Source organism: Abyssisolibacter sp. ZYX002, assembly GCF_056892235.1.
Map to the genome: position 1 here is coordinate 288,358 of NZ_JARMXH010000004.1, position 57,671 is coordinate 346,028.

53 protein-coding genes and 1 riboswitch (2 of these 54 only partly in view) are annotated in these 57,671 nt (G+C 29.6%); of the genes, 45 read left to right on the forward strand and 8 right to left on the reverse strand.

Annotated features, from left to right (window positions below; genetic code table 11):
• The 4 genes from rapZ to P3X86_RS13850 form a co-directional block, all read left to right on the forward strand.
• Positions 1-235, forward strand: the 3' end of a protein-coding gene (gene rapZ / locus P3X86_RS13835; protein ID WP_483293291.1) for an RNase adapter RapZ. 632 nt of this gene lie to the left of the window's left edge; 235 of the gene's 867 nt are visible here — the last part of the coding sequence; its start codon lies off the left edge, out of view; the stop codon is at positions 233-235.
• Between the two features lie 36 nt (positions 236-271).
• On the forward strand, positions 272-1,276 hold the full coding sequence (locus tag P3X86_RS13840) for a gluconeogenesis factor YvcK family protein (RefSeq protein WP_483293292.1): 1,005 nt from the start codon (positions 272-274) through the stop codon (positions 1,274-1,276).
• On the forward strand, positions 1,269-1,877 hold the full coding sequence (yqeK, locus tag P3X86_RS13845) for a bis(5'-nucleosyl)-tetraphosphatase (symmetrical) YqeK (RefSeq protein WP_483293293.1): 609 nt from the start codon (positions 1,269-1,271) through the stop codon (positions 1,875-1,877). Before P3X86_RS13840 ends, yqeK begins: the two co-directional genes overlap by 8 nt.
• A gap of 198 nt (positions 1,878-2,075) precedes the next feature.
• Complete coding sequence (locus P3X86_RS13850) at positions 2,076-2,531, forward strand: GyrI-like domain-containing protein (protein WP_483293294.1); 456 nt, start codon at positions 2,076-2,078, stop codon at positions 2,529-2,531.
• 89 nt (positions 2,532-2,620) lie between these two features.
• Here P3X86_RS13850 and pruA read toward each other — a convergent pair whose 3' ends face one another.
• Positions 2,621-4,252, reverse strand: coding sequence for an L-glutamate gamma-semialdehyde dehydrogenase (gene pruA, locus P3X86_RS13855; RefSeq protein WP_483293295.1), 1,632 nt, complete (start codon positions 4,250-4,252; stop codon positions 2,621-2,623).
• A 109-nt stretch (positions 4,253-4,361) separates the two neighbouring features.
• A riboswitch (molybdenum cofactor riboswitch) is annotated at positions 4,362-4,482 on the reverse strand.
• A 145-nt stretch (positions 4,483-4,627) separates the two neighbouring features.
• Positions 4,628-5,671: a M42 family metallopeptidase gene (locus P3X86_RS13860; protein WP_483293296.1), complete on the reverse strand. Its 1,044-nt coding sequence runs from the start codon at positions 5,669-5,671 to the stop codon at positions 4,628-4,630.
• A gap of 298 nt (positions 5,672-5,969) precedes the next feature.
• Here P3X86_RS13860 and whiA point away from each other — a divergent pair, with 298 nt between their 5' ends.
• From whiA to P3X86_RS13930, 14 genes are all read left to right on the forward strand, one after another.
• A complete protein-coding gene (gene whiA / locus P3X86_RS13865; protein WP_483293297.1) occupies positions 5,970-6,929 on the forward strand; it encodes a DNA-binding protein WhiA in 960 nt (319 codons plus the stop codon).
• Positions 6,926-7,192 (forward strand): HPr family phosphocarrier protein, encoded by a 267-nt coding sequence (locus tag P3X86_RS13870; RefSeq protein WP_483293298.1) that lies wholly within the window; start codon positions 6,926-6,928, stop codon positions 7,190-7,192. The genes whiA and P3X86_RS13870 overlap by 4 nt, the downstream gene beginning before the upstream one ends.
• 102 nt (positions 7,193-7,294) lie before the next feature.
• A complete protein-coding gene (locus tag P3X86_RS13875; protein ID WP_483293299.1) occupies positions 7,295-8,356 on the forward strand; it encodes an HD-GYP domain-containing protein in 1,062 nt (353 codons plus the stop codon).
• 94 nt (positions 8,357-8,450) lie between these two features.
• Positions 8,451-9,080 carry a flavodoxin family protein gene (locus P3X86_RS13880; RefSeq protein ID WP_483293300.1) on the forward strand — a complete coding sequence of 210 codons (630 nt, stop codon included), beginning with the start codon at positions 8,451-8,453 and terminating at the stop codon, positions 9,078-9,080.
• Between the two features lie 521 nt (positions 9,081-9,601).
• Positions 9,602-10,405: an NAD(+) diphosphatase gene (gene nudC, locus P3X86_RS13885; protein WP_483293301.1), complete on the forward strand. Its 804-nt coding sequence runs from the start codon at positions 9,602-9,604 to the stop codon at positions 10,403-10,405.
• A 636-nt stretch (positions 10,406-11,041) separates the two neighbouring features.
• Positions 11,042-14,515 (forward strand): DNA polymerase III subunit alpha, encoded by a 3,474-nt coding sequence (locus tag P3X86_RS13890; RefSeq protein ID WP_483293302.1) that lies wholly within the window; start codon positions 11,042-11,044, stop codon positions 14,513-14,515.
• Positions 14,516-14,804: 289 nt separating this feature from the next.
• Positions 14,805-15,779: a 6-phosphofructokinase gene (gene pfkA / locus P3X86_RS13895; protein WP_483293303.1), complete on the forward strand. Its 975-nt coding sequence runs from the start codon at positions 14,805-14,807 to the stop codon at positions 15,777-15,779.
• A gap of 10 nt (positions 15,780-15,789) precedes the next feature.
• Positions 15,790-17,535 carry a pyruvate kinase gene (gene pyk / locus P3X86_RS13900; RefSeq protein WP_483293304.1) on the forward strand — a complete coding sequence of 582 codons (1,746 nt, stop codon included), beginning with the start codon at positions 15,790-15,792 and terminating at the stop codon, positions 17,533-17,535.
• Between the two features lie 616 nt (positions 17,536-18,151).
• Entirely contained in the window at positions 18,152-18,832 is a 681-nt protein-coding gene (locus P3X86_RS13905) for a 4'-phosphopantetheinyl transferase family protein (protein WP_483293305.1), read from the forward strand.
• A 1-nt stretch (position 18,833) separates the two neighbouring features.
• Positions 18,834-20,342 carry an AMP-binding protein gene (locus P3X86_RS13910; protein ID WP_483293306.1) on the forward strand — a complete coding sequence of 503 codons (1,509 nt, stop codon included), beginning with the start codon at positions 18,834-18,836 and terminating at the stop codon, positions 20,340-20,342.
• A 13-nt stretch (positions 20,343-20,355) separates the two neighbouring features.
• Positions 20,356-20,583, forward strand: coding sequence for an acyl carrier protein (locus P3X86_RS13915; RefSeq protein WP_483293307.1), 228 nt, complete (start codon positions 20,356-20,358; stop codon positions 20,581-20,583).
• A 2-nt stretch (positions 20,584-20,585) separates the two neighbouring features.
• Positions 20,586-22,145 (forward strand): MBOAT family O-acyltransferase, encoded by a 1,560-nt coding sequence (locus P3X86_RS13920; protein WP_483293308.1) that lies wholly within the window; start codon positions 20,586-20,588, stop codon positions 22,143-22,145.
• A gap of 1 nt (position 22,146) precedes the next feature.
• Positions 22,147-23,115: a hypothetical protein gene (locus tag P3X86_RS13925; RefSeq protein ID WP_483293309.1), complete on the forward strand. Its 969-nt coding sequence runs from the start codon at positions 22,147-22,149 to the stop codon at positions 23,113-23,115.
• A 363-nt stretch (positions 23,116-23,478) separates the two neighbouring features.
• Positions 23,479-24,447: a hypothetical protein gene (locus P3X86_RS13930; protein ID WP_483293310.1), complete on the forward strand. Its 969-nt coding sequence runs from the start codon at positions 23,479-23,481 to the stop codon at positions 24,445-24,447.
• Positions 24,448-24,580: 133 nt separating this feature from the next.
• On the opposite strand, the gene P3X86_RS13935 is transcribed toward P3X86_RS13930, so the two are convergent.
• Both P3X86_RS13935 and P3X86_RS13940 read right to left on the reverse strand, forming a co-directional pair.
• On the reverse strand, positions 24,581-25,444 hold the full coding sequence (locus P3X86_RS13935; RefSeq protein WP_483293311.1) for a TraX family protein: 864 nt from the start codon (positions 25,442-25,444) through the stop codon (positions 24,581-24,583).
• A gap of 47 nt (positions 25,445-25,491) precedes the next feature.
• A complete protein-coding gene (locus P3X86_RS13940) occupies positions 25,492-25,962 on the reverse strand; it encodes a hypothetical protein (protein WP_483293312.1) in 471 nt (156 codons plus the stop codon).
• 409 nt (positions 25,963-26,371) lie between these two features.
• Here P3X86_RS13940 and P3X86_RS13945 point away from each other — a divergent pair, with 409 nt between their 5' ends.
• The 3 genes from P3X86_RS13945 to P3X86_RS13955 are packed head-to-tail and all read left to right on the forward strand — an operon-like array spanning position 26,372 to position 28,201.
• On the forward strand, positions 26,372-26,785 hold the full coding sequence (locus P3X86_RS13945) for an acyl-CoA thioesterase (protein WP_483293313.1): 414 nt from the start codon (positions 26,372-26,374) through the stop codon (positions 26,783-26,785).
• 10 nt (positions 26,786-26,795) lie between these two features.
• Complete coding sequence (locus P3X86_RS13950) at positions 26,796-27,188, forward strand: FxsA family protein (protein WP_483293314.1); 393 nt, start codon at positions 26,796-26,798, stop codon at positions 27,186-27,188.
• Positions 27,189-27,190: 2 nt separating this feature from the next.
• Complete coding sequence (locus P3X86_RS13955; RefSeq protein WP_483293315.1) at positions 27,191-28,201, forward strand: aldo/keto reductase; 1,011 nt, start codon at positions 27,191-27,193, stop codon at positions 28,199-28,201.
• A 481-nt stretch (positions 28,202-28,682) separates the two neighbouring features.
• On the opposite strand, the gene P3X86_RS13960 is transcribed toward P3X86_RS13955, so the two are convergent.
• Entirely contained in the window at positions 28,683-30,017 is a 1,335-nt protein-coding gene (locus tag P3X86_RS13960) for a GerMN domain-containing protein (protein ID WP_483293316.1), read from the reverse strand.
• A 250-nt stretch (positions 30,018-30,267) separates the two neighbouring features.
• Here P3X86_RS13960 and rlmD point away from each other — a divergent pair, with 250 nt between their 5' ends.
• From rlmD to P3X86_RS13985, 5 genes are all read left to right on the forward strand, one after another.
• Positions 30,268-31,635, forward strand: a complete 1,368-nt coding sequence (gene rlmD / locus P3X86_RS13965) for a 23S rRNA (uracil(1939)-C(5))-methyltransferase RlmD (protein WP_483293317.1) — start codon at positions 30,268-30,270, stop codon at positions 31,633-31,635.
• 224 nt (positions 31,636-31,859) lie between these two features.
• A complete protein-coding gene (locus P3X86_RS13970; RefSeq protein WP_483293318.1) occupies positions 31,860-32,129 on the forward strand; it encodes a DUF6809 family protein in 270 nt (89 codons plus the stop codon).
• A complete protein-coding gene (locus P3X86_RS13975) occupies positions 32,122-32,493 on the forward strand; it encodes a TnpV protein (protein ID WP_483293319.1) in 372 nt (123 codons plus the stop codon). The genes P3X86_RS13970 and P3X86_RS13975 overlap by 8 nt, the downstream gene beginning before the upstream one ends.
• Positions 32,494-32,809: 316 nt before the next feature.
• Positions 32,810-33,667 (forward strand): SatD family protein, encoded by an 858-nt coding sequence (locus P3X86_RS13980; RefSeq protein WP_483293320.1) that lies wholly within the window; start codon positions 32,810-32,812, stop codon positions 33,665-33,667.
• Positions 33,667-34,488, forward strand: a complete 822-nt coding sequence (locus tag P3X86_RS13985; RefSeq protein ID WP_483293321.1) for a DUF3307 domain-containing protein — start codon at positions 33,667-33,669, stop codon at positions 34,486-34,488. The genes P3X86_RS13980 and P3X86_RS13985 overlap by 1 nt, the downstream gene beginning before the upstream one ends.
• A 15-nt stretch (positions 34,489-34,503) precedes the next feature.
• Here P3X86_RS13985 and P3X86_RS13990 read toward each other — a convergent pair whose 3' ends face one another.
• Positions 34,504-34,893 carry a SatD family protein gene (locus P3X86_RS13990; RefSeq protein WP_483293322.1) on the reverse strand — a complete coding sequence of 130 codons (390 nt, stop codon included), beginning with the start codon at positions 34,891-34,893 and terminating at the stop codon, positions 34,504-34,506.
• Positions 34,894-35,049: 156 nt separating this feature from the next.
• Between P3X86_RS13990 and P3X86_RS13995 the strand changes: the two genes are divergently transcribed.
• The 13 genes from P3X86_RS13995 to P3X86_RS14055 all read left to right on the forward strand — a co-directional run bounded on the left by P3X86_RS13995 (position 35,050) and on the right by P3X86_RS14055 (position 46,608).
• Complete coding sequence (locus P3X86_RS13995) at positions 35,050-35,319, forward strand: winged helix-turn-helix transcriptional regulator (RefSeq protein ID WP_483293323.1); 270 nt, start codon at positions 35,050-35,052, stop codon at positions 35,317-35,319.
• Positions 35,320-35,601: 282 nt separating this feature from the next.
• On the forward strand, positions 35,602-35,949 hold the full coding sequence (locus P3X86_RS14000; RefSeq protein WP_483293324.1) for a sigma-70 family RNA polymerase sigma factor: 348 nt from the start codon (positions 35,602-35,604) through the stop codon (positions 35,947-35,949).
• A gap of 207 nt (positions 35,950-36,156) precedes the next feature.
• On the forward strand, positions 36,157-36,591 hold the full coding sequence (locus P3X86_RS14005; RefSeq protein ID WP_483293325.1) for a hypothetical protein: 435 nt from the start codon (positions 36,157-36,159) through the stop codon (positions 36,589-36,591).
• A gap of 188 nt (positions 36,592-36,779) precedes the next feature.
• Entirely contained in the window at positions 36,780-37,076 is a 297-nt protein-coding gene (locus P3X86_RS14010; protein ID WP_483293326.1) for a plasmid mobilization protein, read from the forward strand.
• Between the two features lie 10 nt (positions 37,077-37,086).
• Positions 37,087-37,224, forward strand: coding sequence for a hypothetical protein (locus P3X86_RS14015; RefSeq protein WP_483293327.1), 138 nt, complete (start codon positions 37,087-37,089; stop codon positions 37,222-37,224).
• A 65-nt stretch (positions 37,225-37,289) separates the two neighbouring features.
• Positions 37,290-38,981 (forward strand): recombinase family protein, encoded by a 1,692-nt coding sequence (locus tag P3X86_RS14020; RefSeq protein ID WP_483293328.1) that lies wholly within the window; start codon positions 37,290-37,292, stop codon positions 38,979-38,981.
• 1,470 nt (positions 38,982-40,451) lie between these two features.
• Positions 40,452-40,574, forward strand: a complete 123-nt coding sequence (locus P3X86_RS14025) for a hypothetical protein (RefSeq protein ID WP_483293329.1) — start codon at positions 40,452-40,454, stop codon at positions 40,572-40,574.
• Positions 40,575-41,268: 694 nt separating this feature from the next.
• A complete protein-coding gene (locus P3X86_RS14030; RefSeq protein ID WP_483293330.1) occupies positions 41,269-42,249 on the forward strand; it encodes a hypothetical protein in 981 nt (326 codons plus the stop codon).
• Positions 42,250-42,434: 185 nt separating this feature from the next.
• Positions 42,435-42,851 carry a GNAT family N-acetyltransferase gene (locus P3X86_RS14035; protein WP_483293331.1) on the forward strand — a complete coding sequence of 139 codons (417 nt, stop codon included), beginning with the start codon at positions 42,435-42,437 and terminating at the stop codon, positions 42,849-42,851.
• Positions 42,852-43,360: 509 nt separating this feature from the next.
• Positions 43,361-44,149: a MerR family transcriptional regulator gene (locus tag P3X86_RS14040; protein WP_483293332.1), complete on the forward strand. Its 789-nt coding sequence runs from the start codon at positions 43,361-43,363 to the stop codon at positions 44,147-44,149.
• A 96-nt stretch (positions 44,150-44,245) separates the two neighbouring features.
• Complete coding sequence (locus P3X86_RS14045) at positions 44,246-44,785, forward strand: flavodoxin family protein (RefSeq protein ID WP_483293333.1); 540 nt, start codon at positions 44,246-44,248, stop codon at positions 44,783-44,785.
• Positions 44,785-45,429, forward strand: coding sequence for an NAD(P)H-dependent oxidoreductase (locus P3X86_RS14050; RefSeq protein ID WP_483293334.1), 645 nt, complete (start codon positions 44,785-44,787; stop codon positions 45,427-45,429). The genes P3X86_RS14045 and P3X86_RS14050 overlap by 1 nt, the downstream gene beginning before the upstream one ends.
• 72 nt (positions 45,430-45,501) lie before the next feature.
• Entirely contained in the window at positions 45,502-46,608 is a 1,107-nt protein-coding gene (locus P3X86_RS14055; RefSeq protein WP_483293335.1) for a phosphotransferase enzyme family protein, read from the forward strand.
• 155 nt (positions 46,609-46,763) lie between these two features.
• Here the strand turns inward: P3X86_RS14055 and P3X86_RS14060 are convergent, their stop codons facing one another.
• Complete coding sequence (locus P3X86_RS14060; protein ID WP_483293336.1) at positions 46,764-48,062, reverse strand: hypothetical protein; 1,299 nt, start codon at positions 48,060-48,062, stop codon at positions 46,764-46,766.
• Between the two features lie 828 nt (positions 48,063-48,890).
• Between P3X86_RS14060 and P3X86_RS14065 the strand changes: the two genes are divergently transcribed.
• The 4 genes from P3X86_RS14065 (at position 48,891) to P3X86_RS14080 (ending at position 52,928) form a co-directional block, all read left to right on the forward strand.
• The gene (locus P3X86_RS14065) at positions 48,891-50,327 is read left to right on the forward strand and encodes an MFS transporter (RefSeq protein WP_483293337.1); all 1,437 of its coding nucleotides are present in this window, start codon (positions 48,891-48,893) and stop codon (positions 50,325-50,327) included.
• Between the two features lie 130 nt (positions 50,328-50,457).
• The gene (locus tag P3X86_RS14070; protein ID WP_483293338.1) at positions 50,458-51,432 is read left to right on the forward strand and encodes an ABC transporter substrate-binding protein; all 975 of its coding nucleotides are present in this window, start codon (positions 50,458-50,460) and stop codon (positions 51,430-51,432) included.
• Entirely contained in the window at positions 51,404-52,210 is an 807-nt protein-coding gene (locus P3X86_RS14075; protein WP_483293339.1) for an ABC transporter permease, read from the forward strand. Before P3X86_RS14070 ends, P3X86_RS14075 begins: the two co-directional genes overlap by 29 nt.
• Positions 52,191-52,928 carry an ABC transporter ATP-binding protein gene (locus P3X86_RS14080; RefSeq protein WP_483293340.1) on the forward strand — a complete coding sequence of 246 codons (738 nt, stop codon included), beginning with the start codon at positions 52,191-52,193 and terminating at the stop codon, positions 52,926-52,928. The genes P3X86_RS14075 and P3X86_RS14080 overlap by 20 nt, the downstream gene beginning before the upstream one ends.
• Positions 52,929-53,026: 98 nt before the next feature.
• Here the strand turns inward: P3X86_RS14080 and P3X86_RS14085 are convergent, their stop codons facing one another.
• Entirely contained in the window at positions 53,027-53,707 is a 681-nt protein-coding gene (locus tag P3X86_RS14085) for a Crp/Fnr family transcriptional regulator (protein ID WP_483293341.1), read from the reverse strand.
• A gap of 152 nt (positions 53,708-53,859) precedes the next feature.
• On the opposite strand from P3X86_RS14085, the gene P3X86_RS14090 reads away from it, so the two are divergent.
• On the forward strand, positions 53,860-54,315 hold the full coding sequence (locus P3X86_RS14090) for a Fur family transcriptional regulator (protein WP_483293342.1): 456 nt from the start codon (positions 53,860-53,862) through the stop codon (positions 54,313-54,315).
• A 34-nt stretch (positions 54,316-54,349) separates the two neighbouring features.
• A protein-coding gene (locus P3X86_RS14095; protein ID WP_483293343.1) for an ROK family protein crosses the window boundary here: on the forward strand, positions 54,350-57,671 show its 5' portion. The gene runs 677 nt beyond the window's last position; only the first 3,322 of its 3,999 coding nucleotides appear in the window; the start codon lies at positions 54,350-54,352; the stop codon falls past the right edge of the window.

A 57,671-nucleotide genomic window follows, 5' to 3' on the forward strand; every position in this document is an offset into this window, starting at 1 on the left:
TGTAATGAAGTGGAATGATACAAAAATATTTATTGACAAACTAACAGATATGATAGACTTTTTAATACCACTGTATATAAAAGAAGGAAAGATGCAACTGATGATAGCGATAGGGTGTACAGGAGGTAAACATAGGTCTGTGACGATTGCTAACTACCTTTATGATTACCTAAAGATAAATGGCCATAAAGTAGCTATAAACCATAGAGATAGCTACAAAAACAAAAGACAGTAATTGTTAGTTAGTATAATTATAAAGGGAGGATTATAGATGCAAAGACATCCTAAAATAGTCGCAATAGGTGGAGGGACAGGGCTTTCTGTACTACTTAGAGGATTAAAAAAATATACAAAAAATATAACAGCAATAGTAACTGTAGCAGATGATGGTGGTGGATCAGGAATACTTAGAGAAGATTTAGGGATGTTACCACCGGGAGATATTAGGAGTTGTCTATTGTCGTTGGCAAATACAGAGCCAATAATGGAGAAACTGTTGCAGTATAGATTTACAGATGGAAATTTAAAAGATCAAAGCTTTGGAAACCTGTTCATAGCTGCTATGAATGGAATATGTGATAGTTTTGAGACAGCAATAAAAGAAATGAATAATGTTTTAGCAGTAACAGGAAAGGTTTTACCAATGACGCTTCAAGATGTGAGACTCAGAGCGATACTCAGCAATGACAAAGAAGTATGTGGAGAATCTAATATACCAAAATACTGCATAGAAAATAAAACATATATAAAACGTATATCTATAGAGCCAGAAACATGTATACCAACAGATGAAGCATTAGTGGCAATAAAAGAAGCTGATATAGTTATATTAGGACCAGGAAGCTTATACACAAGTATAATACCAAACCTTCTAATAAAAAACATATCTGCTACTATATATGACTCTAAAGCAAAATGTATATATATATCAAACATAATGACACAACCCGGAGAAACAGACACTTATACTGTTTTACAGCATGTAGAAAGTATCATAGATCATGCTAATAGGAATGTTATAGATTACGTTATAGCAAATGGTGAAATAATACCAGATGATATACTCACAAAATACTACAAAAAAGATGGTGCAAAGCCTGTAGTGCCAACACAGGGTGAAGAAGAAAAATTGAAAACGCTAGGAATAAAACTTATACAAGGAAACTTTGTTGATATCAAAAAAAGCTATATTAGACATGATGCTCAAAAAGTAAGTAGGGAGATATTAGAATTGCTTAAAAATTCATTCGGATTAAAAGGAGTAAATAATGCATAATTTACTAGAAGAGCTAAAAAACAAAGTTAATAAAGATAACAGTATAAAACATGAATGTATTAGAATACTGGATTTATACGATAAATCTATAGTCAGCGAACATACAAGTAGAGTAGCTTCTAAAGCTGTAGAGCTAGCGCGTTTATATAAAACAAATGAACAGAAAGCAGAGATAGCAGGGTATTTACATGATATCAGTGCAGTGATACCAAATGAGAGTAAAATAGAGGTAGCCCAGTCGTTAAATTTAGATATAGTAAAACAAGAAATAGACTATCCAAATTTAATACACCAAAAGCTATCGGCAGAGATAGCTAGACTGATCTTCGGTGTAAAAGATGAAGAGATATTAAGTGCAATAGCACATCATACCACATTAAAAGCACATCCAAGTAAGCTAGAAAGTGCAGTATTTATAGCTGATAAAATAGAGTGGGATCAAGGTGGGAATCCACCGTATATAAAAGAGTTAAAACAAGGGTTAGATACTTCATTAGAATGTGGGGTAGATATATTTATAAAATACTTATATAAAACTGCTCATTTAATACACCCATTATTACAAGATGCATATGAATATTTTGATACTAATAATCAATAAATAGACTAGAGCTATCTTTTCGATAGCTCTTTAATTATACGCAAACTTATACAAAAGAGGAAAATAACGCATGTTTAATGTTAGAATTAAGAAAAAATGCTAGGAAACTTATAATTTTTTTACGAATAATTAATCCATGACACACTGATGTCCACATTGCTTTGTTAATATAAAAATAAAACATAGGAGGCATCAAATATGAATTATGAAATTGTTACTATAGAAAAACGAGTTGTTATAGGTATAACAAAAAAGATAAACAACATAGAAAAAGCAGTTAAAGATATATCAGATATGTGGGTTATGTTTAATACAAAAGATATATACAGTAAAATATCAGACAAAACACAAGAGAATGTATTGGGTATTTACTATGACTATGAAGGTGATTATACAAAACCATATAAATTTATGATAGGCAAAGAGATAAAAAAACAGATATGTGGTGATAAGTTCACAAACACAACAATACCAGCTGGAAAATATGCTAAATTTACAGCCAAAGGTAATGTGAAAAAAATAGTTGGAGAGATTTGGGAAGCAATATGGAGCATGAATTTAGACAGAGCATATACGTATGATTTTGAAGAGTATCATAATATGAGTGATTTAAACAATACAAAAGTTGATATATACATAGCATTAAAACCATAACAGAAGATAAAGAAAATGTAATAAATAGTAAAAATATATAAAAAAGAGCAGTTCAACGATTCTGCTCTTTTATTAGTTGTGTTATATTATTACTTAGATTCCATAAAAGGATATTTATAATCCTTAGGTGAAACAAAGGTTTCCTTAATAACCCTAGGGTTCGTCCAACGAAGCAGATTAAGCTTACTACCTGCCTTGTCATTAGTACCAGAAGCTCTTCCACCTCCAAATGGCTGTTGTCCTACAACGGCACCTGTTGGTTTATCATTGATGTATAGATTTCCAGCAGAGTGTTTAAGAGCATTTTCCATTTTAACAAGAACACTTCTATCTTTAGAGAAAATAGCACCAGTCAATGCGTAAGGAGTCGATTCATCGCATAGATTTAGAGTTTTATCAAAATCTTCATCCTTATAAACATATATAGTAAGCACTGGGCCAAATATTTCTTCAGTCATAGTTTTAAAGTGTGCACTATTAGCGACAATAATAGTTGGTTGAACAAAATAACCCTTACTATCATCAGATTTACCGCCACATATGATTGTAGCGTCATCCGAGTTTTTGACATAGTCAATATATTCATTGATTTTGTCAAATGATTTTTTATCAATTACAGCACTTACAAAATTACTAAAGTCTTCAACATCACCCATTTTAATAGTTGATACTTCATCAATCAATTGTTGCTTTAGAGAACTCCATATACTCTCGGGGATATAAGCTCTAGATGCAGCTGAACATTTTTGACCTTGGAATTCAAAAGCTCCTTGTATGAGTGCAGTCCTAAGAGAATCTATATCAGCATCCATGTGGGCAAATACAAAATCCTTTCCACCAGTTTCACCGACTATTTTAGGGTAAGAACCATACTTATTTATATTTTGACCAATAGAACGCCACATAGTGTTAAATACCTCAGTAGAGCCTGTGAAATGCACTCCTGCAAAGTCTTTGTGGCTAAAAGCAATGCTACCGATTTCACTACCTGAGCTAGGTATAAAGTTGATTACACCGTCAGGTAATCCTGCTTCTTTAAATATTTTCATAAGTAAATAATTTGAGTATATTGCAGCAGCAGAAGGTTTCCATACAACTACATTTCCCATCATAGCAGGGCTAGCAGCTAGGTTACCTCCAATAGCAGTGAAATTAAATGGAGTTACAGCTAAAACAAAGCCTTCAAGAGGTCGATATTCTATTCTATTCCAAGCATTATTAGTTGATGCGGGTTGCTCATTATATATCTGAGACATGAAATGTGCATTGAATCTCAAGAAATCAATTATTTCACATGCAGAGTCAATTTCAGCTTGATAAGCAGTTTTGCTCTGACCAAGCATAGTTGCAGCATTTATAGCATATCTGTAAGGGCCAGCTAAAAGTTCAGCAGCTTTTAAAAATATAGATGCTCTATGTTGCCAAGGCATAGCTTCCCATTCTTTTCTTGCGTCTAAAGCTGATTTAATAGCTTGTTCAATTTCTTTCTTACCTGCTATATGATATGTTGCTAACACATGATTTTTATCATGTGGAATTATGCATTTAGCAGTATTACCTGTACGTACTTCCTTACCACCTATAATTAAAGGTATTTCAATTTCCGCTTGCTTTAGTTCATTTAATTTTTCTTTCAATTTAGCCCTTTCAATGCTACCCACAGCGTAAGAAAGCACAGGTTCATTTTCAGGTTTTTTTACTCCAAAATAAGCATTATACACAAAAAATCCTCCTTTGTTTAATAAACTTCTGTTTCCCGCTATTTATTAAAAGGAGTTATAAAAGAGAATATGCATACATCAAAAAATACTGGCTTAATCAGCAAGCTATATTCAAACAATTATCTCTCCTTTCCACACCGGGAGGCATAATAGTTTCCTAATTATACCCTATCGGTCTAAAAATCATAGGCTTAGCCCTTAGATAAGTAGACTCGAAGAGAATATACTATTAATTTACTTTAAAAATATTCAGAAATATAAAAATATTATATCTTGATATGGAATTAATTTCAACAAAAAGATATATTACACTCATTGTAAATATAAATAATAAAAACTTGAGAATAAAATATATAAATATTCTCAAGTTTTTTGTTAAGCTTGATCCATCATATAAGCGATACAAAGTTTGGTTGTATTTTCTAATGCATTAACATGGGTTCTTTCTAGAGAATGAGAAGCGTCAACACCAGGTCCAATCAAACCATGCTTGAAATTTCCACCAGCTCTCATAGCTGCACTTGCATCTGATCCGTAGAAAGGATAGATATCAACTTTGTAGTCAAGGTTGTTATCTTTAGCTAATTTAATCAATCTCTTTCTAAGTTCAAAATCATAAGGACCACTAGAATCCTTTGCACATATAGTTACATTGTATTCATCAGAGCTTTGACCTTCACCTAGAGCAGCCATGTCTATAGCTACAAATTCTTTTGTATTTTCTGGTATGCCACTAGAAGCTCCATGTCCAACTTCTTCATAGTTACTAATAAACAAATTAACCGTATGAGGTAGTTTGATATTGTTTTTAGTTATGTATTTGCAAGCACCTATTATAGAAGCAATGCCAGCTTTATCATCAAGATGTCTAGATTTAATAAAGCCACTATCAGTTATTTCTACTCTTGGATTGAGATAAACAAAATCTCCGATATCAATTCCTAAATCTTTAGTATCTTTATCGGATTTAACAACTTCATCTAGCCTTATTTCCATATTTTCCTCACTACGTTCAGTAGATTTCGTTTTTGCACCATGAACATGAGTTGAAGCTTTATTTATAAGTATAGTTCCAGTGTATTCTTTACCTTCACTAGTGCTGATAGTGCAATATTCTCCTTCAACAGCATTAAAGGCATATCCACCAAGTTGAGTAAATATGATACGGCCACTGGGTTTTATATCTTTTACCATACCACCTAGAGTATCAACGTGACCTGATAACGTTTTCTGGTAGTTAGTATTTTGACCATCAATAGTAGCTACCAAAGCATTTTTAGATGTTTTATATGTTTTAATGCCCATCTTTTTAAACTCACTATCAACAAGAGCTATAGCTTTAGAAGTATCACCAGTTGGACTAGGTGTATTTAATAGATCTGCTAGAAAATTTACAACATATTCTTTATTAAATAACATATACAACACTCCTTTTAAATTAAGTTTATAACAAAACTAATATAAATACATACTATATTAGACTAAATTTATAAATATTATATATTATTAATAAAAGTATGGCAACTAAAGCAATAATATATTATAATAATTTTAATATCTATAAGAATGGTCTTTGATAGTTGAAATAACACAAATAATATGATAAATTGATAATGTATATATTTTTATAAGTTGTGTAACTTATATGTATGTTATATTTAAAAATGCTAGAGAGATATAACATATAAGCAGGATAATAGTTAGGAGAAGATATCAGATGTCGTTTTCGTCAAAAACCAAAAATGAAATAGCTAGAATAAATATGACTAAAAAATGTTGTCAGATAGCTGAACTAGCAGGATTTATAAGAATGAGTGGTAGCATAAACTTGAGTGGATTTAAAAACGTTAATCTTAAACTATCTACTGAAAATGCAGCTGTTGCACGAAGAATATTCAAAATTCTTAAAAAACAATTTAACTCACATACAGAGGTCTTAGTAAGAAAAAACAAGCAACTTAAGAAAAACAACAACTACCTAATCGTAGTAGATGATGAAAATATAGCAAAAGATATACTTGTGCAAACAAGTATATTAAATGAAGATTTCAGCAATTTGTTTAATATAAATTATCATGTTGATAAAAAAATAATTGAAGAAGATTGCTCAAAGAGAGCATACTTAAGAGGTGTTTTTTTAGGAGGAGGATCACTGAGTGACCCAGAAAAAACATATCATCTAGAGTTTGTGACACGCAATGAAGAGCATGCAAAGGATTTACAAGAAATAATGAATACATATAACTTGAAAGCCAAAATAGTCATACGAAAAGAAAACTATGTTGTGTATATAAAAGAATCAGAAAAGATAGTAGATTTTTTAAATATAGTTGGAGCACACAACGCACTGTTGCAGCTTGAAAATATTAGAGTATTCAAGGATGTAAGAAATAACGTAAATAGAGTTGTTAATTGCGAGACAGCAAATATGAACAAAACCATAGAGGCAGCGCTCAGACAGGTAAGCAATATAGAGTTAATTCAAAACACTATAGGTATAGAAAAGTTGCCAGAAAACCTTAGAGAAATTGCATATTTGAGATTAGAAAATAAAGATGTAACATTAGTTGAACTTGGGAAAATGTTAACAATACCAATAGGAAAATCAGGAGTAAACCATAGATTAAGAAGAATCGAAAAAATTGCAGATAGAATAAGAGAAGAGGTGAAGGAATGAAAACAGCAAAAGTAACAATTAAAAATAAGATAGGATTACATGCAAGACCAGCAGCACTATTTGTGCAAAAAGCGAGTAAATTTGTAAGTGATATTTACATTCAAAAAGATAATAAAGAGATAAATGGCAAAAGTATAATGGGAATAATGGCTTTAGGAGTATCATGTGGCGAAGAAATTACTATAAAAGTACACGGAGAAGACGAACAAGAAGCTATTTCTGCATTAGTGGAGTTTTTAGAGTCATGCACAGATGAACAATAAAATTATATACGATTATAAAGGAGATTAATAAATTTTTATAGAAGTATAATAATGGATGTTTGTTTTATTAATTCCAAAATTGATAAAATTTGAGGTAACTACATGAGATTATTAATGGTTGATAAAATCAAAGAGGATATGGTATGTGCTAAAACTGTATTTACAAGTAACGGAACCATTTTAATTAGTGAAGGAACAAAGCTTAAAAATAAATACACGGATAAACTACTAAACCATGGTGTGTATATGATATATGTTGAAAATGAGCTAGCTAAAGAAATAGAAATAGACCATATAATCAAAGAAGAGATAATCCAAAGCGCGAATGAAATAATCAAAGATACAATAGACAATATATCATACTATCAAGATATAGATATTATCAAGATTAAAGATACTATAAATAATATAATATCACAATTGTTTACAAATGATAATTTGATATTGCAGGTAATGGAAATTAGAGCAGTAAACGACTATATACTAAAGCACTGTGTAAAAGTTGCAGTGCTATCTCTAATGACAGGGATAGCATTAGGTTACAACAAACAGCAATTAATGGACTTAGGAACAGGAGCAATACTGCATGATATAGGTAAAGCGCTAATTCCTAGTGAAGTAATCAACAAACCATCTCAACTAACAATACATGAATATGAAATAGTCAAAGAGCATACTAACCTTGGTTACGTAGCATTAAAAAGCCAAGGGTGTGTTAACGAAGAAGTATGTAATATTATATTGCATCACCATGAGAGAGTTGATGGTAAAGGTTATCCTAATGGGTTAAAAGGAAATGAAATCCACGAATATGTTCGTATAGTATCAATAGCTGATGTGTATGATGCATTGACATCAGATAGGATATACAGAAAGAGGATAGATTCTAGCATGGCTATAGAATATATAGTGTCAATGAGTGGTACGCAATTTGACCAAACACTAGCAAAAGCGTTTATTCAAAATATAGCACTTTATCCAATAGGTAAAGGAGTTATACTAAATACAAAAGAAAAGGGATTTGTAATAAAGAACTTTAAAAATTTTCCTACTAGGCCTATTGTAAAAATTATATATGATGAAAATGGGCAAAAACTAAGAAAACCTTATGAATTAAACTTGATAGATTATAACACAAAATCAGTGATAGGAACATTTAGCTAAATAATGTGAGATAAGAGAAGAAAATTATAGTTTTATTGATTTTCTTTTTTTATAATACAAAAAAGAAATATTGTATAAAAAGGGAGGAAATACCATGAAAGTAGTAGCGATTAATGGAAGTCCGAGAATAGATGGCAATACAGCACAAGCTATAGAAATAGTTGCTGTAGAGCTTAAAAAGCAGAATATAGACGTAGAAACTTTACAAGTAGGCAATAAGAACATAAGAGGTTGCATGGCCTGTATGAAGTGTGTAGAGCTTGGAAGATGTGTGATGGACAATGACGTTGTAAATGAATATATTGCAAAGATGAAAGAGGCAGATGGTTTACTTTTAGCATCACCAGTTTATTATAGCGGTGTTGCAGGAACTATGAAAGCATTTTTAGATAGAGCTTTTTTAGTTACAGGAGTTACAGGTAACGCTTTTAGATATAAAGTAGGAGCCGCAATAACAGTAGTAAGACGAACAGGTGGTATGCCTACAGTAGATAACCTCGATAGATATATCCAATATTCTGAGATGTTTGTTCCTACAGCAAACTACTGGAATGTAATACATGGTGCAAACAAAGGTGAGATAAAAGAAGATTTAGAAGGAGTACAAATAGGTAGAATACTTGGGAAAAATATGGCTTGGTTGATGAAGGCTGTAGAGTTAGGTAAAAAAGAGATGGGTATACCAGAAAAAGAGAAAAAAGATTGGATGAACTTTGTGAGATAGTTGTTTAAAACTTAAAAAGAATTTTAATTTTTTTATGATATAGAGAAAGGATAGATAGGTAAAGTGAGAAAAAAGATAGTTATGGTTTTAGTGATTATTTTTATGGTGTTTTATATAATTAACTTTTTTTCACATGATAAGATTGATGCGAATAGAGATATTGAAAATTCCTCATCTGAGACTCATTGGTTTTATTAAAGATTCATTAATTGAATCTTGAAATAAAAAAGAGAGGTCATACTTTTAGAGTGTGACTTTTTATATTTGTAAAGAAACAATAAAATAGTCTTCTAACGCAGTTTAACAACATGGGACTAATTGCAAAATAAAAAAATGTAATATATAATTATTAATGGAATTAACAGTATGTAGAAATATTATGAAGTTTTAAATTAACAAACGGATAAAAAATAAACATCTATCTAATATCTTTGTTACAATTAAGTTCCTTACACAAAATTATAAGGAGATATTGTAGATGTTTACTCACTTAATTTATAGAACAGATGGAGGATACTTAAATGAATGATACGAATATCAATAAATGTAAAACAAATTCATGTTGTTTTTTATTTAATAAACGTAATATTCTTTTAAAAGAACACGAAAACTGTCTTGAATTTCTAACAACTAGCGAAGCTGAAAAATATGGAATTGGAAATGAAATGATATATATAGGGAAAGTAGATGGTATTGATTACTATGCTGCACATATACTTACCAAAGATAAGATTCAAGGACATTTTTTAAAAGGATTGGAAGAAATATATGGAGATGTTGATGAAGATGTATATTTTCTTACTTTACGTGCTTTGCATTTTATAAATTGGTTAAATAAAACTAAATATTGTTTTTGTTGTGGTGAAAAAGTAAAGATAGAGCCTAAAAAAACTTGTATAGAATGTTCAAATTGTGGAAATGTTATGTATTCATTTATAAATCCCTGTATAATAGTTGCTGTTTTAAAAGAAGATAAAATCTTATTAGCACGATCAAGTCACTTTACACCTAATATGTATAGTCTTATATCTGGTTTTGTTGAAGCAGGAGAGTATATAGAGACGAGTGTTGAGAGAGAAGTGAAAGAAGAAGTTGGAATTGAAATAAAGAATATTAAATACATAGGGAGTCATCCATGGCCTTTTTCTAATTCACTTATGTTTGGATTTATAGCTGAGTATTCATCTGGAGAAATAACAATAGACAATGATGAAATAGAAGATGCTAATTGGTATTCATTAGATGATTTACCAGATATACCTGCATATAAGTTGAGTTTTGCAAGAAAGATAATAGAGTACATTATTAAGATAAAAAAAGAATAATGTAAATTTATTCATATGTTTAGTTGGTTAATTTTCTTAGGGTAAGGCGTTGGAGTGTGTAAGAAAAACTCATTGTCATTAGTGATTCATTGGTGAAAGGGAAATCAAAGATAAACTTTGCGGTGCAGTAGAGAAGCTGTTTCTAATATTTAAGTAGAAGCACCTGAGAAACAGCTCCTCAAATTTACCTACAAGTAATATCTTTTGATTTCCCTAGTTATTTTATTGGTTGTAATTTTGTACAATAGTTATATTGGGTATAAAAGACGACCCTAAGGTATTGCAACAATAATACCAAAAACTAACAAAGAAGCATATCCGTTTTTCTAGAGAAGCGACTTTAGAGGACTTGTTCACCGTGACATTGGAAGCTATGATTTAACATTTATTGGGTAGAAAAATCACAGCTTACGCAGGGCGACGAGAACAATTGAAATCCTGAACCAATAAAGTAACGAGTAACCACAAGACTCACAGAGATATACCTGAGCTATAGCAAAAGTATGGCTATTTATTTTGTATAACCAAACTACGCACCATAGAAAAAAATAGAAGATAGTATCCATTGATAAAAGAGCACTAATCACATATAATTAAACTAAGATTAAATAAGTGAGTTAGAGAGGAAATAAAAATATGTCTAATTTTACACATCTTCATGTACATACAGAATATAGCTTACTAGATGGTGCTGCAAGAATAGACAAGCTAATAGATAAGACTAAAGAGCTTGGAATGGATAGTATAGCTATAACAGATCATGGAGTAATGTTTGGAGTAGTTAACTTCTATAAAATAGCTAAGAAAAAAGGGATAAAGCCTGTAATTGGATGTGAGGTTTATGTAGCTAGAAGAAAATATACAGATAAAGATCCTATTAAAGATAAAAGGCAGTATCACTTAGTGTTATTAGCTGAAAACAATGAGGGATATACAAATCTTATAAAAATAGTATCTGAGGGTTTTAAAAACGGATTTTATTATAAACCTAGAATAGATTTTAGTGTGCTTGAGAAGCACAAAGAAGGGATAATAGTACTTAGTGCTTGTTTAGCAGGAGAAGTGCAGCAATATTTAAACAATGATGACTATAAAAAAGCAAAAGAAATAGCTATAAAATACAGAGATTTTTTTGGTGAAGGATATTATTATCTAGAATTGCAAGATCACGGAATAGATGAGCAAGAGAAAGTTAATGAACAGTTAATAAAATTGAGCGAAGAGACAGGGATACCATTAGTAGTAACAAATGATGTTCATTATGTAGAAAAATCAGACGCAAAAGTGCATGATGTACTCCTTTGTATCCAGACAGGAAAGACAGTAAATGAAGAGGGGAGAATGAAATTCCCAACCGAAGAGTTCTATCTAAAATCTGAAGAAGAAATGAGACTACTGTTTCCAAAACTAGAAGAGGCGTATAGCAATACAAAGAAAATAGCAGATAGATGTAATGTAGAATTTGATTTTGATACTTTGCATTTGCCACAGTATGAAATACCAGAGGGCTATACAAACAAAGAGTATTTTAGAGAGTTATGCTATAAAGGTTTAGAGCATAACTATAAGACTATTACACAGGAATTAATAGATAGATTAGAATACGAACTTACTACAATAGAGAATATGGGATATGTAGATTACTTTCTAATAGTTTGGGACTTTATAAAATATGCAAAAGATAACGATATAATGGTTGGACCGGGTAGAGGCTCAGCGGCAGGTAGTGTGGTTGCATATGTTCTAGGAATTACGGGTATAGATCCAATAAGCTACAACCTAATATTTGAGCGTTTCTTAAACCCAGAGAGAGTATCAATGCCAGATATAGATATTGATTTTTGCTATGAAAGAAGAGAAGAAGTAATAGAATATGTTATAAGGAAGTATGGTGATGATAGAGTAGCTCAGATAGCTACATTTGGTACAATGGCAGCAAGAGGGGCTATAAGAGATGTTGGTAGAGCATTAGATATGAGCTATGGTGAAGTTGACTATGTAGCCAAGCTTATACCAATGGAGTTAGGTATTACTATATCAAAAGCGTACGAAAAGAGTATTAAGTTTAAGGAAGTATATGATAGCGAGGCAAGAGTAAAAGAACTAGTAGATATAGCAAAAGCAGTAGAAGGTCTACCAAGACATACATCTACACATGCAGCAGGGGTAGTAATATCAAAAATGCCTGTTGACGAATATGTCCCACTTAGTAGAAATGGTGACAGTATAACAACGCAGTTTACTATGACAGAGTTAGAAGAACTTGGACTGCTTAAAATGGATTTCTTAGGACTTAGGAACTTGACAGTAATAAGAGATGCTATAGAATTGATAGAGGAAAACTATAACAAGAAGATTAGTTTTCAAGATCATGATTATGAGGACAAGAGTGTATACAAGATATTTGCAAAAGGTGATACATTAGGCGTGTTCCAGTTTGAGAGTGCAGGTATGAGACACTTTTTAAAAGAGTTAAAACCAGATCGTTTTGAGAACATCATATCAGCAAACTCACTATACAGACCTGGGCCAATGAGCCAAATACCAACATATATAGCTAACAAAAACAATCCAGAAGATATAAAGTATTTGCATCCAAAACTTAAAGATATATTAGGAGTAACGTACGGTTGTATGGTGTATCAGGAGCAAGTAATGCAGATAGTTAGAGATATAGGTGGCTTTTCAATGGGTAGATCGGACTTAGTTAGAAGAGCTATGGGTAAAAAGAAAATGAAAGTTATGGAGCAAGAGCGAAAACACTTTATTTACGGTAAAAAAGACGATGAAGGAAATATAGAAATATCAGGAGCAGTAAGAAACGGAGTAGATGAAAAGACAGCAGATAAGATATATGATTTGATGATTGATTTTGGTAAGTATGCATTCAACAAATCACATTCAGCAGCTTATGCACTACTAGCATATCAGACAGCTTGGCTGAAGTATTACTATCCAGTGGAATATATGGCTGCATTGTTGACAAGTATCATGGGTAGCTCTAGCACAGTATCACTTTATATACATGAGTGTAAGAGACTCGGTATAGAGATACTAAAGCCAGATATAAATGAAAGCTTTGCTTCGTTTACAGTATCAGATGGAAAGATAAGATTTGGTTTAGCTGCAATTAAAAATGTTGGACATTCTGCGATAGAAGCTATAGTAAGAGAAAGAAAAGCGAACGGTAAATTTGAAAGCTTAACAGATTTATGCTCAAGGGTAGAAGACAGTTCACTAAACAAAAGAATGATAGAAAGCTTGATAAAATGTGGTGCTATGGATTCATTACAGGGCAATAGGTCACAATATTTAGCTATACACGAAAGAATACTTTCGCATATAAACAACGATAGAAAAAAGAATATAAAAGGACAGTTTTCGATTTTTGACCAACTAGTAGAAACATCAAAGAAGATGAACGATGATAACCTACCAAATATAAAAGAATTTGAGACAAAACTAATGTTGTCAATGGAAAAAGAAATGACAGGAGTTTATTTAAGTGGACATCCATTATCAGAAATAGAAGATTTGCTTAAAGATATGACTAGCACAGATACAAGTGAGATAAACGAGGCTAATGAACACATAGCAAATGGAGAAAACAGTATACTTGGCGATGGTAGCATGATAACTATTGGTGGGTTAATAACTCATAAAAAGGAAATGATAACAAAGAACAACAAAATGATGGCATTTATTACACTAGAGGATTTGTTTGGTTCTATAGAAACAATAGTCTTTCCAAAGATATATGGTAAATATGAAAACTTGCTAAAAGAAGACAACATCATAATAATGAAAGGTAGACTAAATATAAATGAATCAGATGATCCTAAAATCATAGTAGATAAGATTAAGCCATTAGTAGCTAGTAAAAAAGAGAAGCTATATATTAGAATAGCAAAAAATATAGATATCAGTATATTTAATGACATAAAAAAGATACTATTAGAGCACAACGGGAGTACACCAGTATTTGTGTATATAGAAAAAGATAAAAAAACAGTAAAAGCACAAAATCAATACTGGATTGATATAGATGATGTTAATTGCATAAATAAATTAAATGGCTTATTGGGTGAGGAAAATATAAAGATTAAATAATTGGAAATAAAACTTATTAACAAAAAATTATTAAATGATTAAAAAATGTGCTATAATTAAAATAATTATGGGTAATATTAATTAAATAATGCCATACTAAGATTAAACACAAGCAGTGTTAATAAACAGGAGTTAAAAACCGATATTATATATAGATTATGAGTAGATACTTCTGAATTATTAGATTTAAAGTATTTTAGGTGCTTAAATGTAAATACTGCTTTAGTTTTTTAAATGATGTGGGACAAGTTGTGTCCATGAGGGGCAAAATGTAAGGAGGTCATTAAAAATGAACAAAATAGGAGTTTTAACGAGTGGAGGAGATTCGCCAGGAATGAATGCAGCCATAAGAGCTGTAGTCAGATCTGCTATATTTAGAGGCATGAAAGTTATGGGTATTAACAAAGGATACCAAGGATTAATATCAGGAGATATAACAGAAATGACACTGTCTTCTGTTGGAGATATAATTCATAGAGGTGGGACAATATTAAAAAGCGCAAGATGTGAAGAATTTAAAACGGAAGAAGGTAGAAAGAAAGCTATAAATGTATTAAGAGTATTTGGTATAGAAGGATTAGTTGTAATAGGTGGAGATGGTTCGTTTAATGGTGCAAAGAAGCTTAGTGAAGAAGGAATAGCGACAATAGGATTGCCTGGAACAATCGATAATGACCTAGCATATACAGATTTTACTATAGGTTTTGATACAGCTGTAAATACTGTCCTTGATGCTATAAGTAAAATCAGAGATACATCAACTTCCCATGGTAGAGCAAATATTATAGAGGTAATGGGTAGAAATTGCGGAGATATTGCACTATATGCTGGATTAGCTGGTGGAGCAGAGAGTATTATAATCCCAGAAGTGGGTTTTTGTATAGATGATGTTTGTAAGAAGTTAATACAAGGGAAAAACAGAGGGAAATTGCATAGTATAATAGTTTTAGCAGAAGGAATAGTAGCAGAAAATCCTCAAAATGCATTTGAAGTAGGAAAAGAAATACAAGATAAAACTGGAATAGACACAAGAGTAACAGTATTAGGGCATCTTCAAAGAGGTGGTAGTCCGACTGCGGATGACAGAATACTAGCTAGTAGAATGGGTGCAAAAGCAGTTGAACTATTAGCAAATAATGAAACAGGTAAAGTTATCGGTATAAAAGGAAATGAACTTTTTGCGATAGAGATAGAAGAAGCTTTACAAAAAGAGAAGAAATTTGATAGTGAAATGTACGAACTTGCTAAAATACTTTCAATATAGGAGTGATGATATGAAAAAAACTAAAATAGTATGTACATTAGGGCCAGCTTCAAATAGTGAAGATACAATAAAAGGTATGATAGACAAAGGATTAAATGTAGCGAGACTGAACTTTTCTCATGGTAGTCACGAGGAGCATAAAACTAGAATAGATATGGTAAAAAAGGTTAGAGAAGAGAAGGGCAAGCCTATAGCTATAATGCTTGATACAAAGGGTCCGGAGATAAGAACAAGAGATTTTGAAAACTCAAGTGTAGAATTAAAGGACGGACAAAGTTATACGATAACTACAAGAGATATTTTAGGAAATGATGAGATATGCTCAGTCACATATGAGGGACTGCCTAATGATGTAAAACCAGGAGATAGCATATTGATAGATGACGGATTAGTAGGATTAGAAGTTAAATCTATAGATGGAACTGATATATTATGTACAGTTAAGAATGCTGGAGTTATAAAGAACAAAAAAGGCGTGAATGTACCGGGAGTAAAAATAAATCTACCAGCAATAACAAAGAAAGATGTAAGTGACTTAGAATTTGGTATAAGAAACAATATAGATTTTATAGCCGCATCATTTATAAGAAAAACATCTGATGTATTAGAAATAAGAGAAATATTAGAGGCAAACAATGCAGAAGACATCATGATTATATCAAAAATAGAAAACCAAGAAGGTGTAAACAATATAGATGAAATCATTGAAGTGTCAGATGGTATAATGGTAGCAAGAGGCGATTTGGGAGTTGAAATACCAGCAGAAGATGTTCCTCTAGTACAAAAAATGATAATCAAAAAATGTAATAAAGCAGGTAAGCCAGTAATAACAGCAACGCAAATGCTTGATTCAATGATTAGAAATCCTAGACCAACAAGAGCAGAGGTAACAGATGTTGCTAATGCTATTATAGATGGCACAGATGCAATAATGCTTTCAGGAGAGACAGCAGCAGGTAAATACCCTCTACAGGCAGTAGAAACTATGGCTAATATTGCTAGAAAGACAGAGCCTACACTTGATTACCAAAAAATATTGAGTATGAAGGCAGATAGTAGCATAACAAATGCAGTAAGTCATGCGACCTGTACAACGGCATTGGATTTAGGAGCAGCAGCAATAATAACAGCGACTTCATCAGGATATACGGCTAGAGCAGTCTCAAAATTCAGACCATCTTCACCGATTATTGCAGCAACAAGCAGTGATAAAGTAAGAAGAAAGCTCTGTATGGTATGGGGAGTTGAATCTATACTAATAGAAGAAAGCAACTCTACAGATGAAATAATAGATAATTCAGTATCAACAGCAGTAAGTAAAGATTTCATAAAAAATGGAGATTTGGTTATAATCACAGCTGGAGTACCAGTAGGAGTATCTGGTAGTACGAACTTAATCAAGATTCATACAGTTGGAGAGATTATGTTCAAAGGTACAGGTATAGGTAAAAAATCAGCAATAGGTAGAGTGTGCAAAATTGATGAGGTAAGCGATGCACAGACTAAGTTTAAAGAAGGTGACATAATAGTTTGTGTAGCAACAGATAAAGATATGGTAAAGTACATGGAAAAAGCATCAGCAGTGATAACAGTGAAAGGTGGACTCACGTCACATGCAGCGGTAGTAGGATTACATCTAGGTATACCAGTTGTAGTTGGTGCAGAAAATGCATTGTCCAAACTTAATGACGGGGATATAATAACAGTTGATGGAAGTATAGGAGTTGTATTTAAAGGCGAAGCTAAAATATTGTAAAGTAAGTTAGACTGTATTAATATAAGAAGAACTAATAATGACATCATTTGATGTCCTTAGGTTGATGACAAAGTCATCTAAATAGCAGACTGTAGTAAGAGTTCAATTTCAAGGCGTGTTAAAATTGAGTAGCAGAGCTTACTTAGAAGTAAGTGAGCAACGGAAATTTTAACAACAACGCAGAAATTGGGCTTTTGTCTACAGTCTGAGGACATCATTTGATGTCTTTTTTTTGATGAATTAATAACTATATTTGTTGTAAAAGTAAAAAATTAATGATTGCAAAGACAAATAAAATACAAAATATTTTAAAATAATAAATATTACAAAAACGAAAGATAAGCAGTTATATAAAAGAATTCATAGAAAAAATATAATTTATCAAAGAACTTGTCAATCAATGTCATTTTTGATATGATAGTATTTTGAGAAAAGCTAAAATAGCATATCAATGGATCATACAGCATAATACTTGCTTTAAAAATGATTTTTCTATTTTATAACATGCGAATATTTTTTCGTGAAAATATTACAAAAATTTAATATATTATTAATGTTATGTTAAGCATTGCTTGATATACTTTAAAAGAATAATAAAACAAGGAGCTGTGAGATATTGAAGAAACTTATATTAACGGAAATCCCTATGTGGAAGATGGAAAATGAAAAACATATTTCCGTTTTAATTTCAAAAGAAAGACTAGAGCGAGCAGAGCTTTTTTCTGATGAATACAAAAAAAATAGATTTCTATCAGCTGAGATAACTGCTTCAAAACTTGTTTCACAGACTTTTGATATTCCCTATTCTTTATTTAATGGTAAAGTGGGAGAAAAACCATATATTCGTAACTATCCAAAAATATCAATTAGTAGGTCGTATTCAAACCAACATTTGGTATTGGGGATGGATATTGATAATTTAATAGGTGTGGATTGTGAAAAAATCCAAGAAATAGATAAGCAAATTTTGAAGTATTTCTTTACAGATAAGGAGTCTAAATATATAATGGATTGCGGTAATTCAGATTTAGCCTTTTCATTACTTTGGACTCGTAAGGAAAGCTATATCAAATGTATTGGCGCAGGGCTTAAATACCCACTAAAGTCATTTGATGTAACTCCTAGTGAAGAAATATGTTTTAGAAATAGTTTACATCCTCTTTTTTCACACAATAGCAAAGTTGGACAGCTTTTTATAAATAGCTACTTGTACAAAGAATTTGTTATTTCAATATGTAGTGCACAAAATGATGCGTTTCCAGATTTACAAATAAAACCAATAGAGGCAGGATTATAAAATGAAAAAAACAATACTTGATTATTTTGAAAGTACAGTAGAAAAACACCCATTAAATACAGCAGTTGGTGACAAAGTAGATATGTTTACCTACTCTTGTTTGATGGGAAAAGCTAAGTCAATAGGAACAGCAATTGCCGGGCTAAGTTTTTTAAGAAAGCCAGTTGCTATTCTAATGAAACGTGGCATAAACGTTCCGTCAGCAATGCTTGGTGTTTTATATAGTGGTAATTTTTACGTAGTTTTAGACAGTGATTCACCGAAAGAAAGACTTCAAAAAATAATAGATACACTGTCACCAGTAGCTATAGTTTATGAAACAGAGCTTAAAGATGCAGTAGATTCCATTTACAGTGATAGTTTAAAAATAAATATAAATGGTTTAGACACTGTTGATGAGGTACTTCTAGGCGAAATCAGAAGACAGATGCTTAGTACAGATCCTGCTTACTCAATTTTTACATCTGGTTCAACTGGTTTTCCAAAAGGAGCATTGTTATCGCATCAAAATGTAATTAGTTATATTGACTGGTTTACTTCTTGTTTTGATATAACTTCACAAACAGTATTTGGATCACAGACACCACTATATTTTAGTATGTCAGTTTCTGATATGTATGCTTCATTTTGGACAGGGGCTGCTTATCAGATGATTCCAAAGGAATATTTTACATTCCCTATAAAGCTTGTGGAGTTTATGAATGAGAAGGAAGTTAATACAATTTATTGGGTACCTTCAGCATTAGGAATTGCTTCAAAAATGGACCTTTTTAAATATGCTAAGCTTAAATATATAAAGAAGATTCTATTTGCAGGTGAAGTGATGCCTGTTAAATATCTAAATTACTGGAAGGAATATTTCCAAGATGCATTGTATGCTAATTTATTTGGACCTACAGAAACAACTGATATATGCGCTTACTATATTGTTGATCGTCAGTTCAAGGAAACAGAAACATTGCCTATAGGTAATGCATGTAAAAACTGTAGGCTGATTCATCTTGATGAAAATAATCAGCAGGTGGCAGATGAAATGATAGGAGAATTGTTTGTTTCTGGACCTTTTGTTGCAAGTGGATATTATAATAACAACGAAAAAACAAAAGAAGTATTTGTGCAAAATCCTCTACAATCGGAATACCCAGAAACAGTTTATAAAACTGGTGACCTTGTTAGAAAAAATAAATACGGTGAATTTGAATATTGTGGACGAAAAGATTTTCAAATCAAGCATATGGGTTATCGTATAGAGTTAGGTGAAATAGAAGCAGTATTTGGTTTAGTTGATAATATAGGTATTACAGTTTGTATATATGACAGTAGTAAAGATGAACTAATCTTAGTTTATGAGGGACATGAGGAAGTTCAAGGAATATTACGTGAAACAGCAGATAATAGATTACCGCATTATATGCGTCCAGATAAATACTTTGCAATAGATATTTTTCCAAAGAATGCAAACGGAAAAATAGATAGAAAGAAAATACAAAAAATAATTACAAATAGATAAGGAGACATAAAAAATGGAAAAAATATATGAAATACTTTCACAGTTAATACCGGGAGAAGATTTTAAAAATGCCACAAATCTTGTGGATGGTAAAGTTCTTACTTCTGCAAATATAATTCGTCTTGTAGCACGTTTAAATGATGAATTTGATATTGAGATTACTCCGCTACATCTTATACCCGAAAACTTTAATTCAGCAGCGAGCATTTATAGTTTAGTAACAAAACTAGAAGAGGAATAATCGTGAGTCATTATAGTATACTGATATTCTTTGGTTTATTTGCAATTATATCTAGTATAATATACGCTGTTTGCCCTCGCAAGCAGCGCTATATTGCGCTACTTGTATTGAGTATTGTTTTTTATGGGTATTTCTGCGGAACTGCAATAATTTATTTAATTACTACAATTGTTACATCATATTTTGCTACTGTTATAATGGATAAAATCCCACTCAAATATGATACTTCTGGGTTAGAAAAAGCAGAGCGAAAAAAATTGAAAGCAAAAATTAAAGCAAAAAAACGTCGAGTGCTTATTATATATGCTATTATAAACATTGGTATTCTATTAGTACTCAAATACTTTAATTTCTTTGCTGCTGCAGGGACAGGTCTTATAGGTAAACTCGGTAAAGATATAGCGACTCCTGTTATCAAGATTGTTTTACCACTGGGGATATCATACTATACATTACAAGCACTTAGTTATGTTATAGATGTTTGTAGGGGTAAATACCCTGCTGAGAAGAATATTTTGAAAATAGCTCTATTTATAAGTTTTTTTACACAACTACATGAAGGACCGTTTGGTCGATATGATAAACTTATGCCTGCAATGTCAAGCGGTGAGCAAATAACATCAAAAAATTTGTACAATGGTATAGCACGTTTGATGTGGGGATTTTTCAAAATTTTTATGGTAGCAAACCGTGCAGCCATAATATCAGACGCTGTGTTTAAAGATTACAAAAGTCACTCGGGATTTACTGTAATTATAGCAACTTTAGCATTTACTGTTCAGCTTTATGCTGAGTTCTCAGGGTATATTGACATGGCATCAGGTATAGCTAAAATCTTTGGTATAGAATTTGCTAAAAACTTTGATATGCCTTTTATAGCTCAAAATGTGGCAGAGTTTTGGAGAAGATGGCACATATCTCTAGGTGCATGGTTTAGGGATTATGTATTTTATCCTATATCTACTTCAAAAACAATGTTTAAATTAAACAAAAAAATGAAACCTGTTTATGCAGATTTTATAATAATTACAGTAGCTTTATTTGTAGTATGGTTTTTGACAGGACTTTGGCATGGAGCAAGTTTTAAATATATTGCTTATGGTCTATATTATTTTGTACTGATGGTGATTTATAATATTCTTTCACCGTTAGCTTTAAAGGTGCTTGAAAAGTATAAAATAGATTCAAAAAATAAAGTTTTAACAGTTTTAAAGATTTTAAAAACACTTATATTTGTTGGAATAGGTATGCTTATGTTCAGAGCTGAAAATCTAAGTGTATTTAAGGAAATGCTCTATTCTGTGTTTGATACAAGTAAAGCATCTATGAAATTTCTTATTGCTATAGATACTAAAGACTTGATATTGCTTTTAGTTTCTTTCCTTATTATGATTATGGGAGCAGTATTAAAGATGAAGAACATAGATGTAAATAAACGCTATAATGAGCTTTCATCCTTAAAGAAATACTGGGTTTGTTTCGCTGTGTTTTGTATAATAATTGTATTTGGTGCTTATGGGCTTGGATATTTGCCACCTGACCCGATTTACGGAGGTTTTTAATATGAAAAATTCAAAAAGAATATTTGTGATGATGAGTTGTGTTCTAGCCTCAATAATAATTTACTCATATATATGTATAATTGTTGCACCTAAATCGATTGACGACTCTGGAGGATCAATGTTTTATGGAGGCATGGGATTTATCGCTGAGCCTAAAAACACTATTGATGTAATGATATACGGTAACTCAGATGTATATGCTGGTATTATTCCTGCACTGATGTACGAGAAGTTTGGCTATACATCTTATACATCTGGAAAAGCATTGCAAACAATCAAAGGAATAAACCGCCTTATGAGACGAATGTTGAGAAATCAAAAGCCAAAAGTAATAGTTCTTGAAGTTGACTGTTTATACGAAAAAATCAATTCTATAGATATTACAAATTTCTTCCTTAATCCGATAGTATACCATACTAGATGGAAAGAGTTAAAAGCTCGTGATTTTTTCACATTTCCACATAGAGCAGATAAATATGATATAACAAAAGGCTTTGTATTTTCAAAAGAAGTATATAAAAATAAGTCTAGAAATTATATGGGAAATAGGAACGAGAAACCTAAACCTATACCAAAAAAGAATATGATTAAGTTACGTCATTTTATAAAAACATGTCACCAAAATAATATAAAAGTTGTATTATTAGAATTGCCTAGTGTAACGTCGTGGAATTATGGTAAATCTAATTTTATACAGCAGTTTGCAAATAAAGAAAATATTCCATTCATTGATTTGAATATAGCAAGCAATCATTATAAAGTAGATTTGACAAAAGATTTTCGTGATAATGGTAATCATATGAATGTCTATGGTGCTCAAAAAGCGACAATGTATATTGGAAAATATTTAGCTAAAAACTATAAATCATTACTAAAAGATAATAGAAATAATAAAGATTTTAATTATTGGCATAAAGTTGTAAAACATTATAATCAACAATTGAGCAAAAATTTTAAAGCTAAATTGTAATGCTAAATTGTAATGCCGTAGAATGTATGGGTATAGCTACGTAATAGCTCATAGCTAAAGGCAATGGTGTCTTGATAAACTCATAGGCTATAGGTATAGAGTTTGTTTCTAACGATTATAAGATGAAATATTCTGAAAATAAATAAATATTAAATCAATTGATATAATATAGTTATATTGAAATTTCTTTCTTTATCATGATCATGGGAGTAGTTTTGAGAATAAAAAACATAGATGTTAATAACACTATGACGAGCCTTCACACTTAAAGAAATACTGGATTTGTTCTGCTATATTCTATTATACTTGGCACATATGAGCTCGATATTTGCCACCTGATCCGATTTATGGAGGGTTCTAAATATGAAAATAAAAAAAATACTCGTGGTTGTGAGTTGTTTTTTAGCCACTGTAATAATTTATTTATACATTTGTATAATAGTTACACCAAAATCAATCGATGATTTTGGTGGGGCGAACTTGTTTAGAGGAATGGGTTTCATTGCAGAACCTAAAAATACTATAGATGTGATGATATGTGGTAACTCAGACGTATATGCTGGTATTATTCCTGCATTGATGTACGAAAAATTTGGCTATACATCTTATGCATCTGGAAGAGCAATGCAAACCATTGAAGGAATAAACCGTATCATGAGACGATTGTTGAGAAATCAAAAACCAAAGGTGGTAATCCTTGAAGTCGACTGTTTATATGAAAAAAACAAGTATTCAATGGATAATACAAATTTCTATTATGCTCCATTTGTTTACCATGCTAGGTGGAAAGAGTTAAAAGTTCGTGACTTTTATACATTTCCTAGAAGAGCTAAAAAATACGATATATCAAAAGGTTTTGTATTTTCAAATGAAGTATATGTTAATAAGCCAATAGATTATATGGGTGATAAAAATTCAAAACCTCTTCCAATACCAAAAGTAAATATGGATAGGTTAAATCATTTTATAAGTGCATGTCGTACAAATAATATAAAGATTGTATTTTTAGAGTTGCCAAGTTCGTATTCGTGGGATTATTCTAAATCAAATTTCATACAGAAAGTTGCAGATAAAGAAAAAATCCCGTTTATTGATTTAAATATAGCAAACAAACAGTATAAAGTTGATATGACTAAAGATTTTCGTGATGATGGTAATCATATGAATGTCTACGGCGCTCAAAAAGCAACAATGTATGTTGGAAAATATTTAGCTAAAAACTATAAATCATTACTAAAAGATAATAGAAATAATAAAAATCTTAATTATTGGCATGAAGTTGTAAACCATTATAAGAAACAATTGGTCAAAGGTACTAGAACTAAATTGTGATGCGAACAGACGTATAATAGACTCTTTGCTAAAACCATAGGTATATATTGATAAGCTTATAGGATTAGCATAGAGTCTATTTCTATTTAAAGTAGCCGTAATATTTTATTGTCTTAATAATTACTTGGTAAATTTAAGACATTGATGTTTTTATAATATATAGTATCAAGATATGTACTGGATAGAAGATATAAAACAGATATTTTAATCCTTTGCCCTTTTTTCCATTGTAAAGATTTATAAATATCAATGAAAATACCACCATCCATTGAGCATTCCAAACAAACATTTTCAGGCTACTATTAAATAATGGATTGGTTGAAAAGAAAATATAACAAATAGAATTTGCAAATGAGCCTAAATATTCATTATATAAAGCAATTCTACGTACAATTCTCGAAAAAATATTAGTATTATATGCAATAAAATAAGTCAAAGTGAATAAAGAGAAAGATATTGTAATATTTTTATTGGAATTATTGAAGATATAAATAACGATTCCAATAATTATCCATATAAAACCACCTTCTAAATCTAAAATATTAGCTAAGATAGCAGAGAGAGTGACTAGTAGCTGATTTGATATATTTGTATACCTTGCAAGAATCATTATAAAAATAGTTGAAAAAATTTGCCATGATATTATCAGCATGACAAGCTTCTTATAGCCTTTATCACGATATTTTATTTTATCAAATATAAACAAAGCTATGACAATAAAAAGTAATGTTCTTGGAAAATTAAAATATATGTGTATGTCAATGAAATAATAAATAATACCCATGATTACACTGAGAAGATAGAGTCTAATCATAAATTTTATTTTATTTTTAGTATGTATATAACTTAGAATAACACAATACACAAAAATAGGTGCAGAAATTCTGCCTATCCAATGAAATATAACAGGGCTATTTGGAAAAAATGACCAAATATGATCTAAAAGCATGCATATAAGAGCTATTATTTTTAATGTAGTTGATGTCAAATGTATCATCCTTTCATGTATAGCCACCAAGACCGATAGGTATTGGTGGCTAATAATTATTTAATAGATCCACTAAAATTTGAAGGTGCCATAAATTTTATATATATTTCATCGTCATACTTTAAACCTTTAACTGTAAAAGAGCATAATCCTTTGGATACAACATTAACTTTCTCTAATAAAGGGTTAAGACCACTAACTCTTTTATATACTTTCAATGTAAGAGTTTTAGAGTGATTATTTTTAACTTCGATGCTATAAGAAGTTTTTCCTTTAAAAAAATAGTTTGTCCATAATGTGCTTAACTCAGCTATGCCATCAAAGCGATAAGCTCCTTGACTAGAAATATTCCATGTTTCAGATGGGTAACTAGCATGTCTCAAACGATGCTGTAAATTATTCACAGGATTTATATGTGATACTTCTATTTTATTAGTTTCATGATTTATGGAAAGAGCAGAGATGTCAGATATCATAACTACCATAGCAATAAGTAATAAAAATATACTCTTTTTAAATTTAAACATTGTATTACCTCCTATATTTTATATTATTAAGTTTGATGTGTAAAATAATATTATTAAAATATTATTTTAGAAACGTATACGTTTGAATAATTAAAAGATATCTAAACATATATTAACAGCAAATGCAAAAAAAGCAATGATTATTCGAAAATTAATTATTTATAAGTGAATTATAGCAGATTTATGGATTAAACTAAGAAAACTGCTAGGTTATTTACTAGATATTTGAAATGATTTATTTAATATATAAATATTTAGGTAATATTTTATATTTCATAATTTTGCTTATATTGAAGCAAGCTTTAAGATACTATTAAAATAATCTTTTGGATAATAAAACATTAAAATAGATATCTATCATAAAAATTGATATAATAGTAAATATGTAAGAACATTAGGAGGAATACAGATGATTAATAATGTAAACATTAGAGTTAGATACGAAGAAACAGATCAAATGGGAATAGCTTATCATTCTAACTATTTTATTTGGTTTGATGTAAGTAGAACTGAATTTCTAAGAAAAATAGGAGTAAACTATAAAGAACTTGAAGATTTAGGAGTTTTATTACCTGTAATAGATGTTGGATGCAAGTATTTGTTGCCAGCTAAATTTGATGATGAGATAATAGTACAGACTAAACTAGTTCAAGTAAAAGGAGCTAGGATAATGCTTAACTATGTGGTTAGCCATAATGGCAATACACTGGCAACAGGATATACACAGCATGCTTTTGTTGATAAAACATTAAAACCAATTAACTTAAAAAAACACTATAAAGAGATATATGACAGATTCATAAAATCATTGACTACAGAATAGGAGGAAAAACATGATAGGTAAGCTAATATTACTATTTATAGGAGTACCAATAGTAGAGCTTTTTATATTACTAAAATTAGCTAGCATTACAAGTACACTAACTACGATATTTATTATTATAACTACTGGTATGGTAGGTGCTTACTTAGCCAAAAAAGAGGGCAGAAGCATACTGAGAAATATCAGGTTTGAACTCAATAACGGACATATGCCAGCTAATAATTTAATAGATGGGTTATGTGTATTAATAGGAGGGGCATTTTTAATTACCCCGGGTATAATAACTGATTTAGTAGGGTTTACATTAGTACTACCATTTACAAGAATATTATATAGAGAATATATTAAAGCCAAATTTACTAACATGCTTAATAGAGGAACAATTAATATTTGGAGGTCGTAATTATGCAGATGAGAAAACTGGGTAGAACAAATTTCAAAGTATCAGCAGTTGGTTTTGGAGGAATACCAATCCAAAAGGTTGATGAAAAAAAAGCAGTAGAAATAATAAAGGCTTCACTTGAAAACAACATAAACTTCATAGATACAGCAAGAGCTTATACTAAGAGTGAAGAATTAATAGGTTATGGTATAAAAGAAACTGGTCGAGAGAATTGGATTATAGCTACAAAATCACCAGCCAGAACTTATGAGGATATGAAAAAGGATATAGAGATAAGTCTTAAAGAGTTAGATATCAAGTGTATAGATTTATACCAAATGCACAATGTAAAAACAGCACAAGAGTATGAGAAAGTGATGTCTCCAAACGGAGCTTTAAAAGCATTAAAGGAAGCAAAAGAAAGTGGATTGATAAAAGAAATAGGGATAACAAGTCATACATTAGCTATATTAGAGGATGCAATAGAGACAGGAGAGTTCAGTACAATACAGTTCCCATATAACCCAGTAGAGCCACAAGCAGAAGGTTTATTTAAAAGGGCAAACGAACTAGACATTGGAGTAATAGTAATGAAGCCAGTAGCTGGTGGAGCAATAACAAATGTAGAGTATTCAATAAGATATATATTAGAAAACGAGAATGTATCAACAGTAATACCAGGAATGGATAGTATAGAGCATATAAAGGCAAATACAGCAGTAGCAAATCCATTTAGAAGATTGACAGATGAAGAAAGAGATATAATAATGCATGAAGCAAAACAGCTAGGTACAGAGTTTTGTAGAAGATGTGGATATTGTGCACCCTGTCCTCAGGGTATAGATATACCCACCCAATTTATATTAGAAGCATATCTTATGAAATATGATTTAGAAGAATGGTCAAAAAGCAGGTACAATGGGCAAGCAAAAACAGCGAAGGATTGTATAGAGTGTGGGGCTTGTGAACCGAAATGTCCATATGATTTGCCTATTAGAAAAATGCTAAATAGAGTATCAAAAAACTTCGGTTAGAAAATATTTAATACGAAAAACCATTTTGCTAGAATAAGCTAATGGTTTTTTATTACGGCAAGAAGGAATAATACATAGTTTTGTGACTGTAGCTAAATCTATTTTCTACTAACATACTTAAATACTCTATAAATAAATACACAAAGAAAACCTAATATAGCTATACTTAGAATTTGAATAAGGAAATTTAGAATTGGCATCATGAGATAGTCCTCCTTTTAATAAGCTACTGTTTTGTATATAATAGCATGTATAGTCATTATTTTCAATACAGATTTTCTTATAAGATTATAGTCTATAGGATCTTTATTATAATAGAAAAAATATAACAAAATAAAAAAATATTTTAAAAATGAGTATAAATATAATATAATTGGATATAATTAAGGAATGTGTTTTGAAAAAAAGGGCTACTGATTTTAGTATTTATTTAGTTTTTACCCAGTGGGATTAGCTGGGTATTTTTTTGTTTCTTGTTTGATTATTCAGGATTTATATAAAGAGGCCTCTTTACTGCCTTACTCAAATCATATCCTTTAAAACCATCTAAAGCGTTTCCATTTGATTTAATCGAAACATAGTCAATTCCTTCAATACTAGTGAATGAAAACAATATAGCATCTATCATCATAGATCTTAAATGATCATTATTAGCATGAGCATTAGAGATAGCATTGTTAAAATTGAGAGTGATAATATTATTATCAACAGATATGCCCTGCAGGTTTACGTCTTTAGGGATAACATTCAAAAGACCGTGATATTCAAAATTTTTCATAGCATTGAAAATTTGATTTGCTTTAGAGGTAGTATCATCTGATTTGCTTATAGATGGCACATCACAGTCAACAAGAAGATATCTTTTACCACTATCATATGCTAGATAAGATTTGTTGAAGTTGTTACATTCTATTGATTTATTGATATTCACCCCATTAAAGAAGGTGTCAGCTCTATTATAATCTACTAAAAACTTAACTCTACCATGATTAGGGATACAAGCAATAGTTTTAATAAATGAATTCATAGCTTTTCGTGCAGTTTTCGGATTTGTGTATTTATCATTGGAAGATGGCAAATCTATATATGTAATACCATTTTTCTGAGATACATAGTGAAAAGTATCAATTGGAGAAGTCGGGCAAAGCCCAGTATTTATATCTACAGGAGTTTGTAGTTCTTTAAGAGTAAAATTATATACATTACGAGATACTTTTTTAAACCTTGTAATACCAACTAATTGCTCTACGTCGCTATCAATGCAAGAATAATACAATGTCAAAGCATTTAGATTTTCACTAGGTAGCTTATTTGAAGCTTTTACATAAGGAGAAGAGCTCTTATAATTAATATCAAGCTCAATAGCTTTACATGAGTATTTCAGGCCTATTGCATTCGTAGTGATAACTAATTTATACTTACCATCAGGCACTTTTAAATTATCCTTAGATAAATTTATCTCTACAGAATATGGTTTATAAGGGCTTAGATCAATATTAAATGGTTTTTCACTAACTAAAACAAAATCAATAGCCTTATAGAACTTATTATTTTTGTACAGTCTTCCAGCCAGCATATAATCGTCGTAAAAGCTAAGAGATTTTTCTCTTGTAGATTTATGTAATATTGATATACTCCTTGGATTTGTTAGTGCGCTATTTGCAGAATTACTTTCCAAAAAAAACGCACTTTCAGTAACGTTACTAGCAGTATCACTAGTATCAAGAGTAGTTAAAGGGCTGTATTTTATAGATATACCAGTTGCAAGAATAACTATCAAGACAATTATCAATATATTTTTAATTGAATTTAACAATTAAATCACTCCTAATTAACTTGTATAAAACTCATTGGTGAATTAAAATATATTATGTATAATCTGTATGAAAAATGACTAGAGTAAAAGATATTACAAAGATTATTATGTGAAAGTATAGATTAGTTTATCCTAACATAACTACAGACTAGTTAAATTAATACCAATATTTTAATAGTTATATATATTTTACACTAAAATAAGCCAAAGATAAACATAAATAACGTATTTTTTGAAAGGAGCGTACAGCTTGAATATACCTATAAAATTAAACCATGAATATAATTTTAAAATAATAGATATGAATCATTTAGGACAAGGATTTGGTAAGATAGATAACTTTGCTATATTTGTCGACAATGCTATAACAGGAGATGAGGTTAAAGTAAAGATAAAGTTACTAAAAAAGAGCTATGCAGTAGCAGAAATAGTAAAAATAATAAAGCCATCAGAGCATAGAGTTTTACCAAAGTGTCATATAGCAGATAGATGTGGAGGATGTCAGTTGCAGAGTATGGATTACAGTGAGCAATTGAGGTTAAAAACAGACAGGGTAAAAAATGATCTTATAAGAATAGGAGAACTAGATAAGGTAGAAGTTAAACCTACACTTGGCATGAAGCAAATTACTAGATATAGAAATAAAGCACAATATCCAGTGGCATTAGATAATGGAAAAGTGAAGATAGGTTTTTACCAAAGAGGGAGTCATCAGATAATTGATACAGACAAATGCTTAATACAGCATACTATAAATGATAAAGTAGTAGATATAATAAGGGAGTTCATCAATAAATACAATATAAAACCATATAACCAAAGAACAAACACTGGGATAATAAGACACATATTAACAAAGGTGTCATTTAGAACAGGAGATTTGATGATAGTAATAATTACAAAAGGAGATAAGCTTCCTTACAAAGATGAGTTAATAAAAATGTGTACGAAGCTACCAAACGTAAAGAGCATAGTTCAAAATATAAATAACAAGAGAAGTAACGTGATCCTAGGAGATAAATGTAAAACACTTTATGGAGAAGACAAAATCACTGACTACATAGGTCACTTGAAATTTAAGATTTCTCCACTATCATTTTTTCAAGTTAACCCAATGCAAACAGAAGTATTATATCAAAAAGCACTAGAATATGCAGATTTAAAAGGTGATGAAACTGTATTTGATTTATACTGTGGGATAGGAACGATATCACTTTTCTTAGCTAAAAGTGCAAAAAAGGTTTACGGAGTAGAGATAGTAAAAGAAGCAATAAAAGATGCGAAAGAAAATGCGAAGCTAAACAATATAACAAACGTAGAGTTCTACGCTGGAGAAGCAGAAGAACTGTTCCCAAAATTCTACAAACAAGGTATAACAGCAGATGTAGTAATGCTAGACCCACCAAGAAAGGGATGCGAGGAATCAGTACTAGAAACAATAGTAAATATGAAACCCAAAAAAGTAGTATACGTATCATGTAATCCAGCAACACTTGCAAGAGATTTAAAGTATCTAGTAGCTAAAGGATACAACGTAGGCGAAGTGCAACCGGTTGATATGTTCGGGTTTAGTGTGCACGTGGAGACAGTGACAGTGCTATATCGTCAAGACTCTTAATAATCAAGGAATTTGCACACTTCTGCGATTATTGTACCTTTAGTACTGACATAGCAAATTTCAGAAATAAGAACTATAATAAAAAAATTATAGTGCGTATAGCTATAAAAGTATGTACTGAGTAGACATGTCTAGTTAGTACCGAACTAAGGTAGAACGTGAGTAGATATAAGGATGTTTTTGTTTGGATTACCTTTTAAATAAAATAAGAAAAGGTGATTTAAATGAAGAGTGTTTTAAAGCAGATGTATTATGATGTGGATTTTCTAACTCACATGTTTGAGCCTTTCAATTTAGAGCATAAAAGAATAGTTGATGAGGCTAATGTGTTAGAAAAGAAATTAACAGACAGTTTCAATAAGGAGCAATTTAAAGTATACGATAAATTACTTAGCTTACAAGCTGAAAGCAGTTCATATTATAGTCTTCATACCTTTATAGAAGGATTCAAAATTGGAGCGAAGATAATAATGGAGGTGTTTTCTGATGAGTGAAGGATTTAAACCTGTGGAGTTAGAATATACGGAGATAGATGGAATTTTATATCCCAACATACAGATATCTAATGATATTAAGTATGATGAAAAACCATTAGGTAAGTATGGAAGGATGAGATTAAGTTATTTGAAAGAACATAAAACAGATTTATATAGATTAATGCGTATGGAAGGCAAATTATTAGAGCATTGTCATAGAATAAATGAAGATGCTACTAAAAGGGCTATATTAATAGAAGAACAGTATCTAAAAAAGAATCCTATACCAGTTGATTGTGGCTTTATGGATAGGGTTGGGTATCATAATATTGCTCGTGATGTTGCTGAGGAAATTGTTTTGATAGAAATAGTTTATATTTAATTTTTAAAGGAGTATCAAGTACAACAAATTGAATACTCCTTTTCCAATTGTTGTATTTAGATGGCGTAGAGAGTTTGTATTTATATTCGGGAACAAACGTGTTTAAGTCCGGGGCTGAAAACTTTGGTCCGAGTTAGGATACGGAAAAACCTTGGTCAGGGTTAGGACCCGGAAAAACCTTAGTCAGGGTTAGGACCCGGAAAAACCTTGGTCCGGGTTAGGACCCGGAAAAACCTTGGTCCGGGTTAGGACCCGGAAAAACCTTGCACAATAGTAATGTTTGTGGTACTATACTCGTAGAAAGGATGTGAAGATATTGAGTGATACAAAAAAGTTGCATGTTACTGAACTTAAAAGAAGATTTGAGACGTATGATACAATTAGCGTAGATGATTTTTATGATTTTTACAAGGATGTGTATGGTGAAATAAAAAGAAATACAGTACATTGGATTATTTATAAATTAAAAAAAAGTAAAGTAATTAGAAATGTATCAAGAGGTCAGTATATTTTAGAAAACTCTGAAAAAAATATCGCATCTGAATTTGTAGTTATAACAATGGATATAATAAAATCTACTGAAATAAGTTACAATCAGTTTAATTTAGATTTAAATAATAAAATTAGAGATTTGAATTTAGTGATTAAGAATGGTTATGATTATGATAGAGAATTTTTTATTTCGCAAGGTGATGAGATTCAGATTATATGTCCATTTAATAGTAAAATAATATATTTACTAATTTTGACGTTTAGCTATTTACGTCCATTTAAAGTCCGATATGGAGTAAGTTTTGGAACAGTTGAGGATAGATTAAAGAGAAATTCATGGGAAATGAATGGTCCAATCTTTTGGAATGCCAGAGATTGTTTGAATAATTTAAAAAATAGTAAGGACTATGATGGATTGATAATAAGTGAATACAATTTCCCAGATAAACTTTGTAATAATATATTGTCTTTGGTTAACAAAGTAATAAGTAGAATAACAGATAAGCAATGGGAGGCAATTAAGCTAGAATTATCAAAAGAAAATTTGAATACCGTTTTAGAACAACTGAATATAAGTAAAACTAGCTATTATGATAGATTAAACGTATCAAATATAGAAGATATTTTAAAATCTCTTGAAACAGTAGTAGAAATTATGAAAAGAAGGGAATTGATAATATAATGTTTGCTATGTTAATGTTAATTGCTCATACTATTTCAGATTTTATTTTGCAATCAGACAAAGTTGTAAAATTAAAAGCTGAAATGAAGCTTGAAGGATATTTTAGACATGGAATTAATATTTTTGTGATTTCTGTACTTATGATACTGTTAACACAATTCAATGATATTCCTAAATTAATTGGAATAATTTTGATAATAGATATAGTTCATATATGTATAGATTTATTAAAAGAAATAATACAAAAAATTATTATAGATAAATCTGATAATAAACTATTCATTAGCAAAATAAAGATATTATTATTTATAGTAGACCAAATAGTTCATATTTTTGTTATCTTAATAGTTTCTAAAGATATAATATTAGAGTTTAACTTTATTAATGAAAAGTTACTAGATATGATAAAAAATGTGGATCTAATAACTCTATCTAATTTAAGGATAGTATTTATAATAACATATATAGCTTTATCAGGAGTGTACATAATACCATTAATGTTTGATATAATATATACAAGAGTTGATGATTATAACAATATCCTAAATAATAAATTAAAAGAAGGGCTAGAGAATGAAGAGAAAAAATTTATTGATGAAGTTAAAACAGGTAAATGGATTGGAATTCTAGAAAGAATTTTGATTACATTTTTTATATATAGTAATCAATTATCTGCAATAGGTTTTATTATTGCTGTAAAATCATTAGCAAGATTTAAAATGTTAGACAATAAAATTTTCTCAGAATATTATCTTTTAGGAACGCTATTTAGTGTTGTTTATACATTTACGACTTATTATATGTTAATTAAATTAATATAAAAATATAATTTATTACTATATCCAATCCTTATATACTACGATAGACAAGTTTTTTCTCTTAGCATCTTTTACAGCTTCTCTAGCTAGATGGAAAGCTCTGCCATCAAGTTGATTAACTGTTAATTCAAAATTATTAATACTAATTTTGCCAATACCTACACCACAATATATATCTAGTGTATGCAAACTTTTATAGATAAAACCAATTATTTTTTGATAATGGCAAGGATATTTTATTAGTCCTTGCCATTCGTCTCCAATAGTTATGATGAAATCACTAACAATTAATTTTTTATATTTTATATTTACCTCTTTTAAGGTATCTATTAATTTATATTGAATTGCTTCTCTATTAACTAATTGTCTGGAATTTTTTATATCAAATATCATTACCTGATAAAACATTAAAAATCACCTCGAGTTTAATTATTTTATAATTTAATTATAGACATAATATTATAATTTAAAACATTTAGTATAAAGCATAATAATAAACTAATGAGTTAATAGAGAGTAAAATAGATTATTAAGATTGATTCCTTTTTTAGTATTAAAATCGAATTGATTATAAAAATTACGGTTAAGAATAGTGCAGAAATTTACGAACCGATAAATGAACCGATAAATGAGCTGATAAAATTGTCAGATGCAGAGCAAATCATAATGAATGCAATTACAAGAAATCCAAAGATAAGTAAACCTAAAATGAGTAAAGAATATAATATCTCAGAAGCTACAGTCAAAAGAACTATTGATGCTTTAAAAAGAAAAGGATTAATTAAGAGAGTAGGTTCAAATAAAGGTGGGCATTGGGAAATAATCTCAAAATAGAATTAAATAATTTCAATAATTTTCATAATAATCAAATATATGATAAAATAAATATGAGGACATAGCACTAATCCTCAAAAATAAAATAATCTTAACCAGAGGGAATACATATAATATGTAACCCTGATAGCATGCCATTTAGCCAACCTAATACTCAAATGAGCAATGCTATCCGCTGTAAATTGGCTACAGTAGCTGGTGATGCACATTGTGTGTACCCTTTTCGTTAGTAGAAGGGAAGAGAATGTACGTAAAATAAAATATGAAAAAAGGGAGATTTCAGTGCCAAAGAAGGTCGCAGAATTTCTAGAAGCAGATAATCGTAAACTGCAAGCACAGAGACGGTCTAATCGCAGACATCTTAGTAAAGGTATGCTTGAAAGGGTGTTAGATAGATATTCTACTAACTTGTATAATACTGAGGAAACTGCTTTAAGAAACCTTACCTTTGAAAATTTGCGATGTGCTATTGCTAAACTTGATACTGATGAAAAGAGACTTATAAAATATAAGTACTATCAAGAATATACTCATCAACAAATAGGTGATATATTCAATGTATCAAAAATGGCAATTACAAAAAGGCTGAGAAAACTCCATACAAAACTAAGAGACTCTATGATTGCGTAGAGTCTCTTAGTTTTTTTGTCATATATATTTAAAGTTTACAAATGGTTCAGAACTGTCCTATATAGTGAAGGGTAAAAATATTACTAATCAATTGGAGAGGAGTGGACATAATGGCATTATAAAAAACGCTATTAAATTTATTCAAGATAATGGAAAAGAAATTATGGATTAAGACGTATATCCAATTAAAATAGAGGAGTGAGAGCAATGGCATTAAATATATTTGGTTCAAAAGATGCAGAACAATTAAAAAAGGTGAAACAAGATATCATAGATTTGAAGGAATCAATAAAACAAAAGGATATAGAAATATCAAATTTAAGAAGAGAAAATATAATGCTACATATTACAAAAATAGATAATGAAGAAGTTGAAGAATATAAAAGTAAGATTCGTAAACACGAAGACAGCTATAATGAATTACTAAAGAAATTCAATGAGTTATTGAAAGAATATAACACAATAAAGAATTCAGTACGGATGCATGTTGTAAGACCATCAAGAAAGACTGATAATAATATGAAGCTAATAAGAGAGTTTAAACAAAAGAATTTATCATACTCTCAAATAGCTAAAGCAATGGAAAAAGAGACAGGAGAAAAATGGGCAAAAAGTACAATCTATATGTTCTTAAATGGATAGCTTTTTCAATAACCTAATACATTAAATCGTTCAATAAATAACTGAACGTATTAGCATATTGGGGGTAGAAATTAGCAACTTTGTTGCTAGCAAGCTTCCAATTTGTATGACAAATTGATAATTCCCTAAAGGAATTATCAAAAATGGGAGTTTCCCATACCCTTAGACTCAAAAGGAGTTGATACATAGTGACTAAAACAAAAAGGATTAACGTAAGAGTAACAGAAAAAGAATATAATCATATAAAGGCAAAAGCTAAAAATCATGGTAAGACAATTAGTGCATATGCAAGAGAGCAAGCATTGGAACGAGATATAAAAGTTGAAGATGTATTAACCAAGTATATACCAGAGTTAAAGAGAGTAGGAGAAAAACTAAATAATGAAGTAATGTTAGCACACCAAGGAAGAATAAAGGAGATAGATTTAACAGGAGTTAAAAAAGTAATTAACAATACACTTGAATCATTGAAAGAACTAGGTTAGGGGGACGTGCATGGATAAAATGATGAAATATGCTTCTAAAATAGCTATGTTAAGACAACTTTCAAATAAAGGTTTAATAAATAAAAAAGAATATGAGTACATAAAACTATCATTACAAAAGAATAAAAGTAGAAAAAAGACTGGATAATTAAGGTAACATAATGTATAATAGTAAGTGAGTGATAGGAATATATTTTCGAGAGGTGATAAACTGTGAAAGTACAGATTATAGAGCCGACTAAAAAGAAAACAGACAGAAGAACAGGAAAGATAATAGAGAAGAAGAGAGTAGCAGCCTATTGTAGAGTTAGTACGGATTCAGAAGAGCAATTAGCTAGTTATAAATCACAAATAACACACTATGAGGGATTGGTTAAATCCAATCCCGATTGGGAGTTAGTAGATATTTACGCTGATGAAGGCGTAACTGGTACAAGCGTAAAAAAGAGATATGAGTTTCAAAGAATGATAACAGATGCATTGGACGGTAAAATTGATTTAATCATAACTAAGAGTATGTCAAGGTTCTCAAGAGATACTCTAGCGATGTTAAAGTATACTAGAAAGCTAAAAGAAAATGGAGTAGATGTATTCTTTGAAAAAGAAAATATCCATCTATTGAGTAATCAATGGGAAATAGGAACAATCTTTATGAGTGCTATTGCACAGCAAGATGTATTAACTGCTTCTGAAAACACAAAACTAGGGCTTAAAATGAAGATGAGACGAGGTGAGCTTGTCGGATTTAACGGTTGTCTAGGATATGACTATGATAAAGTCACAAAAGAATTATCAATCAATGAAGAAGAAGCCAAAATAATTAGATATATATTTGATACATATGCGAAAGGTATAGGATGTTATACAATTGCTAGAGAACTAACCAACAAAGGACATTTAACCAAAAGAGGTAATCCTCAATGGTCAGATTCAACGGTACTAGGAATAATAACAAATGAGAAATATTGTGGAGATTTAGTTTTAGGAAAATCATTTACAGTAGATCCTATAAGCAAAAAAAGATTATCTAACTTTGGAGAATCAGAAAAATACTATGTGAAAGACCATCATCCACCTATAGTTAGTAGAGAATTATTTGAGCAAGTTCAAGAAATAAGAAATAAAAGAAATGTTAACTTGAAAAAGGGAAGGATAGAGAGGTATAGTAGGCAATATACATTTAGCAGTAAGATAAAATGTGGTTTCTGTGAAAGTGGAGTAGGTAGAAGAGCATGGAATGCAGGTTCTTCAAATAAAAAAGTAGTATGGCATTGTATAAAATCTACCAAGAAGGGTAAAAAGCACTGTCCAGAAAGTAAGGGGATTCATGAGTCAATAATAGAAGAGGCATTTGTAAAATGCTTTAATGACATGTGTGAGAACAATAAAGAAATAATAGAAGAATTCTTAAAGACAGTACAAAAATCATTAGAGACAAACGATAATAAAACAGAACTAAGAAAACTAAAAAGTAACCTTACTAAAATAGAATCAAAGATAAAAAATCTTATAGATATTCACCTAGACGAAAAGATAGACAGAGATACATATAATGAGAAATATACAACATTAGTAAAAGAAAAAGAATCATTAAACGAAGAAATAAGCAAACTAAGCCTGACAGAGAAAGAACAGAAAACAATAACAGAAAGAATAAAAGAGTTTAGAAGGCACTTTATCAAGAATAAACCATTATCAGAATTTGATAAAGAAGTGTTTGACGCAGTTATAGACCACATAATACTAGGTGGTATAGATAATAAAGGCAATAAACATCCTCATCAATTAACCTTTGTATTTAAATCAGGATTAACAGAGGATATAGATGGGTCAAAGAAAGCAATGAAGGGTAATAAAAGCAAAGGCAAAAAAATATCTTCCTCACAATCAAACGACGCATGTTGAGAGTGTTGCTGTGCTTAATCGTTAAGATTCTTGACAGGAAATAAATAATAATAAATTGGAAATACAGTGCAAAGTAAAGGTGTTCACGTTCATATAGAGATTCACAAAGACTGATTTAAATTTATGTTTATTATTTCAATCCGGAAATTTTTTGTTTTTTTTGGGAATAGTTTTCAGGGTCTATGCTGTATCATGTCCCTTTTCTTTGCTTGAATAAAAATCCTCCTTTATCAATTTATTTCTACATATGACATTTTAAAAAGACGACTAATTAGCTATATACCTACTTAAAGTTAGGTATATTTAAGGCATAAATGACTATAATCAAAAGGGTCGGTTCTTTTTGATTGTTTATGTTGAGACAGTGGCAGTGTTAATATTTAAATAACTAAGGTTGGGGTTTGAGGTTTTGAAGAAGAGACTATTTGTCAACCTGTTGTAAACATAAAAATCAAGATTTTGACAAATGTGCTAATGACGAATCAAAATTGTTAAGTCCTTAGTTTTCTCTTATTAACTCTATTTTTATGTAATTAATTTCATTTACATCTATGTTATACTTATAACTCATGGTTAGGCTATAGGTAATCTTGTATATTTAAATATTACTCTTTTGAGTGGCTTTTATTTGTTATTGTTTCAATAAGATAAAAAAAAGACTATACAGCTAAAAAATAACTGTATAGTCTTTCTTATGAAAACTGCTCATTTTACTACGATTATGAATATGGAGTTATGCCTGCCCTACTAAAATCGCAAACATTGTGGATATGTTCACTGCAATTCTTAAGAATAAGCTCATCATACTTTTCGAATTTTTCTAATGTCATCTATGATCACCTCCTTTATGCTATACTTTATTAGATATAGTATATCATATTTGAAAGTATTTTTCATAATCCAATACCATTTATGTTTATATTTGGATGATGCTTATTCAAAGGAAGTTAAACAATTTGATTGAAAAACTTAAAAATGTTACGAATAAAGTATTTATTAATACTAATACCTTCTTGTTTAGCATGTTGTGATAAAAAAGGTTACGAGTAGACATTATAAAAACGAAATAATACTGATATTTTTTGAAATTAAAAATAATATAGTGACATAACGGGGTAAAAGCATAGTGTTAAAATGTTATATATAGTAACAAGTTTAAAATCCATATTGAAACAGATAAATAATATTATCTATTAAATTATTGCTTTGTAGAAAATATCCCATATAAATATCCAATCTTTATTCATCTCATTAAATTTAAACAAATTAATTTTTATAATTCTTTCTTTTCAATTCACATTTCTAAAGAATATTAAAGATATAATTAAACAAGATATGATCAAAAAATTAGCGAGCAACAATTAACTTCTGCATGATATAAATTTTTTGATAATCATTTTGCAATTTTTAAATATTTTTATGGTTGTAGAGTTATACAACCAACTAGAAGAAATAGAAAGGAGGGAGTTTATGAAAAAACTTAAAAGAAAACATCTAAAAGGTAAAATATCAATGTTTATAGAATCATGTACACCTTGTTATTGCACTTCCAAAGATAATAAATTCAGTGAATTCATACATCCTTATTATTAGAAAATAATTTAAATATCAACTAATAATTTGTCTGAAATGTTTGTTTTATATACATTATGTATTTAAATGCGAATGTTTCAGGCATTCTTATAATTTCAAAAAAGATGGTTCTTTTGATTGTATAGTGTAAGTAAAATCGCCTATATCTTTTTAGCTATGTCTACATCTACAAAGTTAAGGGGTATCAACAATGGGTGTAAAGATATAAGCGATTTACGCAAACAGCATTCCGATTATAATATGTGTTTAGGAACAGAATTACTGTTTAAACGATTATAACATACGCAATTAGGAAATTAAGCAAAGTTACAAACGCTTAATAAACATGAAACAAATGCACAATAAACATGCAATAAATATGTAATAAATCTCTTATTCTTTAACTTTTTTAAATGAATATAGCATCCAAAGAAACGGGATGAAAGCATTACTAAACACTATTTGGGAGATTTTAAAAAGTATAAAAAATTAATTGCAGTGAACATATTTATAATGTGTGCGATTTTAGTAGAGCAGGCATAACTCCATTTTTTAAGCTTTTTCATACAAACCTTCCTTGCAAGACGAATTATAGAGTTAATTTTTATGGTCGAATATGCAAATATGATATTTAAAAATTGGTATTATTAGAAATAATATGATACAATACATTAATACAAAAAGTACTATAAATAAATTCAACGGGGGTATACATATGTTAGATACAATAGTGTGCGTGATAACTTTAATATTGTTATTGATTGTTGAATGTTTTTTATGGAATTACTTCAAAAAAAATAAAAAGAAAAACATATATCTTGTAGTAGGTGGTATGTTAGTAATTTCTATTGTTTTTATTTGCATATTAGTATATTTGTTAGTTGCTATAATACCATATCCAAACGCAAGAGGCACAAGCAAAGATGCGTGGATTAGCTTTTGGGGCAGTATAATAGGATGTTCTATAGGAGGCATTATTGGTGGTATAGTAGCATTTAAGATAATGCAATATCAGTTAAAAAAAGAGCGAGAACAGAATAGAGAACAAGCAATAGAAGATAGAAAAGAAAAAATGAAGTTAGATTTACAGATGGATACTATAAATGAGTTCACTAATATAATAGGTAATTTTAGCAAGTCGACTTTAATGATACCTCAAATGGTGAATGAGTTGCTTTTTTTACTTGATCATGAAATTTACTCAAAAGAAGAAGCAAATAGAATGATTAATGAATTTAGAAAAGAGACGTCTTTTCTACAAATTAATTGTAACAAATTAGTTGGAATATTATCGAGTAAGGCAGTTATTATTAATATGATAATAGATAAGAAGAAAGTAAAAGATGTATGTAATGGAGTTTCGTCTCAAGTTGCTAATTGTATCATATTAGGTGGTTACTTAAAAAATATTATATTATTCATTAATTTAAAAAAAGGTTGTTATTCAAGTAATGATTTTTACTATATAAATAAATTTAAAAAAAATATAGTAAATCATTATAACAATATATATATAAATAGTGCAGTTGAAAATTTAAACATTTTACTAAAAATAGGGAATTTATGCCAGAAATTTATTGGTGATATTTTCAATTTAGATTTCAATATAGATGATCGTAAATTCGATGATATGTTTCAGCCTGTTGAGTTTAATAGCTTTGACAAAGGGATGGAATCATCGGCGGATAGTAACTAAGTTATAAATTCTTTATCCTTTTATATTGACTGTGATTACTTTTTTAGTTAATGATAAATTTAAATCATAGGGGATATGTAATAGAGTTTTTGTCTTACAGAGATTAAAATGTTAGAATTATCAATAGAGGGTTTCATAATATTGATTTTCACAGAAAAATAGACATAAGCAAGGAGGAAAAAGAAATGAATGAAATAATCATCAAGACATATGATAAATATAATGAAAAAGAAATTATGGAGATATATGAAAGCGTTGGATGGATTAATTATACTAAGAAGCCTGAGATGTTAAAGAATGCATATAATAATTCGTTAAGAATTTTAGGTGCGTATAAAGATGAGAAATTAGTTGGAATTATAAGAGTTGTAGGAGATGGACATTCAATTATATATATACAAGATATATTAGTCATGCCACAATATCAAAGAATGGGTATAGGTAGTATATTATTGAAAAAGATTATGGAGCAGTATGCTAATGTGTATCAAAAAATACTTTTAACAGAAAATGAGCCTAAGACGGTTGAGTTTTATAAAAGTTTAGGATTCACAGCTGATTGTGACATGAATTGTGTTGCTTTTGCACATTACACAGTATAAGAATAGTGTTTTAATTGAAATTTATATTAATTTTTTCTGTAGAATCAGAGAGTTACATATTAAAAAGTTAAATTTATTTTTGTTAACGTAATTTTAGTTTAATACTTTGAAATTCAATATGACATGGAATTGGTTACTGTTACTATACGAACTGATTAGCATTATTATTGCTTATTATCAAAAGAAAAGCGCTTAAAGACATTTTAGCGCTTAGATTGATGACAAAGTCATCAAGATAGCAGACTTTAGTAAAAGTTCAATTTCAAGGCGTGTTAAAATTGAGTAGCAGAGCTTACTTAGAGGTAAGTGAGCAACGGAAATTTTAACAACAACGCAGAAATTGGGCTTTTGTCTACGGTCTGAGCGCTTAAAGATATTTAAGCGCTTTTTATAATGCTATAATATATACTTGAGGGACTGTATGTACGGTATAATACATATTGTAAAATGAAAGAGAGAAGATTATTAGATATAGATGTTTATTAAAACTATAAAGAGGATGATGATTTATGTTCAAACAGTATAAAACAGGTGAATTACTTAATTATTTAGATGTAACTAGAGACACTTTACGTTTCTATGAAAAGAAAGGATTATTAAACCCTAAAAAGAATAATGAAAATAATTATAGAAGTTATGATATTTTTGATGTGTATAGATTAATGATTATTGATTTTTATAAGAAAAGAGGATTGTCTATACAGCAGATTCAGTCAGTATTGGAGAAAACAAATGAGGATGAATTACAAAAAATCTTAATAGATAAGAGGAAAGAGTTAGAAAAAAGCATATTTGAGCAACAGTCTATGTTAAATAGAATCATTGAAACTCAAAACTTTAGTAGCGATTTAAACAATAAATTAAATACATTTACTGTTAAGACAATGCCCTTATACAGAGTTAACGATGAGGTATCAGATTTTGTAGCTGTAGAGGAATATAAAAATATAATAGGGATTAAATCAAATAGTGAAGATATGTTCTCAAAAATAATGAGATATGTTTCATTTGATGAAACCAGAGTTATTGATTCCAAGATACTTATTGTTGAACCTGTTAAAAAAATGGATGAAAAAGGTAAGTATATACATAGCAAAAAATGTTTATATACGGTAGTTGAAGAAATATCCGATGATAATCAAATTGATATAATGCAAGAAATGCACATTAAATCAAAGAGTTTCGCAAGGGAAAAGGGACTCAATCTAACAGGAGAAGCTTTTGCTATAATACGTTATATCATATTAGAAGAACATAATATACATGCATATATAGAAATATATATACCGTTTGAGTAAATAATGATAGAGCTAGCTATCAAACAACTTCTTGACTAGGGGGTTAGACCATACTTTATAATTTTGATTATAAGGTTTTAAGGAGGAGTTGATACAATGAAAACTATTGTAATTAATGAGTATACAGAGTTAAAGGGAAACAATGGGTTGATGGAAAGCAATAAATTTGAGAATGAATTAAGACATAGATATAACAACCCTTATATTATTGATTTATCCAAAGTTAAAGTAAAACATTGTATAGGGTGTTGGTCTTGCTGGTGGAAAACCCCAGGTAGATGTGTGTATAAAGATCTTAATCAATTTTATCATGAATATATAACTTCTGACAGAGCTGTCTATTTTGCTAAAATAACAAAGAGTTTTGTTAGTGGGAATATAAAAAACCTGCTTGATAGAATGATACCATTATATCTTCCGTATACAACTTACAAAACAGGTGAATCTATGCATGTAAAAAGATACGACAAGTATCCTGATATTGAGTTTTACTATGATGATAAATTTATAAATGAAAATGAACGTAAGGTTTTTGTAGATTATATTAATCGTGTATTTTATCAGTTCTATTCAAAAGTGATTAAAATAGCAGATATTAAAGAATATGAAAGTTATAAATTAGGGAGTGAGCAGTAATGGATACAATAATCTTAAATATGTCACCAAAAGGTAATTCAAAAAAAAGTAATTCAAAAATTATATGTGAAGAATTTGTGCGATGTATGGAAAAACCATGCGAAATAATAAACATAGCTAATTCAAACTTAGAACAAACATCACAGTATATTAGAGATTTTGATAATATTATCTTTGTACTGCCATTATATATTCATGCTATGCCTGGAATAATGATGGAATTTATAGAGTATCTAAGTCCGAGTAATACAAAAAATCAGTCAATGGGATTTATTATTCAGGCAGGATTTATTGAATCTGCTCAAGGGAAATATGTAGAAGGATATTTTGAATTATTAGCAAAGAAATTAGATTATAAATATTTAGGAACTGTATTTAAAGGGGAAGCAGCAGCAATTTATATGTTTTCTAGAATGTTTAAGAAAGTGCTGTCAAAATTTAATGAACTAGGCAAGCTATATGAACAAACTCATTCATTTGATGAAGAAATAGTGTTAGATTTAGGTAGACCTTATGAACTATCAAAATTTAAAGCACATCTATATCAGTTACTATGTGACATAGGACTGAATAATATAGGATGGCATAGAATGCTAAAAAAGAATGGTGCATATAAAAAAAGACTAGATACACCATTTTTATAAAAGAATCTTAGAAATTTATGTTCCAAAATTTCTTAAAATATTTGAACATAATGGTTTAAAATGGTATGCTTAATGTATGTTAAAAAAAAGGGGGAAAAAATTATATTAACTAGACAAAAGGCATTACAATTAATTGAAAAAAATATTTTAGAGAAAATTCTATCAAGATGGGAGCTTAAATCTTGTAGAATATCCATTCATCCTCAATATGATGGGTGTCAAAACCTCGTTTATTATCTCACCAATGATGATAGTAGGTTTGTATTACGCATATCTTTTCGTGAAGATAGGAAATTAGAACAAATACAAGCTGAAACTCATTTTATAACTTATCTTCATACTAATGGCGCATTAGTAGCATATCCAATAAAATCAAGAAATGATTGTTTAGTTGAACAGGTAAAGGTAGGAGAATTCACATTTTATTGTGTGCTTTTTAACAAAGCTAAAGGATTTAGATTACCAGATAAAAATTATAAATATAGAGAAGGCGTATCTATTGATGAATATTTTCATAACTTTGGTAAAGCATTAGGTGAAATGCATCGACTTACTAAAAACTATATACCTATTAATGATAAAGTCATGAGACCTGATTTAATAAAAAATATGAATACATTACTTATACCTAAATATTTACCAAAAGACCTAAACGTCATAAAATCTAAATTTGATATATTAATAAAAGAAGCAGAAAAACTACCCAAAAATAAAGACTCGTACGGGCTGATTCATGCAGATTTTGGCGACGGTAATTTTGTGATAGATTATGATAATGGGAATATCACAACTTTTGATTTTGATGATTCTGCATATTGTTGGTTTATGTATGATATTGCTGATGCATGGACAAAAGGGTTCGGATGGGCAATGTTTGAAGATACCGCTGAAAAGCGAAAATATAAAATGAATAATTGGTTTGATAAAATAATGAATGGTTATGCTACTGAAAATACATTGAGTGATACTTGGATATCAAAGCTACCATTTTTCTTAAAAATTATAGAAATGGAATGGTTTATAAATGAATTCCAATCTGCAATTACAAATGATGAAGATATTGAATACGATGAAGAATTACTATTTAAAGTTAAATGTATAGAAAAAGACATTTCGTATTTCGGTTTTTTTGATAAAATATATAATCATAAAAATCCTTTTTGTTTAGATAAAATATAATAAGTAGTGTTATAGATATATAATATAAGGGATTGAAATAACCCACCTGTAAATTTTTATAGGTGGGTTTGATTTACATATACTTATATTTTTAAATTACTATATTAAAAATTAATGTAGTTGTAAACATACCATATTACACTGATGTTTAGGGACTATTTATCTTCCCCTTTAAGATAATTTAAAAATGCTTTATTAACCCAAAATTCATAAGTTTCAGCTTTCAAATTTGAGTTCTTTTTCATAAATTCTTCTACAATTTTTTTAGAATCTTCAGTGACAGAAAATGTTTGTACAAAATACCTACCGTCAATAAATTTGTTATTTGTTATACTAACATAGTCTTTAAGCTGTGTATCAGAGCTGTATAATGGTACCCACCATGATTGTACTAGTAATCCTTTCTGATCTTCGCTCTTCTTTTTAGCGTATTTAAGAATAATATTGTTAAACATATCTTTCTTTTCTTTGCTTTCAAATTCAAAACTAAGGTCATACTCTTTTGAATAACATATGCTATTGCCATCATCAAGTGGTATCAGCTTAAAATCTGGATAGTCAGGTTTACCCCATTCCTTTAAGTGAACATACGCAGATGATTTTGGTTCGAATTGTACTTTAGCATTCACGTTTTCACTTTTCAATAATTCAATAAGCTGTATTGCATGACTAATGTCGCTATGAGAATAAGTTATACTTAAATCTTTATCAAAATTTGCTGTATATCTAGTGTCTTTAACATTATAACCAGTAATTATGTTTTGCTTAAGAATATCTTCTGCTATAGCCTCTAGCTTTGAAGAACTGACAAGCGAACTTTGAAGCCATGCATGATATATTTTTGAAGAAATATCTTCATCATTTATATATCCTAAATAGTTCTTATATTTTCCTTTAAAGTTGCAAGCCCTACCTAATAATAAACTTGCAAATTCAGAGTCTACAGGTTTATCATTTATTATATAATCATAAAATTTTTGAGTAATAAGTTTTGTGTCAATAGCAAGTGCAATCTCTTGTGCTTCTTGCTTGTTTGATTCATTTATCTTATAATCTATTTTTGCTTTTTCAAGTGTAGTTTTTATTTTTTCATCAGGATATGCGTATGCTAATTCTTCTAGCCCAGCAGCTCTAACCGTAAAAGATAACGCTTTTTTGCTTGTAAAACTGTTTACTTTCTGATCTTCTTCAGTATAGTTAAGTACCTTTGAAAAAGCATCCGTAAATTCCTTTTTATTAACTTTTTCTGTAAACACGATATTATAATTGTCATTAATGAACTTTGAATATTCCTTGACAATGTTTTCTAAACTAACATTAAGGTCTTTACTTGTATCTCCTAAACCAGATTCTTGTTTATTGCTTGCACAACCAACTGATAGAGAAAATACCAAAATCATAATCCCTAATAGTAATAATAAATTTTTTGTACTTTGCTTCATGTTTTTCTGCATATAAACTTTTCCTCCTAATTTTATTAATAATTAGTCAATTGCACTCTACAACCATTAGAATATACTGCGTTAAGTATGTTTATGAAAGCTATATTTAAGTTAGACTTTTATTACTTACAGTTTCTATTTTAAATGCTATAGCTCCTTATGGTGTTTTAACTATCTCTAATAATATAATCTTTTAAAATTACTTTATTTTCTATGTTCAAATTTAATATATTATTGTCAGAGTTAATATTACTTACCTAATCATAATAAGATGATTTTGTCTCTGACATATTGTTTCTAAGGTTATATTAAAAAAATTGATTTAAAATACCAATCATTATATAAATCTTGGAAACGTTACTCTAAAAACTTAAGTAATATTTTATTTTATAAATTATGCCTGTTCTAAAATGATTGAGTTTACTAATCTAGTAATTATAAAGCTATATTATTCTAGTGGAAAATTTGCTACTACATTAAAATTAAATATTGTTACTAATGGATTTGGGTATTGTTAGGCATATTGACTTTAAACATTGAATCAGAAAGAGTTTGGATTATTGATTAGTTGAACATAAAAGAATTAAATATCTATTTTCCATACATGCTTTTCATGATTAATGTCTTAATTTATTATAATTCAAATTTCGTCAGTTTTCAACATTATTTTTCCAATATTACGTTAGTGCTAGGTATAAATCTACAATATGATGAATAAATATAACCAAAACACATCACGTTTTAGTTAATAAAACAGTGTTATAGCTTATTGGGATAATATGGTTATGAAACATAAAAAAATCTAAGTATAGTTTATAATTCATACTAAGGAGGGTATTTGTGTATAGTGATATTAAAATTAATAACAAAAAGTCAGATGATATCAGTATTGTTACCGTTGTAGGATACGGTGTTGGAGGAATGGGAGAAGCAATTGCATATAATATATTTTATATGTTTTTTATTTTCTTTTTAACAAATGTAGTGGGAATTAATCCAGCAATTGCAGGAACGATATCTCTTGTAGCGGTATTATGGGACGGAATTACAGATCCATTGGTGGGGCATTATTCGGACAATTTTAAAGGAAATAGGCATGGAAAGAGAGTACCATTTATACTTTATTCATGTATTCCATTGGGGATAACTGTGTTTTTACTTTTTAACGATATAAATATGAGTTTGACAGGAAAGGCTATATACTTTACAGTTATGAACATATTATTTTGGCTGTTTTTTACGTTGACAGACATTCCATATTTATCATTAGCATCAGAGCTCACGAATGACTATGATGTTAGAACAAAATTAAGAACATCCAACACTTTGTTCGCAAATACTGGAGTGATGTTAGTTGCAAGTGGAATAGTTGTTTTTATTGACTATATAGCTGCTAACAATACTCAAATATATGCGTGGAAATTAGTAGGACTATTAATGGGAATATTGACCAGTATTGCATTTTTGGTTACTGTCTTATGTGTTAAAGGCAAAGAATTAAATAAAAGTGAATCTAGAAAGACGAAAAAAGTTGAAAAAAAATTCAATATAGCAAAAGAGTATTGTAGTCTCTTAAAGATAAAGCAATATAGAAGAGTAGTTTCCATGTCTTTTTTAATGAATTTAATGATTGGTATAAGTTCTAGTTCGATGATGTATTTTCATATCTATTCTTGTAAATTTGATAACATAGAAATATCAAAGGTAATGTTTTGGCCTATGGTTATCTATGTAGTCTGTGTCATCCCAGTAGGGAAGATAGCAACTAAGGTTGGTAAAAAGTCAGGGATGTTATTTGGTAGCATATTTATTTTGATATCATATATGATTAAATGTGTTTTACCGTTGACCTTCATAAATATAGTTATATCAAACATTATTAATATGATAGGGAATACAGCTTTCTGGATACTCATATATGCTATGAATTATGATATTGTAGAGATAGATGAGTTTAAATCAGGTACTAGAAGGGACGGCAAGTTAGTATCGCTGAACAGTTTCTTGATGAAAGCAGGAGTTGCATTGGGAATGTGGCTTACTGGTATAACGTTGTCGTTAGCTAAGTTTAATCCAGATACAGCAAATACAGATAAATTTGCAAGTCAAATGAAATTGATAGCAGCAGGAATACCATTAGTATTATCAATATTGATGATATTAGCTTGTTGTTTATATAGAGTAGATAAAAATAAATTTAACGCTTTAAAGAAATCTCTAGAATTAAAAAAACAAGGTAAAGAATACTTTACCAAAGGGTTTGACGATATACTTTGATTTAAAATCAAGTTATTTCAAATTATATATCTAATAGTATCTAGGGATACAGTATGAGACAGATAGTTATGTTAATATAATAATGCAAAAACGAAAATGAATATCAATATCAATAAACGAGAGGTGAAATATGCGAAAATATTTATTTGTTTTATCAGTGTTAAGTGTAAGCTTATTATTTGGGTGTAGTAAAACTACAGAAACAAATTCAATTTTAGAAAATAAGATAACGGTGGTTTTACCTAAATCGCCTGCATCTATTCCAGTGATTAGAATGATAGAAACTAATGCACTTGGTGATAATGTAAAAATTGATTTACAACTATACTCAGATATGGAGAAGATGATGGCAATAGCAACTGGTAATAAATATAGTTATTTAGGGGTACCTATTCATACAGCAGCTACTTTAAATAATAAGGGTTTAGATGTAAAATTATTAAACGTTATGCTATGGGGAGGAATGTGCCTAAGCACAACTGATTCTAGTTGCAATGAATGGAAAGATATTAAGGGAAAACAATTATTTGTACCATCAAAAGGTTCTGTTCCCGATATAATGACACAGTATTTTCTAAGAAAATTAGGTAATATAACACCAGATGAGCTTGAAATTGTGTACTCAAACCATGTAGAAATAGCACAGCTGATTAAATCAGGTAAGATTCATTATGCTATAGACGCACAACCATTTGTTACATTTAACAAGAAGAATATTAAAAATTATAGAGTTATTTGTGATTTTAGTGATGCTTGGAATAAAACAGAGGGGAATGAGTATATCATACCTAATTTTGGGATAGCCGTTAATGGTGAATTTTTAAATCAGAACCAAGAACAAGTTAAAGCATTTAATCAGGAATTGGAAAAAGCTATACAATGGACAATCAATAATCCAAGTAAAGCAGGCTATTTAGCAGAGAAATATTTAAATGCTAATAGGGAACTGATAGAAGCAGCAATTCCAGCATTCTATTTTGTTTATAAAGATTCATCAAAAGCAAAAAAAGATATAGAACAATATTTTGATGTACTTATTAGATTCAAACCTGAAAGTATCGGAGGAAAAATACCAAATGAAAAATTCTACTATAAAAATGAGTAAAGTTTCTAGAAAAAGGCAAAAACATTTTAAAACTGGAACATTATTGACCATATGTTTACTCTTAGCTATTTGGAAGGTGATATCAGTAGGTAATTCGCCAATAATTTTACCTAGCCCTAAATTAACTCTCATGGCGTTAATAGATATTATTCAAAGTGATAGATTCTGCACAGAAGTGTTAGTTACAGCTCAAAGATTTTTAATTGGAGTTTCTGGATCAATAGTTATTGGAAGTATTTTAGGCATATTGATAGGTAGTAGCAGACTAGTTAAAAGTTTTATAGAACCCTTGATACATCTCATTCAAGCCACTCCTCCAATTTTGTATATGACTATTGCAATGATATGGTTTGGACTTGATGGTAGAGCGACAATATTTATTATATTCTTAGCAAGTATACCTATTATGGCAATTTGTATTAAAGAGGGATTTGATAATATTGATAAAAGATTAATAGAGATGGGCTGTATTTTTAAATTTACTAAATTTAAAATAATTAAAGAAATAGTACTACCTTCATTAAGGTCTTACTTCAAGTCAGGAATTGATATAATAATAGGTTATGGATGGAAACTTGTGATTATGGGAGAAGTGTTAAGTTCAAATTCGGGATTAGGCTCCCAAATAACAGATGCAAGAATGAATCTTCAGACGGATAAGGTATTTGCTTGGGGATTTATAGTAATGCTACTATGTTTTATTTCACAAAAAATAATATCGATAATAGCAAATAGAAAAATTAGATGGAGGAAATGCTATGATATTAAAAATGGATAATGTGCATAAGAAATTTAAAAATATAAAGGTGTTAGAAAACTTTTCTATGGAGGTTTATAAAGAAGAAATTGTTTGTATTATTGGACCTTCAGGATGTGGAAAATCAACTATTTTAAATACTATATCTGGACTTATTGTACCTTCTTTAGGAAAAGTAACTAATAATAGTTTAGATATAAGTTATGTTTTCCAGGAAGACAGACTTCTTCCTTGGAAAAATGTTTTTGAAAATATTAGAATAGTAAATAAAAATAGCTCAAAGAAAAAGTGTTTAGACTTGATTGAAAAAGTTGGTTTAAAAGGGTTTGAAGGATATTATCCATATGAGTTGAGTGGTGGAATGCGACAAAGATGCTCTATAGCTAGAGCTTTTAATTATCAAGCTGAATTGCTTTTGATGGATGAACCGTTTAAGTCTTTAGATTATAATTTAAGATTTGACATGATACAATATCTTTTAAGGCTTTGGCAAATTAAAAAGAAAGCTATAATTTTTGTTACACATGAAATTGATGAAGCACTTATGTTGGGAGATAGGATACTGTTATTAACTAATAGACCAACAAAAGTATATAAAGATTTTAAAATTAAAAAATCTAAAGAAACAAGAAGTTTAACTGACCAAGGTTTAGTTGCAATAAGAAATGAAATTATTAGTTTAATGCATGGCCAATACAAGAATATAGATAAAATATCTTGTAAAAGGGCACATGTTTAAAATTATATATATTAGAAGACTCTTAATGGATAACTCATTGAGAGTTTTTTTAGTTAATAAAATAGTATTCAGATAAAACACAACAAAATGGAAGTGTTCTATAATGATAAAATTTGTTCTAATCTTTTTAAATCTATGATTTCAATTTTTAGTTTATTAAAAGAGATGATACCATCTGTCTGAAGCTTTTTTAATTCTCTTGAGAGAGAAGTCCTTGAAATATCCATATATTCTGCCCAAGCTTTTTTTGAAAATGGTAATGTTATAGTTTTGGTATTGTTGATTTTAAAATCATGGACTAAGTAACCTGCAATTTTTTCTTTAATGGAATTTAAACTTAATATTCCAATTTTATGTTTTAAGTCTAGTGTTAAATTTGAGATTGATTCTACATAATTTAGCATAAAAGTATTGCTTAGTGTAAACAGCATTTGAAGATTAGTTTTGCTTAAAAATAGAATTTCACATGATTTATTGACGCAGGCAGTAGCTGGATAATACTGATGTGTAGAGAATATTGAAGGTGCAGCTATTGAATCAAATCTTACTTTTCTATCTAGTATGATTACTTTTCCATCAGGAAATAATTTTTGAATATCAACAGAACCAGATAGTATAATACCCATTTTATTTGCAATTTGAAAAGGTGAAAAAATGATTTCATCTTCTTCATAGCGTACAATTCTATAGTTGATTTTAGATAGAAGTTCGTTTATTTTTTCATGAGAAATATTTTTAAATAAATTACATTTTGTTAGTAACGATGAAAGATTATTCATAAAAAATCTCCTTAAATAATTTGAGTGTATCATAGGATACTCTTATTTTATGTATATTGTACTATAATAAACATGTAAAGTAAATGAAAATCAATATCATTTATATAAAAGATGTACCCGAGGATAGATATTTGCGTATTGGAGGTGATATAGTGATAGCAAATACAAATGAAATTAACAGTATCCTTCAGATGAAAGGTTATAAATTTACATCACAACGAAGGGCAGTTCTAGAAATTATTTTAATAAACCATGAAAAGCATTTAAGTGCTGAAGAAATATATGAAGAAGTAAGAAAAAGAATTTCTGATATTGGATTTGCAACTATTTATAGAACTCTTGATTTATTTGAGAAAATTGGGATTATACAACATGTTTCTTTTGGAGATGGGTGCAAAAGATATCATATAGCAACTCTTGATAAAAAAAAGAGGCATTACCATCTAATTTGCGATATTTGTGGGGATATTACTGATATTCATGAAGATTTTATAGAGATTTTTGAAGAGGACATTATATCTGAAACAGGCTTCATTATAACGAACCATGAAGTTCAACTATTTGGGATATGTAAAAAATGTGCTAATAAAATGAAAATGAGAGGATAAAAAAGGATTGAATATATATAAGAAGGAGGAAAAGATGTATAGCATAGGCTTAGATATAGGATATTCATCCATAAAAATAACATTGATTAATGATAAAAATGAGATTGAATATAGTAAATATTTGCTTCATAAAGGGAGAATAAGAGAGGAAATAAAAAATGTACTTCAAGACATGTTGAAAAATTTCAGCGCCAAAGATATTCATTTTGGGACTATTACTGGTAATGGTGGGAAATTCTTAACAAAGAATAATGACATAGTTTATGTTAATGAAGTCACAGCAATTGTTGAAGGTAGTGTTGAAACAGATAAAAATATTAAATCAATTATTGAAATTGGTGGCGAAAGTGCAAAATATATTACCAATTTTAATAGAAAAGATAAATCGACGATAGAAATTTCCATAAATTCAAATTGCTCTGCGGGAACAGGGTCTTATTTAGAAGAACAAATGTCAAGATTAAATCTAAGGCTTGAAGATTACTCCACTTACTCAGCTAGAGCTAAATCTATACCAAGGATAGCTGGTAGATGCAGTGTATTTGCTAAAACAGATATCACACATCATCAGCAGGAAGGTGTGCCAGTTGAAGATATTTTGTTAGGACTTGCATATGCTGTAGTAAGAAATTATAAAGGAACAGTTATGAAAAAACTGCCAGTCAAAAAACCAATTCTCTTTATAGGAGGAGTAACAAGTAATCAAGGGATTGCTACTGCTTTAAAAGATGTGCTGAAATTAGATGCTCAAGATTTAATTATTCCTAAATATTCTGGCAATATTGGGGCTTACGGATCAGCTATACTAGCTAAGAAAGATAGAAACAGAATAAATTTATCAAACCTATTGGATAAAATAGATTGTTTTGAAGATAGTATTGAAGATGATAGTGAGATTAAGTTACAAGAGTTATTGCCTTTTGGGGAGAAAGATAGTGTAGATAAACATGTGTGCAAGACTTTTGATATTAAGAAAGAGAGTATAAATTGTTATTTGGGTATAGACGTAGGTTCTACAAGTACAAATCTTGTTTTTATGGATGAAGAAAATGATATACTATCTCATAAATACTTGAGGACTTTAGGTAACCCTGTTGAAGCGATAAGGAAGGGATTAAAGGAATTAAAAGATGAATTCGAAGATCGTGTGAATGTTATAGGAGTTGGGACAACAGGCTCTGGTAGGTATATGATAGGCGAGCTTATTGGAGCAGATGTGATTAAAGATGAAATAACAGCTCAAGCTAAAGCGGCGACCACAATAGATAGTAGTGTAGACACTATATTTGAAATTGGAGGCCAAGATTCTAAATATATTAGTATAGAAGATGGCGTTGTAAAGGATTTTCAAATGAATAAGATATGTGCAGCAGGGACAGGTTCTTTTATTGAAGAACAAGCCAAAAAATTTGATATTGATATTAATGATTTTGGAAGTTTAGCACTTGATAGTAAACATCCAATTAATCTTGGTGAAAGATGTACAGTTTTTATTGAAACCTGTATTGCAGCTAATTTATCTAAAGGAAAAAAACTAGAAGATATTGCATCTGGATTATGTTACTCAATTATGAAGAATTATCTTTCGAGAGTAGTTGGAAAAAAGAAAGTAGGAAAAAAGATTTTCTTCCAAGGAGGAGTAGCTTATAATCAAGGGGTTGTGAATGCTTTTAGAGCTCTTAGTGAAAAAGATATTGTTATTCCACCATTTTTCAGTGTAACAGGTGCTTATGGGGTTGCTATATTGACAAAGGAAGAAATGGGAAACAGTCAAACCAAATTTAAAGGATATGATATTGAAAAACAGGAGGGATTTGTTAAAAGAAGAAATGAAAACAAACTAAAAGCAAGTAATAAATCACAATTCAATGAAAAAACGAGCGAATTATTATTTAAAAGCTATGATGATAAGTTGGATGATAAAAAGAAAATCATAGGTATACCAAGAGCACTTTTTAATTACAGTATGTTTTCAATGTTTTATGGTGTTTTCAAAGAATTAGGATTTAATGTATTATTAACAGATTCCACTAGTGAAGAAACTATTAAATTAGGACAACAATATACGATGGATGAAGCCTGTTACCCTATGAAAATAATCATGGGTCATGTTGCAGAACTTGTTGAGAAGAAAGTTGACTATATATTTTTCCCAGATTTATTTTCTGTTGATCATCCAGGTTCTCCTAGTAGAGTTAACTATGGATGTGCTTATATGCAAATGGCATTTAAAGTTGTTAATCAAGCAATGGACCTTAAGAATAAAGGGATTGAAATGTTATCTCCAACGATAGGCTTTAACCTTGGAAAGAAATTTATGATGAATAGCTTTGCAAAAATGGGCAAACAGCTAAACAAAACTCCAGAGCAAATGTCAGTAGCACTTCAAAAAGGAATGATGGATTTTAACAGGTTTGAGGAAAGACTCTGCGAAAATGGAAAGAAAGTATTAGAAACAATTAGACCTGATGAAAAAGCATTTGTGATAATTTCCAAAATGTATGGTGTAGCTGATCCTATATTAAATATGGGAATACCTTCAAAGCTAATGGATATGGGGTATAAAGTAGTATCTTTTTATGATTTGCCTGAAGGGGATATATCCAAAGAACATCCCAATATGTTTTGGCCATTTGGACAACATATACTAGAACCTACAAAGTTTGTAAAGCAACACCCCAACTTATATGCAATTTTGCTTACACATCATGGTTGTGGACCCGATTCAGTTTTATCTCATTACTTTAAGGAAGAAATGGATGGAAAGCCATATTTGCATATTGAGGTAGATGAACATTCGTCAGGAGTTGGAATTATTACTAGAGTTGAAGCTTTCATAAATAGCTTAAAAGGTATAACAGTAAAAAATGCAGAACCAATAGAAAATTATTTGGAAAAAATAGATCATAAAGATGTAAATATTAAAAATAGTATTAAAGAACTAAAAGAAAAATCAGTAGTTTATTTGCCTTATATGTATCCTTATTCAGAAATTTTTAAAGAGATACTTCTAAAGAAAGGCATTAGTGCCAAAGTATTACCTATTACAACTAAGGTATCTGTAGACAAAGGAAGAAGATTTGCAATCACTGAAGAATATTTTTCTCTAATAGCATTGATAGGAGATGTTTTCAATGAGTTTAGAGGAATAAAAAATTTCGAAAGAAATAACTTAGCTCTATTTATTCCTCAAAACGAAGGAACTGAAACAGATGGACAATATGCTCGATTGTTGAGAACAAAATTAGATGAAGAAGGATTTGAAAATGTAGAGATAATATCGCCATTTATAGAAGATATTTTGTATAAGGAAGAAAAAGACGTCAAAGAAATATGCTTAGGATTGTTAGCAGGAG

Excerpts from the sequence above, each read along its gene's own strand:
- P3X86_RS13840 (WP_483293292.1), top strand. The coding sequence starts at position 272 with ATGCAAAGACATCCTAAAATAGTCGCAATAGGTGGAGGGACAGGGCTT.
- yqeK (WP_483293293.1), top strand. The coding sequence starts at position 1,269 with ATGCATAATTTACTAGAAGAGCTAAAAAACAAAGTTAATAAAGATAAC.
- P3X86_RS13850 (WP_483293294.1), top strand. The coding sequence starts at position 2,076 with ATGAATTATGAAATTGTTACTATAGAAAAACGAGTTGTTATAGGTATA.
- P3X86_RS13860 (WP_483293296.1), bottom strand. The coding sequence starts at position 5,671 with ATGTTATTTAATAAAGAATATGTTGTAAATTTTCTAGCAGATCTATTA.
- whiA (WP_483293297.1), top strand. The coding sequence starts at position 5,970 with ATGTCGTTTTCGTCAAAAACCAAAAATGAAATAGCTAGAATAAATATG.
- P3X86_RS13870 (WP_483293298.1), top strand. The coding sequence starts at position 6,926 with ATGAAAACAGCAAAAGTAACAATTAAAAATAAGATAGGATTACATGCA.
- P3X86_RS13875 (WP_483293299.1), top strand. The coding sequence starts at position 7,295 with ATGAGATTATTAATGGTTGATAAAATCAAAGAGGATATGGTATGTGCT.
- P3X86_RS13880 (WP_483293300.1), top strand. The coding sequence starts at position 8,451 with ATGAAAGTAGTAGCGATTAATGGAAGTCCGAGAATAGATGGCAATACA.
- nudC (WP_483293301.1), top strand. The coding sequence starts at position 9,602 with ATGAATGATACGAATATCAATAAATGTAAAACAAATTCATGTTGTTTT.
- P3X86_RS13890 (WP_483293302.1), top strand. The coding sequence starts at position 11,042 with ATGTCTAATTTTACACATCTTCATGTACATACAGAATATAGCTTACTA.
- pfkA (WP_483293303.1), top strand. The coding sequence starts at position 14,805 with ATGAACAAAATAGGAGTTTTAACGAGTGGAGGAGATTCGCCAGGAATG.
- pyk (WP_483293304.1), top strand. The coding sequence starts at position 15,790 with ATGAAAAAAACTAAAATAGTATGTACATTAGGGCCAGCTTCAAATAGT.
- P3X86_RS13910 (WP_483293306.1), top strand. The coding sequence starts at position 18,834 with ATGAAAAAAACAATACTTGATTATTTTGAAAGTACAGTAGAAAAACAC.
- P3X86_RS13915 (WP_483293307.1), top strand. The coding sequence starts at position 20,356 with ATGGAAAAAATATATGAAATACTTTCACAGTTAATACCGGGAGAAGAT.
- P3X86_RS13925 (WP_483293309.1), top strand. The coding sequence starts at position 22,147 with ATGAAAAATTCAAAAAGAATATTTGTGATGATGAGTTGTGTTCTAGCC.
- P3X86_RS13930 (WP_483293310.1), top strand. The coding sequence starts at position 23,479 with ATGAAAATAAAAAAAATACTCGTGGTTGTGAGTTGTTTTTTAGCCACT.
- P3X86_RS13935 (WP_483293311.1), bottom strand. The coding sequence starts at position 25,444 with ATGATACATTTGACATCAACTACATTAAAAATAATAGCTCTTATATGC.
- P3X86_RS13940 (WP_483293312.1), bottom strand. The coding sequence starts at position 25,962 with ATGTTTAAATTTAAAAAGAGTATATTTTTATTACTTATTGCTATGGTA.
- P3X86_RS13945 (WP_483293313.1), top strand. The coding sequence starts at position 26,372 with ATGATTAATAATGTAAACATTAGAGTTAGATACGAAGAAACAGATCAA.
- P3X86_RS13950 (WP_483293314.1), top strand. The coding sequence starts at position 26,796 with ATGATAGGTAAGCTAATATTACTATTTATAGGAGTACCAATAGTAGAG.
- P3X86_RS13955 (WP_483293315.1), top strand. The coding sequence starts at position 27,191 with ATGCAGATGAGAAAACTGGGTAGAACAAATTTCAAAGTATCAGCAGTT.
- P3X86_RS13970 (WP_483293318.1), top strand. The coding sequence starts at position 31,860 with ATGAAGAGTGTTTTAAAGCAGATGTATTATGATGTGGATTTTCTAACT.
- P3X86_RS13975 (WP_483293319.1), top strand. The coding sequence starts at position 32,122 with ATGAGTGAAGGATTTAAACCTGTGGAGTTAGAATATACGGAGATAGAT.
- P3X86_RS13985 (WP_483293321.1), top strand. The coding sequence starts at position 33,667 with ATGTTTGCTATGTTAATGTTAATTGCTCATACTATTTCAGATTTTATT.
- P3X86_RS13990 (WP_483293322.1), bottom strand. The coding sequence starts at position 34,893 with ATGTTTTATCAGGTAATGATATTTGATATAAAAAATTCCAGACAATTA.
- P3X86_RS14005 (WP_483293325.1), top strand. The coding sequence starts at position 36,157 with ATGGCATTAAATATATTTGGTTCAAAAGATGCAGAACAATTAAAAAAG.
- P3X86_RS14015 (WP_483293327.1), top strand. The coding sequence starts at position 37,087 with ATGGATAAAATGATGAAATATGCTTCTAAAATAGCTATGTTAAGACAA.
- P3X86_RS14025 (WP_483293329.1), top strand. The coding sequence starts at position 40,452 with ATGAAAAAACTTAAAAGAAAACATCTAAAAGGTAAAATATCAATGTTT.
- P3X86_RS14030 (WP_483293330.1), top strand. The coding sequence starts at position 41,269 with ATGTTAGATACAATAGTGTGCGTGATAACTTTAATATTGTTATTGATT.
- P3X86_RS14035 (WP_483293331.1), top strand. The coding sequence starts at position 42,435 with ATGAATGAAATAATCATCAAGACATATGATAAATATAATGAAAAAGAA.
- P3X86_RS14040 (WP_483293332.1), top strand. The coding sequence starts at position 43,361 with ATGTTCAAACAGTATAAAACAGGTGAATTACTTAATTATTTAGATGTA.
- P3X86_RS14045 (WP_483293333.1), top strand. The coding sequence starts at position 44,246 with ATGAAAACTATTGTAATTAATGAGTATACAGAGTTAAAGGGAAACAAT.
- P3X86_RS14050 (WP_483293334.1), top strand. The coding sequence starts at position 44,785 with ATGGATACAATAATCTTAAATATGTCACCAAAAGGTAATTCAAAAAAA.
- P3X86_RS14055 (WP_483293335.1), top strand. The coding sequence starts at position 45,502 with ATGTATGTTAAAAAAAAGGGGGAAAAAATTATATTAACTAGACAAAAG.
- P3X86_RS14060 (WP_483293336.1), bottom strand. The coding sequence starts at position 48,062 with ATGCAGAAAAACATGAAGCAAAGTACAAAAAATTTATTATTACTATTA.
- P3X86_RS14070 (WP_483293338.1), top strand. The coding sequence starts at position 50,458 with ATGCGAAAATATTTATTTGTTTTATCAGTGTTAAGTGTAAGCTTATTA.
- P3X86_RS14075 (WP_483293339.1), top strand. The coding sequence starts at position 51,404 with ATGAAAAATTCTACTATAAAAATGAGTAAAGTTTCTAGAAAAAGGCAA.
- P3X86_RS14080 (WP_483293340.1), top strand. The coding sequence starts at position 52,191 with ATGATATTAAAAATGGATAATGTGCATAAGAAATTTAAAAATATAAAG.
- P3X86_RS14085 (WP_483293341.1), bottom strand. The coding sequence starts at position 53,707 with ATGAATAATCTTTCATCGTTACTAACAAAATGTAATTTATTTAAAAAT.